Source organism: Atlantibacter hermannii (assembly GCF_009907385.1).
GTDB classification, from domain to species: domain Bacteria; phylum Pseudomonadota; class Gammaproteobacteria; order Enterobacterales; family Enterobacteriaceae; genus Atlantibacter; species Atlantibacter hermannii_A.
In genome coordinates, this window is the sequence record NZ_JAAATR010000019.1 from 1 (window position 1) to 56,516 (window position 56,516).

Annotated in this window: 53 protein-coding genes, 1 tRNA gene, 1 other RNA gene and 1 riboswitch; of the genes, 30 read left to right on the top strand and 25 right to left on the bottom strand. The window is 58.7% G+C overall.

All coding sequences use genetic code 11. The annotated features are described in order from the left end of the window. Nucleotides 1–64: 64 nt before the first annotated feature. Both GV764_RS06530 and GV764_RS06535 read left to right on the top strand, forming a co-directional pair. A tRNA-Lys gene (locus GV764_RS06530) sits at nt 65–140 on the top strand. A gap of 29 nt (nt 141–169) precedes the next feature. Then, nucleotides 170–295, top strand: a non-coding RNA gene (locus GV764_RS06535) — RtT sRNA. Between the two features lie 55 nt (nt 296–350). On the opposite strand, the gene GV764_RS06540 is transcribed toward GV764_RS06535, so the two are convergent. Continuing rightward, nucleotides 351–911: an Ail/Lom family outer membrane beta-barrel protein gene (locus GV764_RS06540; protein ID WP_161659453.1), complete on the bottom strand. Its 561-nt coding sequence runs from the start codon at nt 909–911 to the stop codon at nt 351–353. A 350-nt stretch (nt 912–1,261) separates the two neighbouring features. Between GV764_RS06540 and nadA the strand changes: the two genes are divergently transcribed. Both nadA and pnuC read left to right on the top strand, forming a co-directional pair. Beyond that, the gene (gene nadA, locus GV764_RS06545) at nt 1,262–2,305 is read left to right on the top strand and encodes a quinolinate synthase NadA (protein WP_161659499.1); all 1,044 of its coding nucleotides are present in this window, start codon (nt 1,262–1,264) and stop codon (nt 2,303–2,305) included. A 45-nt stretch (nt 2,306–2,350) separates the two neighbouring features. Then, complete coding sequence (pnuC, locus tag GV764_RS06550; protein WP_161659454.1) at nt 2,351–3,067, top strand: nicotinamide riboside transporter PnuC; 717 nt, start codon at nt 2,351–2,353, stop codon at nt 3,065–3,067. Here pnuC and zitB read toward each other — a convergent pair. Together zitB and GV764_RS06560 are read right to left on the bottom strand one after the other, a co-directional pair. Then, complete coding sequence (zitB, locus tag GV764_RS06555) at nt 3,064–4,005, bottom strand: CDF family zinc transporter ZitB (RefSeq protein ID WP_161659455.1); 942 nt, start codon at nt 4,003–4,005, stop codon at nt 3,064–3,066. The two genes, pnuC and zitB, sit on opposite strands and share 4 nt — an antisense overlap. Before the next feature lie 96 nt (nt 4,006–4,101). Further along, the gene (locus GV764_RS06560) at nt 4,102–4,572 is read right to left on the bottom strand and encodes a protein YbgS (RefSeq protein ID WP_161659456.1); all 471 of its coding nucleotides are present in this window, start codon (nt 4,570–4,572) and stop codon (nt 4,102–4,104) included. Between the two features lie 318 nt (nt 4,573–4,890). Between GV764_RS06560 and aroG the strand changes: the two genes are divergently transcribed. Beyond that, nucleotides 4,891–5,943: a 3-deoxy-7-phosphoheptulonate synthase AroG gene (gene aroG / locus GV764_RS06565; protein WP_161659457.1), complete on the top strand. Its 1,053-nt coding sequence runs from the start codon at nt 4,891–4,893 to the stop codon at nt 5,941–5,943. A 75-nt stretch (nt 5,944–6,018) separates the two neighbouring features. On the opposite strand, the gene gpmA is transcribed toward aroG, so the two are convergent. From gpmA to modE, 7 genes are all read right to left on the bottom strand, one after another. Then, a complete protein-coding gene (gene gpmA, locus GV764_RS06570) occupies nt 6,019–6,771 on the bottom strand; it encodes a 2,3-diphosphoglycerate-dependent phosphoglycerate mutase (protein ID WP_125292487.1) in 753 nt (250 codons plus the stop codon). 202 nt (nt 6,772–6,973) lie between these two features. Continuing rightward, the gene (galM, locus tag GV764_RS06575) at nt 6,974–8,014 is read right to left on the bottom strand and encodes a galactose-1-epimerase (protein WP_161659458.1); all 1,041 of its coding nucleotides are present in this window, start codon (nt 8,012–8,014) and stop codon (nt 6,974–6,976) included. Next, nucleotides 8,008–9,156 (bottom strand): galactokinase, encoded by a 1,149-nt coding sequence (galK, locus tag GV764_RS06580; RefSeq protein ID WP_161659459.1) that lies wholly within the window; start codon nt 9,154–9,156, stop codon nt 8,008–8,010. Before galK ends, galM begins: the two co-directional genes overlap by 7 nt. Nucleotides 9,157–9,158: 2 nt before the next feature. Next, entirely contained in the window at nt 9,159–10,205 is a 1,047-nt protein-coding gene (galT, locus tag GV764_RS06585; protein WP_161659460.1) for a galactose-1-phosphate uridylyltransferase, read from the bottom strand. Nucleotides 10,206–10,214: 9 nt separating this feature from the next. Continuing rightward, nucleotides 10,215–11,231: a UDP-glucose 4-epimerase GalE gene (gene galE, locus GV764_RS06590; RefSeq protein ID WP_161659461.1), complete on the bottom strand. Its 1,017-nt coding sequence runs from the start codon at nt 11,229–11,231 to the stop codon at nt 10,215–10,217. 205 nt (nt 11,232–11,436) lie between these two features. Next, a complete protein-coding gene (modF, locus tag GV764_RS06595; RefSeq protein WP_161659462.1) occupies nt 11,437–12,906 on the bottom strand; it encodes a molybdate ABC transporter ATP-binding protein ModF in 1,470 nt (489 codons plus the stop codon). A 77-nt stretch (nt 12,907–12,983) separates the two neighbouring features. Beyond that, nucleotides 12,984–13,775: a molybdenum-dependent transcriptional regulator gene (gene modE / locus GV764_RS06600; RefSeq protein WP_161659463.1), complete on the bottom strand. Its 792-nt coding sequence runs from the start codon at nt 13,773–13,775 to the stop codon at nt 12,984–12,986. Between the two features lie 125 nt (nt 13,776–13,900). On the opposite strand from modE, the gene GV764_RS06605 reads away from it, so the two are divergent. The 4 genes from GV764_RS06605 to modC all read left to right on the top strand — a co-directional run bounded on the left by GV764_RS06605 (nt 13,901) and on the right by modC (nt 16,703). Further along, the gene (locus GV764_RS06605) at nt 13,901–14,050 is read left to right on the top strand and encodes an AcrZ family multidrug efflux pump-associated protein (protein WP_161659464.1); all 150 of its coding nucleotides are present in this window, start codon (nt 13,901–13,903) and stop codon (nt 14,048–14,050) included. 129 nt (nt 14,051–14,179) lie between these two features. Beyond that, nucleotides 14,180–14,956 carry a molybdate ABC transporter substrate-binding protein gene (gene modA / locus GV764_RS06610; protein ID WP_161659465.1) on the top strand — a complete coding sequence of 259 codons (777 nt, stop codon included), beginning with the start codon at nt 14,180–14,182 and terminating at the stop codon, nt 14,954–14,956. Continuing rightward, complete coding sequence (gene modB, locus GV764_RS06615; protein WP_125292478.1) at nt 14,953–15,642, top strand: molybdate ABC transporter permease subunit; 690 nt, start codon at nt 14,953–14,955, stop codon at nt 15,640–15,642. Before modA ends, modB begins: the two co-directional genes overlap by 4 nt. Before the next feature lie 2 nt (nt 15,643–15,644). Next, a complete protein-coding gene (gene modC, locus GV764_RS06620) occupies nt 15,645–16,703 on the top strand; it encodes a molybdenum ABC transporter ATP-binding protein ModC (protein WP_161659466.1) in 1,059 nt (352 codons plus the stop codon). On the opposite strand, the gene GV764_RS06625 is transcribed toward modC, so the two are convergent. After that, nucleotides 16,704–17,522 (bottom strand): pyridoxal phosphatase, encoded by an 819-nt coding sequence (locus tag GV764_RS06625; RefSeq protein ID WP_161659467.1) that lies wholly within the window; start codon nt 17,520–17,522, stop codon nt 16,704–16,706. Nucleotides 17,523–17,676: 154 nt separating this feature from the next. On the opposite strand from GV764_RS06625, the gene pgl reads away from it, so the two are divergent. Then, nucleotides 17,677–18,672 carry a 6-phosphogluconolactonase gene (gene pgl / locus GV764_RS06630; protein ID WP_161659468.1) on the top strand — a complete coding sequence of 332 codons (996 nt, stop codon included), beginning with the start codon at nt 17,677–17,679 and terminating at the stop codon, nt 18,670–18,672. A gap of 74 nt (nt 18,673–18,746) precedes the next feature. On the opposite strand, the gene GV764_RS06635 is transcribed toward pgl, so the two are convergent. Beyond that, a complete protein-coding gene (locus tag GV764_RS06635; protein WP_161659469.1) occupies nt 18,747–20,054 on the bottom strand; it encodes a putative acyl-CoA thioester hydrolase in 1,308 nt (435 codons plus the stop codon). A 196-nt stretch (nt 20,055–20,250) separates the two neighbouring features. Between GV764_RS06635 and hutI the strand changes: the two genes are divergently transcribed. The 5 genes from hutI (at nt 20,251) to hutH (ending at nt 26,543) form a co-directional block, all read left to right on the top strand. Continuing rightward, entirely contained in the window at nt 20,251–21,492 is a 1,242-nt protein-coding gene (gene hutI / locus GV764_RS06640; RefSeq protein ID WP_161659470.1) for an imidazolonepropionase, read from the top strand. Then, complete coding sequence (gene hutG / locus GV764_RS06645) at nt 21,489–22,457, top strand: formimidoylglutamase (RefSeq protein WP_161659471.1); 969 nt, start codon at nt 21,489–21,491, stop codon at nt 22,455–22,457. Before hutI ends, hutG begins: the two co-directional genes overlap by 4 nt. Nucleotides 22,458–22,473: 16 nt before the next feature. After that, a complete protein-coding gene (locus GV764_RS06650; RefSeq protein WP_161659472.1) occupies nt 22,474–23,211 on the top strand; it encodes a histidine utilization repressor in 738 nt (245 codons plus the stop codon). A gap of 126 nt (nt 23,212–23,337) precedes the next feature. Next, a complete protein-coding gene (hutU, locus tag GV764_RS06655) occupies nt 23,338–25,023 on the top strand; it encodes a urocanate hydratase (RefSeq protein WP_161659473.1) in 1,686 nt (561 codons plus the stop codon). Continuing rightward, nucleotides 25,023–26,543 (top strand): histidine ammonia-lyase, encoded by a 1,521-nt coding sequence (gene hutH, locus GV764_RS06660; RefSeq protein WP_161659474.1) that lies wholly within the window; start codon nt 25,023–25,025, stop codon nt 26,541–26,543. Before hutU ends, hutH begins: the two co-directional genes overlap by 1 nt. A gap of 32 nt (nt 26,544–26,575) precedes the next feature. On the opposite strand, the gene GV764_RS06665 is transcribed toward hutH, so the two are convergent. Both GV764_RS06665 and bioA read right to left on the bottom strand, forming a co-directional pair. Beyond that, entirely contained in the window at nt 26,576–27,052 is a 477-nt protein-coding gene (locus tag GV764_RS06665; protein WP_161659475.1) for a kinase inhibitor, read from the bottom strand. Nucleotides 27,053–27,241: 189 nt separating this feature from the next. Further along, nucleotides 27,242–28,531, bottom strand: a complete 1,290-nt coding sequence (gene bioA, locus GV764_RS06670) for an adenosylmethionine--8-amino-7-oxononanoate transaminase (protein WP_161659476.1) — start codon at nt 28,529–28,531, stop codon at nt 27,242–27,244. Nucleotides 28,532–28,615: 84 nt separating this feature from the next. Here bioA and bioB point away from each other — a divergent pair, with 84 nt between their 5' ends. From bioB to bioD, 4 genes are read left to right on the top strand one after another with little or no spacing between them, the layout of a single operon-like run. Continuing rightward, entirely contained in the window at nt 28,616–29,656 is a 1,041-nt protein-coding gene (bioB, locus tag GV764_RS06675) for a biotin synthase BioB (RefSeq protein ID WP_161659477.1), read from the top strand. Next, nucleotides 29,653–30,798 (top strand): 8-amino-7-oxononanoate synthase, encoded by a 1,146-nt coding sequence (gene bioF, locus GV764_RS06680; RefSeq protein WP_161659478.1) that lies wholly within the window; start codon nt 29,653–29,655, stop codon nt 30,796–30,798. Before bioB ends, bioF begins: the two co-directional genes overlap by 4 nt. After that, nucleotides 30,779–31,537, top strand: a complete 759-nt coding sequence (gene bioC, locus GV764_RS06685) for a malonyl-ACP O-methyltransferase BioC (protein WP_161659479.1) — start codon at nt 30,779–30,781, stop codon at nt 31,535–31,537. The genes bioF and bioC overlap by 20 nt, the downstream gene beginning before the upstream one ends. Further along, a complete protein-coding gene (bioD, locus tag GV764_RS06690; RefSeq protein WP_161659480.1) occupies nt 31,530–32,207 on the top strand; it encodes a dethiobiotin synthase in 678 nt (225 codons plus the stop codon). The genes bioC and bioD overlap by 8 nt, the downstream gene beginning before the upstream one ends. Here the strand turns inward: bioD and GV764_RS06695 are convergent. Beyond that, nucleotides 32,204–32,914 (bottom strand): ATP-binding cassette domain-containing protein, encoded by a 711-nt coding sequence (locus GV764_RS06695; protein WP_161659481.1) that lies wholly within the window; start codon nt 32,912–32,914, stop codon nt 32,204–32,206. The genes bioD and GV764_RS06695 overlap by 4 nt on opposite strands. A gap of 753 nt (nt 32,915–33,667) precedes the next feature. Here GV764_RS06695 and uvrB point away from each other — a divergent pair. After that, nucleotides 33,668–35,689, top strand: coding sequence for an excinuclease ABC subunit UvrB (gene uvrB, locus GV764_RS06700; RefSeq protein ID WP_161659482.1), 2,022 nt, complete (start codon nt 33,668–33,670; stop codon nt 35,687–35,689). Nucleotides 35,690–35,698: 9 nt separating this feature from the next. Here uvrB and yvcK read toward each other — a convergent pair whose 3' ends face one another. Then, entirely contained in the window at nt 35,699–36,607 is a 909-nt protein-coding gene (yvcK, locus tag GV764_RS06705; protein ID WP_125292459.1) for a uridine diphosphate-N-acetylglucosamine-binding protein YvcK, read from the bottom strand. A 219-nt stretch (nt 36,608–36,826) separates the two neighbouring features. Beyond that, a riboswitch (molybdenum cofactor riboswitch) is annotated at nt 36,827–36,958 on the top strand. On the opposite strand from yvcK, the gene moaA reads away from it, so the two are divergent. From moaA to GV764_RS06735, 6 genes are all read left to right on the top strand, one after another. Beyond that, entirely contained in the window at nt 36,946–37,935 is a 990-nt protein-coding gene (gene moaA / locus GV764_RS06710; RefSeq protein ID WP_161659483.1) for a GTP 3',8-cyclase MoaA, read from the top strand. Its footprint overlaps the riboswitch before it by 13 nt. Nucleotides 37,936–37,956: 21 nt before the next feature. Continuing rightward, nucleotides 37,957–38,469, top strand: coding sequence for a molybdenum cofactor biosynthesis protein B (gene moaB, locus GV764_RS06715; RefSeq protein ID WP_144129040.1), 513 nt, complete (start codon nt 37,957–37,959; stop codon nt 38,467–38,469). A 2-nt stretch (nt 38,470–38,471) separates the two neighbouring features. Continuing rightward, on the top strand, nt 38,472–38,954 hold the full coding sequence (gene moaC / locus GV764_RS06720) for a cyclic pyranopterin monophosphate synthase MoaC (RefSeq protein ID WP_161659484.1): 483 nt from the start codon (nt 38,472–38,474) through the stop codon (nt 38,952–38,954). Continuing rightward, nucleotides 38,951–39,196 carry a molybdopterin synthase sulfur carrier subunit gene (gene moaD / locus GV764_RS06725; protein ID WP_161659485.1) on the top strand — a complete coding sequence of 82 codons (246 nt, stop codon included), beginning with the start codon at nt 38,951–38,953 and terminating at the stop codon, nt 39,194–39,196. Before moaC ends, moaD begins: the two co-directional genes overlap by 4 nt. A gap of 1 nt (nt 39,197) precedes the next feature. Beyond that, a complete protein-coding gene (gene moaE / locus GV764_RS06730; RefSeq protein WP_161659486.1) occupies nt 39,198–39,650 on the top strand; it encodes a molybdopterin synthase catalytic subunit MoaE in 453 nt (150 codons plus the stop codon). A 58-nt stretch (nt 39,651–39,708) separates the two neighbouring features. After that, nucleotides 39,709–40,419: a Bax inhibitor-1/YccA family protein gene (locus GV764_RS06735; RefSeq protein WP_161659487.1), complete on the top strand. Its 711-nt coding sequence runs from the start codon at nt 39,709–39,711 to the stop codon at nt 40,417–40,419. Between the two features lie 59 nt (nt 40,420–40,478). Here GV764_RS06735 and GV764_RS06740 read toward each other — a convergent pair whose 3' ends face one another. From GV764_RS06740 to GV764_RS06750, 3 genes are read right to left on the bottom strand one after another with little or no spacing between them, the layout of a single operon-like run. Continuing rightward, nucleotides 40,479–41,444 carry a lysylphosphatidylglycerol synthase domain-containing protein gene (locus GV764_RS06740; RefSeq protein WP_161659488.1) on the bottom strand — a complete coding sequence of 322 codons (966 nt, stop codon included), beginning with the start codon at nt 41,442–41,444 and terminating at the stop codon, nt 40,479–40,481. A gap of 9 nt (nt 41,445–41,453) precedes the next feature. Next, entirely contained in the window at nt 41,454–42,686 is a 1,233-nt protein-coding gene (gene clsB / locus GV764_RS06745) for a cardiolipin synthase ClsB (RefSeq protein WP_125292453.1), read from the bottom strand. After that, entirely contained in the window at nt 42,683–43,444 is a 762-nt protein-coding gene (locus tag GV764_RS06750; protein ID WP_161659489.1) for an endonuclease/exonuclease/phosphatase family protein, read from the bottom strand. The genes clsB and GV764_RS06750 overlap by 4 nt, the downstream gene beginning before the upstream one ends. Nucleotides 43,445–43,574: 130 nt before the next feature. Between GV764_RS06750 and GV764_RS06755 the strand changes: the two genes are divergently transcribed. Beyond that, nucleotides 43,575–43,991: a YbhQ family protein gene (locus tag GV764_RS06755; RefSeq protein WP_125292451.1), complete on the top strand. Its 417-nt coding sequence runs from the start codon at nt 43,575–43,577 to the stop codon at nt 43,989–43,991. Here GV764_RS06755 and GV764_RS06760 read toward each other — a convergent pair. Genes GV764_RS06760 through cecR form a run of 5 tightly spaced genes read right to left on the bottom strand, consistent with a single transcriptional unit; the run spans nt 43,953 to nt 49,610 of the window. Then, nucleotides 43,953–45,059: an ABC transporter permease gene (locus tag GV764_RS06760; RefSeq protein WP_161659490.1), complete on the bottom strand. Its 1,107-nt coding sequence runs from the start codon at nt 45,057–45,059 to the stop codon at nt 43,953–43,955. The genes GV764_RS06755 and GV764_RS06760 overlap by 39 nt on opposite strands. 10 nt (nt 45,060–45,069) lie before the next feature. Then, on the bottom strand, nt 45,070–46,200 hold the full coding sequence (locus GV764_RS06765; RefSeq protein WP_161659491.1) for an ABC transporter permease: 1,131 nt from the start codon (nt 46,198–46,200) through the stop codon (nt 45,070–45,072). Beyond that, nucleotides 46,197–47,936 (bottom strand): ATP-binding cassette domain-containing protein, encoded by a 1,740-nt coding sequence (locus GV764_RS06770; protein WP_161659492.1) that lies wholly within the window; start codon nt 47,934–47,936, stop codon nt 46,197–46,199. The genes GV764_RS06765 and GV764_RS06770 overlap by 4 nt, the downstream gene beginning before the upstream one ends. After that, a complete protein-coding gene (gene hlyD, locus GV764_RS06775) occupies nt 47,926–48,930 on the bottom strand; it encodes a secretion protein HlyD (RefSeq protein ID WP_161659493.1) in 1,005 nt (334 codons plus the stop codon). Before hlyD ends, GV764_RS06770 begins: the two co-directional genes overlap by 11 nt. Continuing rightward, nucleotides 48,930–49,610 (bottom strand): transcriptional regulator CecR, encoded by a 681-nt coding sequence (gene cecR, locus GV764_RS06780; protein WP_161659494.1) that lies wholly within the window; start codon nt 49,608–49,610, stop codon nt 48,930–48,932. Before cecR ends, hlyD begins: the two co-directional genes overlap by 1 nt. 228 nt (nt 49,611–49,838) lie before the next feature. Here cecR and rhlE point away from each other — a divergent pair, with 228 nt between their 5' ends. The 3 genes from rhlE (at nt 49,839) to ybiB (ending at nt 54,608) form a co-directional block, all read left to right on the top strand. Further along, nucleotides 49,839–51,248: an ATP-dependent RNA helicase RhlE gene (rhlE, locus tag GV764_RS06785; RefSeq protein WP_161659495.1), complete on the top strand. Its 1,410-nt coding sequence runs from the start codon at nt 49,839–49,841 to the stop codon at nt 51,246–51,248. 133 nt (nt 51,249–51,381) lie between these two features. Beyond that, nucleotides 51,382–53,562: an ATP-dependent DNA helicase DinG gene (dinG, locus tag GV764_RS06790; protein ID WP_161659496.1), complete on the top strand. Its 2,181-nt coding sequence runs from the start codon at nt 51,382–51,384 to the stop codon at nt 53,560–53,562. Nucleotides 53,563–53,639: 77 nt separating this feature from the next. Beyond that, complete coding sequence (gene ybiB, locus GV764_RS06795) at nt 53,640–54,608, top strand: DNA-binding protein YbiB (protein WP_161659497.1); 969 nt, start codon at nt 53,640–53,642, stop codon at nt 54,606–54,608. Between the two features lie 31 nt (nt 54,609–54,639). Here ybiB and adeD read toward each other — a convergent pair whose 3' ends face one another. Beyond that, a complete protein-coding gene (adeD, locus tag GV764_RS06800; protein ID WP_161659498.1) occupies nt 54,640–56,406 on the bottom strand; it encodes an adenine deaminase in 1,767 nt (588 codons plus the stop codon). Between the last annotated feature and the right edge of the window lie 110 nt (nt 56,407–56,516).

Below are 56,516 nucleotides of genomic sequence, written 5' to 3' on the forward strand. Positions count from 1 at the left end.
TCGCAGGTTCGAATCCTGCACGACCCACCACTCTGAAAACATTTTGCGGCAGCCTTTCCCGAAAGGGTCGTTAGCTCAGTTGGTAGAGCAGTTGACTTTTAATCAATTGGTCGCAGGTTCGAATCCTGCACGACCCACCAATGCAAAAAAGCGCCCTAAAGGCGCTTTTTTGCTATTTGCGATGTCAAAAATTCGAACCTGCCGCAGGTTCGTGTCGAACGTAGTGAGACAACGGAGCCGCTTGCGGCGACGGCCCGGAGGGCGAGCGAAGCGAGTCATCCTGCACGACCCACCAATGCAAAAAAGCGCCCTAAAGGCGCTTTTTTGCTGTCTGTAGCCCCTATAACGTATCAGAAGCGGTAACCCACCCCAACGTTAAAACCGTTAATTGAGCGGCTGCCTTCCAGGTCTGCATTAGTGCCTTCATAACCGACATTAACCGAGAAGTTTTCCACCGGGTTAAAGATCACCCCTGCGCCATACGCAAATGAAGTGGATTTTTCAGAAATGCTGTCGCGGCCAACATAGCCGTCGCCTGCGTTATGCCAGGTGGTACGGCCTTCCGCTTTTGAGCGCGCTACGCCGCCCAGCGCATACAGGGAAACATACTCATTAATACGGTAAGCCGGACCCACTAACAGGGAATAATATTTCGCTTCAACGTGGTTCTGAATATAGTCAGAGGCGAGATAATAATTCTGGTCATCATCACCTTTCATATAAGTGAAAGAGCCCAGAAAGCTTACCGGCGAATCAAATTCATAACGGTACTGAACATTAACGCCACGGATGTTTTTAAAATCCTCAACCTTGCTTTGCGCATAACCTACTGAAAACGTATGGTTATCCGCCAGCGCTGCGCCACTTACCATCCCGCTTACGAATAAAATCGCCAGAGATACCTTTTTCATTGTTGTTAATCCTTTCGTGTGCCGTTTGTATTTTCCCTGGGCGAGCCGGTCCTTTACTCAATAAAAACTTCCACCTCATCCCGGGCGAAGAAAATTGTTACTTTTCTGTTTATGAGTTGAAACACAGAACATTCTCAAAGAACAGTAAATGGCCTTTTCAGGCATCCCTAAATCTGGTGGGTAGCCACATCAGCCACGACCCGCCAGATTGTTGTGTCCGCGTATTTTCCACACGACTTTTGCTGCACGATCGGCTATCTTGTTTAGCATATAAAACAATCCTGCCTTTTCTGACAGGAATCGGGCTTCGTAACCGTCAAATGGTTCAGCCAGTAAAACGAGATTGCATGATGAGCGTAATGTTTAGACCTGAAGATGCCATTTATCCGTTCCCACCTAAGCCGCGTCCGCTAAGCGATGACGAAAAGGTTTTCTATAAAGAGAAAATCAAACGCCTGTTGAAAGAGCGCGATGCGGTAATGGTGGCGCATTATTACACCGACCCGGAAATCCAGGCGCTGGCCGAAGAAACCGGCGGCTGTATTTCCGATTCGCTGGAAATGGCGCGCTTCGGCGCACATCATCCCGCTTCAACGTTGCTGGTCGCAGGCGTGCGGTTTATGGGCGAAACCGCAAAAATCCTCAGCCCGGAAAAAACCATCCTGATGCCGATACTGCAGGCGGAATGCTCGCTGGATTTAGGCTGCCCGATTGAGGCATTCAGCGCATTCTGCGACGCACACCCGGATCGCACCGTGGTGGTGTACGCCAACACCTCAGCAGCGGTAAAAGCGCGCGCCGACTGGGTGGTGACTTCCAGTATTGCGGTGGAGTTAATCGAGCATCTCGACAGCCTGGGCGAAAAAATCATCTGGGCTCCGGACCGTCATCTTGGTCATTACGTGCAAAAGCAGACTGGCGCAGACGTTCTGTGCTGGCAGGGTGCCTGTATCGTGCATGATGAGTTTAAAACCCAGGCGCTGACGCGCATGAAAGCGCTCTATCCGCAGGCCGCGGTGCTGGTTCATCCGGAATCCCCACAGGCGATTGTTGATATGGCCGATGCCGTGGGATCGACCAGCCAGCTTATCGCCGCGGCCAAAACGCTGCCGCACCCGCAGCTGATTGTGGCTACCGATCGCGGTATCTTCTACAAAATGCAGCAGGCCTGCCCGGAGAAAGAGTTGCTGGAAGCGCCGACGGCAGGGGAAGGGGCGACGTGCCGCAGCTGTGCTCACTGCCCGTGGATGGCGATGAATGGCCTTCAGGCCATTGCGGAAGGGCTGGAAGCGGGCGGCAGCGCCCACGAGATCCATGTGGATGCCGCGCTGCGTGAGGGCGCGCTGGTGCCGCTTAACCGCATGTTGGATTTTGCGGCTACACTTCGTCGTTAATCTTGATAACAAACGACGCGTATTACAGTACGCTCTGGGGAAAATATGGATTTTTTTAGCGTTCAGAATATCCTGGTTCACATTCCGATTGGGACCGGCGGCTATTCGCTGTCATGGATCGAAGCCATTGGCACCGTCGCCGGGCTGCTGTGCATCTGGCTGGCGAGCCTCGAGAAGATCATCAACTACTTTTTTGGCCTGATTAACGTCACGCTGTTTGCGGTGATTTTCTTCCAGATCCAACTCTACGCCAGCCTGCTGCTCCAGCTCTTCTTCTTTGTTGCCAATATCTATGGATGGTACGCCTGGTCCCGGCAAACCAATAACAACGAAGCGCTGCTTAAAATTCGCTGGCTGCCGTTGCCGAAAGCCATCGGCTGGCTGGCCGCCTGTGTGGTGGCGATTGGTTTGATGACGGTATATATCGATCCGGTGTTTGGTTTCCTGACCCGGGTGGCGGTATCGCTTATGCAGGCGCTGGGCCTGAATGTGACCCAACCGGAACTCCAGCCGGATGCCTTCCCGTTCTGGGATTCCTGCATGATGGTGCTGTCGATTGTGGCGATGATCCTGATGACCCGTAAATACGTCGAGAACTGGCTACTTTGGGTGATAATTAACGTCATCAGCGTGGTGATCTTCGCGTTGCAGGGCGTGCTGGCGATGTCGCTCGAGTATTTGATTCTGACCTTTATCGCCCTCAACGGCAGCCGGATGTGGATTAAATCTGCCCGCGAGCATGGCTCACGGGCATTGAATTAATGATGATGGTGGTGGTGCGCATCCGGCGTTGACTGGTACAGATGGCAATCCGGCCCGCGACAGGGCTGGTATTCCATCTGCACCGTTGCATGCTCGACGTGATACTCGTGTTCAAGGAAGTGGTGGATGCGGCCTAACAGCGCGTCATGATCGTGCGGCGGGATCACCTGAACATGCAGCGTCATTACCGGTTTTTCTCCCACCAGCCAGATGTGCACATGATGCACGTCGCGCACTTCAGGGATTGAACGGCTGAGGTTGCGTTTCAGCGCGGCGATATCCAGCGCTTTTGGCGCGCCTTCCAGCAGCTCGTTCACGCTTTCCTTAAGCAATCGCCACGCGCTGCGTAATACCAGGCAGGAGACCAGCACCGATAATATTGGGTCAACGGGCGTCCAGCCGGTCCACAGGATCACCAGCGCGGCGATAATCGCGCCCACCGAACCCAGTAAATCGCCCAGCACATGCAGCGCAGCGGCGCGCACGTTCATATTTTTCTCTTCGCTGCCGCGATGCAGGATCCAGAACGCCAGTAAATTGGCGAACAACCCGGCGACGGCAATCACCATCATCGTTTTTCCGGCGATCGGCTGCGGATGATAAAAACGCACGAACGCCTCGTACACGATGAGCACAGTGATCAGCACCAGCGCGATGGCGTTAATAAACGCGGCAAGGGTGGTCAGGCGCAGCCAGCCGAAAGTGTGCTGGTTATTTGGCGGGCGGCGGGCGAAGTACACCGCGAGAAAGGCAAACAGCAGTGCGGCGGCGTCAGTGAGCATATGCCCGGCGTCGGCGAGCAGGGCCAGCGAGCCGGAAATCAATCCGCCGATGACCTCGAGTACCATAAAGGTGGCGGTGACGACAAATGCGGCCAGCAGCCTTTTGCTGTTGCCGTTACTGTCGGAAGCGGGTGAATGAGCGTGTGAGTGAGCCATAGCGACCTGATTTCTTGTTAGCATCCATGAATGATCAGGTTAAGTTACCAAAAATAAAGGAGAGCGAAAGCTCTCCTTTGTATCAATCACTATGAATTAGTGAGTGGTACCGTCAGTGTTGGGATTGACGTTGTCACCACCCTGACCGGTTTCAACTTTATCGTTGATATCAGGACATTTACCGTCTTTACACTGGGTGTTTTTATGGATCTCATCGGCGGAAGTTGGGCCACCAGAGGTCGCGCTGTTCGTGTTGCTGGTGTCAGGATGCAGCATAGTGCCGCCTGTGCCCGTACCGGTGGTCCCGGTGCCTGAGTTCCCCATATTGGTGCCAGTGGTCCCTGAGTTACTCATATTCTTGTTGCTGGTATTGATGTCATTGCTATCAACACCTTTCGGAGCGATATTCTGATTCGCTTCCGGCGTGCCTACCCCGGCGCTGGCTGCGGCGTTAGCCGGGCCATTGTTATCGGTGGAGTTGGCGTTAGTTTCTGCGGCCAGAGCCGCGCCACTGGCTAAAGAGAGCGTTGCGCTAAGAATCAATGCAGTCAGTTTGTTCATCGTCATGCTCCTGTTTTAGTCATCGTGCTGGAAAGTTTTCTTCCAACGTTACGTCAGATTGTGCTGGCAATAATCTGAAGCTAAGTTAAAAAATTTGCAGCCAAGGCATAAGTCAGCATGCAATTTCGGAAAAAGGCAAAAACAGAGTGGTTACAAGTAAAAATTGTAGACTCGATCGCGCTTTTCGCTACTTTCTGGCGTTTATTAAGTCATTTCCAGGAATTTTCTGCCCGAAGTGTAAAAGCGCGTTTACACTTCGGGCGTGACGAGATAGATTGAAGGGATTGCACTTACTCGAAATTGTAGAGATCCACTGGAAAGATCATGAATTATCAGAACGACGATTTACGAATTAATACTATCAATGAGTTATTGCCTCCTGTTGCGCTGTTAGAAAAGTTTCCCGCCACAGAAAAAGCCGCTGAGACTGTCTCTCAATCACGTCAGGCTATTCATCAGATCCTGAAAGGCCATGACGATCGCCTGCTGGTGGTGATCGGCCCGTGTTCGATTCACGATCCTGAAGCTGCAAAAGAGTACGCTGCTCGTCTGCTGAATCTGCGCGAAAGCCTGAAGGGCGAGCTTGAAGTGGTCATGCGCGTCTATTTTGAAAAGCCGCGTACCACGGTGGGCTGGAAAGGGCTGATAAACGATCCGCATATGGATAACTCTTTCCAGATTAACGACGGTCTGCGTATCGCCCGTAAGCTGCTGCTGGACATCAACGATTCAGGCTTACCGGCTGCCGGTGAGTTCCTGGATATGATTACGCCGCAGTATCTGGCGGATTTAATGAGCTGGGGCGCCATCGGCGCGCGTACCACCGAATCTCAGGTACACCGCGAACTGGCGTCGGGACTGTCCTGCCCGGTTGGCTTCAAAAACGGCACCGACGGCACCATTAAAGTTGCTATCGACGCCATCAACGCTGCCAGCGCGCCGCACTGCTTCCTGTCGGTAACCAAGTGGGGCCACTCCGCCATTGTGAATACCAGCGGCAACGGCGACTGCCATATCATTCTGCGCGGCGGTAAAGAGCCTAACTACAGCGCGGCGCATGTGGCGGAAGTCAAAACCGGCCTCACCAAAGCGGGCTTAACGCCGCAGGTGATGATCGATTTCAGCCATGCTAACTCCTGCAAACAGTTCCAGAAGCAGATGGAAGTGGGCGCAGACGTTTGTCAGCAGATCGCCAACGGTGAAAAAGCCATCATGGGCGTGATGATTGAAAGCCATCTGGTGGAAGGCAATCAGAGCCTGGAGAGCGGCGAACCGCTGGTGTATGGCAAGAGCGTAACCGACGCCTGCATCGGCTGGGACGCTACCGAAACCCTGCTCAACCAGCTGTCCGCAGCGGTGAAAGCCCGTCGCGCATAAGCGCTATTCAGGACGGGTCAGCGGTAATAAAAAAGGCGTGGTCGCGACCACGCCTTTTTTGTATTCCGCAGGGGATTACTTCGCTTTACCCTGGTTGGCTACCGCCGCAGCTTTCGCAGCGATCTCGTCAGCGTTACCCAGATAGTAGTGTTTAATCGGCTTGAAGTTTTCGTCAAACTCATATACCAACGGCACGCCGGTCGGGATGTTCAGTTCAAGAATTTCGTCTTCGCCCATATTGTCGAGGTACTTCACCAGCGCACGCAGGGAGTTACCGTGTGCGGCAATAATCACGCGCTCGCCGCTTTTCAGACGCGGCAGAATGGTTTCATTCCAGTAAGGAATAACGCGATCGATGGTCAGCGCCAGGCTTTCGGTCAGCGGCAACTCTTTCTCGGTCAGTTTTGCATAGCGCGGATCGTGGCCCGGGTAACGCTCGTCGTCACGGGTCAGTTCCGGCGGAGTGACCGCAAAACCGCGACGCCACTGTTTGACCTGCTCGTCGCCGTATTTTTCGGCGGTTTCCGCTTTGTTCAGGCCCTGCAGCGCGCCGTAATGGCGTTCGTTAAGTTTCCAGGACTTCTCAACCGGCAACCATGCCTGGTCCAGCTCATCCAGAACATTCCACAGGGTATGGATGGCGCGTTTCAGCACAGAAGTGTAAGCAAAATCAAAGCTGAAGCCTTCTTCTTTCAGCAGTTTACCCGCTGCTTTTGCTTCGCCAACCCCTTTTTCAGACAGGTCAACGTCATACCAACCGGTGAAGCGGTTTTCGTTGTTCCACTGACTTTCGCCGTGACGAACCAGTACCAGCTTAGTAACAGCCATAGATTTACTCCTGGGTTAAATGATAACAATAATCATTATATTGCCGAGTTTGTGACAGCGGCAACGCTAATTCTCTAACATAGCGAAAATAGCGGCGGAGTGTAAGGCGGATGTGACGTCAGGGTTATGATTTTGTCGCGCAAAGAGCAGAAAATCAGCGATATGGCGAAAAAAAGCCCTCCATGAAGAGAGGGCTTAGCGGTTATTGCGCGCTGAACTGATAAATCGTCACGCTGCGGTACTCTTCGCCGGGACGCAATACGCAGTCCGGCTGCGGCCATTCCGGGTGGTTTGGGCTATCCGGCAGGAATTCACTCTCCAGCGCCAGGCCTTGCCAGGCAGAATAATTGCCTTGCTCACGCGCCGGTGTACCTTCAAGGAAATTCCCCGAATAAAACTGGAGGGCAGGGGCGGTGGTAAATACCGTCATCTGCAGTTTTTCATCGCTTGACCATAAGTGCGCCGCAGGCTGGGACAGGTCGCCTTTGGCCTGCAATAAAAACGCGTGATCGTAGCCTTTAACCTGCTGCTGATCGGCATCGCTCATAAACTCCTGCGCGATAACTTTTGGCTGGCGGAAATCAAAGCTGGTCAGCGCCACTTTGGTCAGGCCGCGCGTCGGAATGCCCATGCTGTCTACCGGAAGATACGCGTCGGCAAACAGTTGCAGGCGGTGATTCCGCACGTCACCCTGCGCGCCATCCAGGTTGAAATAGGCGTGATTGGTCAGGTTCACCGGGCACGGCTTATCCACCGTGGCACGGTATTCAATCACCAACTGGTTATCCTGCGTCAGGGTATAATGCGCCCATGCGCGCGCTTCGCCCGGGAAGCCCTGATCGCCATCCGGAGAGGTGAGGGTATACACCACTTCCGATTCATTCTTGCGTTCGATGAGCCAGCGGCGCTTATCGAAGCCTTCCGGCCCGCCGTGCAGTTGGTTTTCACCCTGGCTTGGCGTCAGCGTGTAGGTTTCGCCATCCAGCGTAAAGGTCGATTTGGCGATGCGGTTAGCGTAGCGGCCAATACTGGCGCCTAAAAAGGCGGTCTGGTCTTGCCACGCTTCCGGTGAGGGGCAGCCGAGCAGGGTTTCACGCACCGTACCGTCGCTCATCGGCACCCGCGCGGACAGCAGCGTCGCGCCCCAGTCCATTAATGTGACCACCATCCCCGCGCTGTTGCGCAGGGTGGTGAGACGATAAGGCAGCCCGTCAGGGGCGAGCGCCGTGGTTTCTCTTAGCACTGTCCGGCTCCTTCTGATGCTTTGCACACGTAAAAGGTTTCTTTGATGCCCGTTTTCGCTTCGTACTGATTAGCGACCGCCTCTTTAACCGCGGGCACTAACGCTTCCGGCATCAGCGCCACGATGCAGCCGCCGAAGCCGCCGCCGGTCATACGCACCCCGCCTTCATCGCCGATAACGGCTTTGACGATTTCAACCAGGGTATCGATTTGCGGTACGGTGATTTCGAAATCGTCGCGCATTGAGGCGTGCGATTCCGCCATCAGCACGCCCATGCGTTTCAGATCGCCGCGCGCCAGCGCGTCTGCGGCTTCAACGGTACGGGCGTTTTCGGTCAGCACGTGGCGCACGCGTTTGGCCACCACCGGGTCCAGTTCATTCGCCACCGCGTTGAACTGGTCCAGCTTCACATCGCGCAGCGCTTTCTGGGTAAAGAAACGCGCCCCGGTTTCGCACTGTTCGCGGCGGGTGTTGTATTCGCTGCCCACCAGGGTGCGTTTGAAGTTACTGTTGATAATCACCACCGCCACGCCTTCCGGCATCGGCACGGCTTTGGTGCCCAGAGAGCGGCAGTCGATCAGCAGGGCATGATCTTTTTTACCCAGCGCGGAAATCAGCTGATCCATAATCCCGCAGTTACAGCCGACAAACTGGTTTTCTGCTTCCTGGCCGTTAAGGGCGATTTGCGCGCCGTCCAGCGGCAGATGATAAAGCTGCTGGAATACCGTGCCGACCGCCACTTCCAGCGATGCCGACGAGCTTAACCCCGCGCCCTGCGGCACGTTGCCGCTGATCACCAGATCCGCGCCGCCAAAATTGCGGTCGCGCTGTTGCAGATGCTTCACCACGCCGCGCACGTAATTGGACCACTGCTGGGAGTCGTGGCTGAGGATCGGCGCATCCAGCGAAAATTCGTCGATTTGGTTGTCATAATCGGCGGCCATCACCCGTACCTGACGGTCATCGCGCGCCGCGCAGCTAATCACCGTTTGATAATCAATGGCGCAGGGCAACACAAAACCGTCGTTATAGTCGGTGTGCTCGCCAATCAGGTTGACGCGGCCCGGCGCCTGAATAGTGTGGGTGGCAGGGTAGCCGAACGCGTCAGCAAACAGGGATTGGGTTTTCTCTTTCAGACTCATTGTTATTCTCCGGACTCGCGAAAGTGGATGTCGCTGACGGCGCGCAGGCGCTCGGCTGCTTGCTCAGCGGTTAAATCACGCTGGGTTTCGGCCAGCATTTCATAGCCCACCATAAATTTGCGCACCGTGGCGGAGCGCAGCAGCGGCGGGTAGAAATGGGCATGCAACTGCCAGGGCGCGGCATCGTCTGCGGTAAACGGCGCGCCGTGCCATCCCATGGAATAGGGGAAGGAGCACCTGAACAGGTTGTCATAGCGGCTGGTGAGTTTTTTCAGCGCCAGCGCCAGGTCGCGGCGTTGGCCATCGCTCAGTTCGGTAATACGCGTGACGTGCGCTTTCGGCAGCAGCAGGGTTTCGAACGGCCAGGCCGCCCAGTAAGGCACCACTGCCAGCCAGTGCTCGGTTTCCACCACCGTGCGGCTGCCGTCCACCCGCTCGCGTTCAACGTAATCCACCAGCATCGGACGACCGTGTTCGGTGAAATAGTCGCGCTGCAGCTTATCTTCCCGCGCCGCTTCGTTGGGCAGGAAGCTGTTAGCCCACACCTGACCGTGCGGATGCGGGTTGGAGCAGCCCATCGCCGCGCCTTTGTTCTCAAACACCTGCACCCACGGGTAGGTTTTCCCCAGTTCTTCGGTCTGCGCCTGCCAGGTGCTGACCACCTCTTCCAGCGCCGCGACGGTCAGTTCCGGCAGCGTTTTACTGTGATCCGGCGAGAAGCAAATCACCCGGCTGGTGCCGCGCGCGCTTTCCAGACGCATCAGCGGATCCTGGGTTTCCGGCGCGTCCGGCGTATCGGTCATCAGCGCCGCAAAGTCGTTGGTAAAGACGTATGTGCCGGTGTAATCCGGGTTTTTACCGCCGGTTACCCGGACGTTGCCCGGGCACAGGAAACAGTCGGGATCGTGGGACGGCAGCACCGCACTGGACGGCGTCTCCTGCGCGCCCTGCCACGGACGCTTGGCGCGGTGCGGGGAAACCAGGATCCATTGCCCGCTCAGCGGGTTATAGCGGCGATGCGGATGATCGACCGGGTTGAATTTTTCCATCTGCGTTCCTTAATCTGCATAACCTTGCGGATGACGCGACTGCCAGCGCCAGGTGTCCTGGGCCATTTCATCCAGCGTGCGCGTCACGCGCCAGTTCAGCTCTTTGTCCGCTTTGCTGGCGTCAGCCCAGTAGGCCGGGAGATCGCCGTCGCGGCGCGGCGCAAAGTGGTAATTCACCGGCTTGCCGCAGGCTTTGCTGAAGGCGTTGACCACGTCCAGCACACTACTGCCGACACCCGCGCCGAGGTTGTAAATATGCACGCCCGGTTTGCCCGCCAGCTGCTGCATTGCGGCAACATGACCGTCGGCCAGATCCATCACGTGGATATAATCGCGTACGCCGGTGCCGTCTTCAGTCGGGTAGTCATTGCCGAAAATCGCCAGCGAGTCGCGGCGGCCCACCGCCACCTGGGCGATGTACGGCATCAGGTTATTCGGGATACCCTGGGGATCTTCGCCCATATCCCCTGACGGGTGCGCGCCGACCGGGTTGAAGTAGCGCAATAGCGCGATGCTCCAGTGCGGATTGGCTTTTTGCAGGTCGGTAAGAATTTGCTCCACCATCAGCTTGCTTTTGCCATACGGGCTTTGCGGCGTGCCGGTCGGGAAGCTTTCCACATAGGGGATTTTCGGCTGGTCGCCGTACACCGTGGCAGACGAACTGAAAATAAAATTGGTGACGTTGGCGGCGCGCATGGCGGAAATCAGGCGCAGCGTACCGTTGACGTTGTTATCGTAATACTCGAGGGGCTTCGCGACGGATTCGCCCACGGCCTTTAGCCCGGCGAAATGGATCACGGTATCGATAGCGTGATCGTGCAGAATTTCGGTCAGCAGGGTTTCGTTACGAATATCCCCTTCGATAAACATCGGCTGTTTGCCGCCCAGGGTTTCAATAACCGGTAGCACGCTGCGTTTACTGTTGCAGAGATTATCAAGGATGATGACGTCGTGGCCGTTTTGCAGCAGTTGCACGCAGGTATGACTGCCGATGTAACCGCTACCACCCGTTACTAACACTCTCATATCAGGCTCCATTACGCTTATGGTATGTATTAACCTTAGCATAACAGACGGCAGTAAACTGTGATATCGGATAAAATAGTGGAATCGTTTACACTAAAATATCACGCCGCTTCACGTCATCGTAAAAGCAATGTAAAACAGCAGGTTAGGTAAAGGAAGATGCGGCTAGTCTGAAAATGGGGGACGTGACGCCCCCAAAAGATGCTTATTTCAGTGCGTCGAATTGATAACGATAAATTTCACCGTCCGGCACAAAAGTCAGGCGGTGGGTAATACAGTCCGGCGCGTCTTCGGCATGGTGCGAGACAAACAGCAGTTGGGTGGCACCTTCGCCGATCAGCACATCGACAAAACGCCGCACCAGCTGGCGGTTTAGCGGATCGAGCCCCTGTAACGGCTCATCGAGGATCAGCAGGGTGGGGTGCTTGACCAGCGCGCGGGCAATGAGCGCCAGCCGCTGCTGCCCCCATGAGAGGCTCTGGAATGGCGCATCGGCCACTTTATCGCTGATGCCGAGAATATCCAGCCACTGGCGGGTGAGCTTGCGCTGGCGATCCGACACTGCCTGATAAATGCCGATAGAATCGAAATAGCCGGACAGGATCACGTTACGTACCGTGGTACTCACCCGGTAATCAAGATGCAGGCTGCTGCTGACATAGCCAATGTGCTTTTTGATATCCCAGATAGTTTCGCCGCTGCCGCGACGGCGGCCAAACAGCGTTAAATCGTTGCTGTAACCCTGGGGGTGATCGCCGGTTATCAGGCTCAGCAGGGTGGATTTTCCCGCGCCGTTCGGCCCGACAATCTGCCAGTGCTCGCCGGGATTGACCGTCCAGCTCAGCCTGTGCAGGATCGGGCGATCGTTATACGACACCACGCCATCGCGCAGGACGATACGCGGGACGTCAGGCGCCAGGGTCACCGGCGTGCTCACATCCGGTTCGGGAAGGGCGGCGCCCGCCAGCTTTTCGCTGTGCGCCAGTTGGGCGATCAGCGCCTGCTCCAGCAGCTGCGCTTTTTTGCCCACGTCGGTCAGCACGCAGTCCGCCAGCACGCCGGCGTTTTCGACAAACGCCGGGATCTCATCAAACCGGTTTAATACCAGCGCCAGGGTATGCCCTTCCCGGTTTAACTGGCCCAGCAGCAGGGCAAGCTGTTCCCGGGACTTCACGTCCAGGCCGTCGAAAGGCTCATCGAGGATCAACAGATCGGGATCAGGCATCAATGCCTGGCACAGCAGGGTTTTGCGGGTTTCGCCGGTAGAGAGATATTTAAAGCGCCGTTCCAGCAGATGAGTAATGCCGAAGCGTTCCGCCAGAGCCTGACAGCGGGCAGGATCGTGGATCTCTTCCTGAATAATTTGCGCGGTGGTGCGGCCGGTATCGTCTTCGCCGGGGCCGAGCAAATCGGTGTTATTGCGCTGCCACTCTTCGCTGACCAGTTTCTGCAACTGCTCAAACGACACGCGCACGATGCGCTGGAAACCGCAGTCGCGCTGGCCTTTCAGCAGCGGCAGCTCCCCGGAGAGCGCCCGGGCCAGCGCCGATTTTCCGCTGCCGTTGGCGCCGACAAACGCCCAGCTTTCACCCGCGCGCAGGGTTAGCCCGGCAAGCTCAAGGGTACGGGTATCGCCAATGCGAAACGTGCCTTGCGAAATTTGCAATACTGACATGTGTTATCCCATTTTTTGCAGCAAATAAGCATCAGGGATACGTCGCGCGCCCGGAATTGTCAACCGGGCGCGGGGTTTTAGCACAGCGTGGCGACGATCAAAGAATCGGCATTAAAAAATGCTGTGACCTCAGCACCTTCTTCTGGATTGAGCGCCGCGACCTGTGCAGCCGTTAGCGTGGCGCATACCCGCTGACCACCGGCCACGGTGACGACCACTTCGCTCTGGTCTTCGGCATGTTCAACGGCGCTGATGACGCCAGCGAGCTGGTTTTCCGCGTCCGCCGCCTGGGCTGCGTCGCGGGTGATGTTTACCCAGGGCGCTTTCAGCAGCACCAGCACTTCCCGGCCCGTCTCCAGCCCGAGCCGTTCCGCGCTGCGCGCGGTAATCGCCGCGTTTAAACGCGTAACGCCATCCGCCAGCAAAATGGTGAGATGTTCCTGCACCGAGTGACGATCGCGATGGGTCACGGTACCGAACCACTGGTTACGGGCGCTGGTTTGCAGAGAAAACCGCGAGATGGCCGCCAGCAGGCTGTCCAGCGGCAGGCTGTCGTCGCTCAGCACGTCAAAGGCTTTCTGCTGAATTTGCCCCAGCAAATCGTAGAGCTGGATCAGGCGCTTGCCGTAAGGGGTCACCACCGCGCCGCCGCCGCCCTTGCCGCCGGTCGCCCGGTCCACCAGCGGCTGGTCGCTGAGCTGGTTCATCTCGTTGATGGCGTCCCAGGCGCTCTTATAGCTGATGTTGGCGAGTTTCGCGCCCTGGCTAATTGAACCGGTATGTTCTATTTGTTTAAGCAGCGCAATGCGTCGCGGATCAGCAAACAGGCGCTGCTGGAGTTTAAGAGTAAGAAGAATTTCCGCTTGCATATCCGGCTCCTGGTAAAACGGCTATTGTGACTGAAAGCCGGACGGCGACGCAAATGGCACAAAAAGGAGAGTGCGTTTTTTATGAGGGACGTTAAAATAACGCTCCCTGTATTCTGGAGGCTACCATGTTCGAGTTGTTGAAAAGTCTGGTGTTTGCCGTAATCATGGTGCCCGTGGTGATGGCGATCATCCTGGGTTTGATTTATGGCCTGGGCGAAGTGTTTAACGTCTTCTCCACTGTCGGTCATAAAGACCGCTCAAAGCAGCAGCGCTGATTCCCCCAACGCCCGGTTTATCCGGGCGTTTTCTCTCAAGTCCCCTCACATTTTGCCGATTAATACTTTGAATATCTGATGTGCACCGTTATATTGCTCGCTACATAACGATGCTCAATGGAGAAGCACATGGCTAATAAATGGTTGAAACTGACGGCGGGTATTGCCCTGTCACTGGGGCTTGCGACCCAAACGCTGGCGGCGGACGGCAAAATCACCGTATTTGCGGCGGCGTCCCTGACTAACGCGATGCAGGATATCGCCACCCAGTACAAAAAAGAGAAGCAGGTGGACGTGGTGTCCTCATTTGCTTCGTCATCAACCCTGGCGCGGCAGATTGAAGCGGGCGCACCGGCGGATCTGTTTATCTCCGCCGATCAGAAGTGGATGGATTACGCCAGCGATAAAAAAACCATCGACGCCGCCAGCCGCGAAACGCTGCTGGGCAACAGCCTGGTGGTCGTTGCGCCGAAAGCGAGCCAGCAGGGCGATATCGCGATTAATGAGAAAACCGACTGGCAAAGCCTGCTGAAAGGCGGCCGTCTGGCGGTGGGCGATCCGGAACACGTTCCGGCAGGCATTTACGCCAAAGAAGCGCTGCAAAAACTGGGCGCGTGGGATAACGTCAGCCCGAGCCTGGCGCCGGCGGAAGACGTGCGCGGCGCGCTGGCGCTGGTGGAGCGTAACGAAGCGCCGCTCGGCATCGTTTACGGCTCCGACGCGGTCGCCGGTAAAGGCGTGAAGGTGGTGGGCACCTTCCCGGAGGGTTCCCACAAAAAAGTGGAATACCCAATGGCCATCATCGACGGGCATAATAACGCCGAGGTTAAGGCGTTTTACGATTACCTGAAAGGGCCGCAGGCGGCGGCAATCTTTAAACAATACGGATTTACCACTCACTCATGATCTTAACGGAACCCGAATGGCAGGCCGTGTTGCTGAGCCTTAAAGTCTCATCAATTGCAGTATTAATCAGTTTGCCCTTCGGGATCTTGTGTGCCTGGGTGCTGGTAAGATGTAGCTTCCCCGGCAAATCACTGTTCGATAGCCTGATCCACCTGCCGCTGGTGCTGCCGCCGGTGGTGGTGGGGTATTTACTGCTGGTGGCGATGGGCCGGCGCGGGTTTATCGGCCAGTGGCTGTACGACTGGTTTGGTCTTACCTTCGCCTTTAGCTGGCGCGGCGCGGTACTGGCCGCCGGTGTGATGTCATTCCCGCTGATGGTGCGCGCGATCCGCCTGGCCCTGGAAGCGGTAGATTTAAAACTTGAGCAGGCGGCGCGCACTCTCGGCGCAGGCCGCTGGCGGGTGTTTTTCACCATCACGTTACCGCTGACCTTACCCGGCATTATTGCCGGCACCGTGCTGGCTTTTGCCCGTTCGCTGGGCGAATTCGGCGCGACCATCACCTTTGTTTCCAATATTCCTGGTGAAACCCGCACCATTCCCTCCGCCATGTATACCCTGATCCAGACGCCGGGCGGCGAAAGCGCGGCGGCGCGGCTGTGCCTGATTTCCATCGTGCTGGCGGTGATGTCATTGATGATCGCCGAGTGGCTGGCGCGGATTAGCCGTAAGCGGATGGGGAACTGATTATGCTGGAACTCCATTTTTCCCAGACGCTGGGCAGCCATCACCTGAGTGTTAATGAAACCCTGCCGGGCCAGGACGTGACGGCGATTTTCGGCGTCTCCGGCGCGGGTAAAACCTCGCTGATTAACGCTATCTGCGGGCTGACTCGCCCTGAATCCGGGCGGATTGTGCTTAACGACCGGGTGTTAAGCGACGCGGAACAAAAGATTTTCCTGCCGCCGGAAAAGCGCCGGGTCGGCTATGTATTCCAGGACGCGCGCCTGTTCCCGCACTATAAAGTGAGCGGCAACCTGCGCTACGGCATGGCGAAATCCATGGCCGGGCAGTTCGATAAGCTGGTGGCGCTGCTGGGCATTGAACCTCTGCTGGATCGCTTGCCCGGTTCGCTGTCCGGCGGCGAAAAACAACGGGTGGCAATTGGCCGCGCGCTGTTAACCGCCCCGGAGCTGCTGCTGCTGGACGAGCCGCTGGCCTCGCTGGATATCCCGCGCAAACGCGAACTGTTGGCCTATCTTCAGCGGCTGACGCGAGAAATTCAGACCCCGATGCTCTATGTCAGCCATTCGCTGGAAGAGATCGTCCAGCTTGCCGATAACGTGCTGGTGCTGGATAACGGCAGCGTGAAAGCCTTTGGCAGCCTGGAATCGGTATGGGGCAGCGCGGTGATGCACCCATGGCTGCCGCGCGAACAGCAGAGCAGCGTGCTGAAAGTCAGCGTGCTGGAGCACCATCCCCATTACGCCATGACCGCGCTGGCGCTGGGCGACCAGCATATCTGGGTCAACCGTATCGATAAGCCGTTGCAGTCAACGCTGCGCATTCGGATTCAGGCGTCAGACGTGTCGCTGGTGCTGCAACCGCCGGTAAACAGCAGCATCCGCAACGTACTGCGGGCGAAAGTGGTCAATCTGCTGGATGATGACGGGCAGGTGGAAGTGCAGCTGGACGTTGGCACCCGGACGCTGTGGGCGCGCATCAGCCCCTGGGCGCGGGACGAACTGAGTATCAAAGCGGGCCAGTGGCTGTACGCGCAAATCAAAAGCGTGTCGATTACCGCCTGATCACAGCAGGTGCTGGTAAATCGCTTCTGCGATGCTCGGTTCGGTATTCAGGCCGATCACCGTATTAACGCGATCTTTAATCGCCTGGTCGGCATTGCCCATGGCGATGCCGAGCCCGGCGCGCTCCAGCATACTTAAATCGTTATAGTTATCGCCAAACGCCACCACGTCCTGCATGGTCATGCCCTGGGACTCCACCCATTGCGCCAGGCGGTTGCCTTTGCTGTTGCCCGCCAGCGCCACGTCCACCTGATCGTGCCACGACCATTCGCAGGCAAAGCCGAATTTTTCTTCAATGTGCGCCACCACTTCATGCAGCCTGCCGAGATCCGCATCGGTGAGCGCGAATTTCCAGATGGCGTCGGCCTGCTGCGCCGCGTCGCGCAGGGAAGGCACCTGTAAAAACACCGGACGCTGATGTTCCGGTAAGCTGCGCGCCCAGTTTTCGGTGCGCAATACGTGCCCGGTCGGCAACTGGTACAGCATGGCGTTGTCCACGTACATCAGGCCGTGAACCTGGTGCTGCTCCAGCACATCAATCAGCTGCCGGGCTTCACTGGCGGGCATAGGGTTGGCTGCCAGTACGTTTTTTGCATGATAATCATACAAATAAGTGCCATTACAACAAATAGCAGGTGTATCCAGCGCCAGCGCCTGATAAAAAGGATGGATGGCGACATGATGGCGACCGGTGACAATCAGCACCTGATAACCTGCTTCGCGCGCGCGCTTTAGCGCCTCCAGCGATTCCGGCAAAATAGTTTTTTGCGGCGTGAGCAGGGTTCCGTCTAAATCAAGGGCGATGACACGATAGGGCATGGGCAGATTCCCGTCAGGTATTGTTCAGAAAAGGTTCGGTTGATGGTACACCGCAACCGCGCCGGGTCAAAATCACCGTTTCGCCTTCGGCACATTGCGACAAAACGCGCTACCCTTTTGAAGACTTAACGCTCACGTGAGGAAAGGAGTATTCATGAAACAAACCGTTTATACCGCCAGCCCGGAAAGCCAGCAGATCCACGTCTGGCGTCTTAACCCAACGGGCGAGCTCACGCTGTTGCAGGTGGTCGATGTGCCAGGCCAGGTGCAGCCGATGGTCATCAGCCCGGATAAGCGTTACCTCTACGTCGGCGTGCGCCCGGAATTTCGCGTCATCGCCTACCGCATCTCCCCGGACGAGGGCACATTAACCGTTGAGGCGGAAGCGGCGCTGCCCGGCAGCCCGACCCATATTTCCACCGATCACCACGGCAAATTCCTGTTCAGCGGCTCCTACGGCGCAGGCTGCGTCAGCGTGACGCCGCTGAACGACGGCATCCCCGGCGAGGTGGTTGATGTGGTGGAAGGGCTGGATGGCTGCCACTCGGCGAACATTTCTCCAGATAACCGCACCCTGCTGGTACCTGCCCTGAAGCAGGATCGCATCTGCCTGTTTACCGTGAGTGATGACGGCAACCTGACCGCGCAAACCCCGCCGGAACTCAATACCGTGGAAGGCGCAGGTCCGCGCCATATGGCGTTCCACCCGAACCACCAGTTTGCCTACAGCGTGAACGAGCTGAACGGCACCGTAGACGTCTGGGCGTTGCAGTCGCCGAACGGCAAAATTGAATGCATCCAGACGCTGGACATTATGCCGCCGGACTTTGCCGACACCCGCTGGGCGGCAGATATTCATATCACCCCGGATGGCCGCCATCTGTATACCTGCGACCGTACCGCCAGCATCGTGACGGTGTTCAGCGTATCCGAAGACGGCAGCGTGCTGGCGGTGGAAGGGTTCCACCCGACCGAAACCCAGCCGCGCGGCTTTAATATCGATCACAGCGGTAAGTTCCTGATCGCCGCCGGGCAGAAATCGCACCATATTTCCGTGCATGCGATTGAAGGCGCGCAGGGCCTGCTGCGCGATGTCGGGCGCTATGCCGTGGGTCAGGGCCCGATGTGGGTGGTGATCGACGCGCGCTAAGGGCATAAAAAAAGCGGACAGGCCTGAGGCGTGTCCGCTCTGTCATCAGGCGCAGTTTTCATGCGCCTTTTTTATTACTGCTTCGGCTCGGCAACCACCTGGCTACCCAGGCCGCGGTTGTTGAACTCCCACATGCGGTTGAAGTTGTTGTCGTTCAACTCGCGCTGCAGTTTGTCATCCGCCATCGTGCCGGTATTGCCCGCGAACGGACGTTTAGAACCCAGCGCGTCGCCCCACGGTTTGGCTTTGTTAAAGCCCTCGTTAATCACGCTGTCGCGGATAACCACCTGACCGTTAGCGCTCTGGTTAGCGGTATAGCCATTTTCAGACGCGTCGATATCCCACGCGCGGCCCAGCTGCGCCACGCCGTCGCCGCTTGCCACGAAGCGGCTGTTGGTCGCCAGGAAGCCGTACCAGATGTTCGGCTGCGTTGCCGGAGCAAACACGTAGCCTTCTTGCTGGGTACGGGAATTCACCACCCGGAATTCGGTGTTATCGAACACCACCGCGCCGCGACCGGCAACCAGATCCACATCGCCTTCCACATAGCTGTTAGTCACCAGCGTGCGGGTCTGACGGTTGTTCACGATGCGGTTTTGCAGATCGCTGTTGGTCACAAAGAAGGTATTCTGACGGCCCAGAATGTTCACTTTATCGATCTGCACTTTGTCGCCATCGCTGCGCAGCGCGACCGCCTGATGATTACCGGCATCCACGCTGTCGCCCAGATTGTTTTCGATGGTCAGATTCTGCAGCTGTAGCCCGTTGTTCTGGGACCACACCACGGCGGAGCACATCAGGCCAATGGTGGCTTCGCGGCGGTTCTGGCAGTTATCGAACATATACCAGGCCGGTTTGCCCGGCATGTATTTGCCTGACGGATTCACCGTATGACGCCAGGTCGCGCGATCCATTTCGGAATCCAGCGCCGCGCCGATAATTACATCCGCCGGTTTTTCACCCAGGCCGTACAGCGTCACGCTGCCTGATGAGGCAGGAATATACACGGTGCCTTCATAAGTGCCCGGCATAATCGCGATGTACTGACGGGTGCTGGTGTGCTTGATAATCGCTGCATCCACGGCCGCCTGAATCGAGGTATGGGTCACGCCTGCGGTGCCTGCCGGGCCGACCACAAAGTCAGGCTGAGCGGGAACGGCGATTCTCACCGGCGACCACGGTGCCGCGTTCGGATCCATGGCGGAGAAATAACGCGCTGCGACAAAGTTCTGCGCTTCGTTAGCCGACAGGATCGGGCGCGATGCGGTGCCTGGCGCTGCCTGCTCGGACGGACGCTGGTCCGGCGGCGTTGAGCTACACGCGGTCAGTGTCACGCCAACGGCAAAAGCCAGCGCCAGACGGGAAACCGAAAATCTGTTCAAGGGATGCTCCTTGCTGTGTCAAAAGGGATGAGTGCTGAAATAGCCTGCTTTTTTAACCTAACTTGATTAAAACGGGAAGCTAAAGCGCTAAAAAGTTAATTTTATCCACGCTTTCGTGAACTGTGAATGGCAGCCAGGTTGACAAGTCCGGCAGGTTGCCAATAAATGTATAGACAACCCATGACAAGCGAACATCATGACCATAACCCTGCTTCCCGGTGATGTTATCTGGCGCAACGGGCGTATCGCCACCCTCAACCCGGCTATCGATACGCCCTATGGCCTGCTGGAACATCACGATCTGATTGTCCGCCACGGCGCGATCCTGGCCGTGACCCCCGCGCTGTCTGACCCCACGTGTGAAATCATCGACCTGCAGGGGCGGCTGGTGACGCCGGGGCTGATCGACTGCCATACCCATCTGGTCTACGGCGGTAACCGCGCCCAGGAGTGGGAACAGCGGCTGAACGGCGTGTCCTACCAGCAAATCAGCGCCCGGGGCGGCGGGATTAACGCCACCGTTACAGCCACCCGCGCCGCGTCTGCCGAACAGTTGCAGCACTCGGCGCAGCAGCGGCTGAATGCGCTAATGCGTGAAGGGGTGACGACGATCGAGGTGAAATCGGGCTATGGTCTGAATCTGGACGACGAAGAGAAAATGCTGCGGGTGGCGCGACAACTGGCGGCCGATAATCCGGTAGAGATCAGCGCCACCCTGCTGGCGGCTCACGCCACGCCGCCGGAATATAAAGGCGATCCCGACGGTTATATCGACTACGTCTGTGACACGATATTGCCCGCGCTATGGGAGCAAAAACTGTTCGACGCCGTGGATGCGTTTTGCGAAAACGTCGGTTTCAGCGTGGCGCAGACCGAACGGGTGTTCGCCGCTGCCCGGGCGCTGGGCATCCCGGTGAAAGGGCACGTTGAACAACTTTCTCATCTGGGCGGTTCGGCGCTGGTGGGGAAATACCACGGCCTGTCCGCCGATCATGTTGAATATCTGGACGAGCAGGGCGTACTGGCGCTGCGGCAGGCTGGCAGCGTCGCGGTGCTGCTGCCCGGCGCGTTCTATTTCCTGCGCGAAACCCAGCGTCCGCCCGTGGATCTGCTGCGCCAGCACAACGTGCCGATGGCGGTCGCCACCGATATCAACCCCGGCACCAGCCCGTTTGCCAGCCTGCACCTGGCGATGAATATGGCCTGCGTGCAGTTTGGCCTGACGCCGGAAGAAGCCTGGGCAGGCGTGACGCGCCATGCCGCGCGGGCGACAGGAAAGCAGCATACCCACGGCCAACTTGCCGCCGGGTTTGTCGCCGACTTTATCGTCTGGGATGCCGAACAGCCGGTGGAAATGGTTTATGAGCCCTGCCGTAATCCGCTGCGCTGCCGGGTTTATCGCGGCGAAGCGCAATTTTCAGAGGGGAAATCCCTGTGACGCTCTGGCAACCTGCATCCGCCGCGCTATGGCAGGGCCGCAACGATCTGGCGGAAGCCGACAACGCGCTGCGCGTGTTTCAGACCATCCAACACCGCACGGCGTTTGTCCCTGACGCTGACGGCATCGCGCTGCTGGGCTTCGCCTGCGACGAAGGCGTGAAGCGCAATCACGGTCGGCCCGGCGCGCAGAAGGGACCGGATGCGTTACGCAGCGCGCTGGCGAATATGGCCAGCCATCGCGGCCACGACCGTCTGGTGGATCTGGGTAATATTCACGCTCAACCGGATGCGCTGGAAGCCGCGCAGGATGCGCTGAGCGACGCGGTACAACAGTGCCAGCAGGCCGGGATGCGCACCCTGGTGTTCGGCGGCGGTCATGAAACCGCCTTTGGTCACGGGCGCGGCGTGCTCGACGCCTGGCCCGACGCGCGCATCGCCATTATCAATATCGACGCCCATCTCGATTTACGCCGCGCCGCCCGGGCCACCTCCGGCACGCCGTTCCGCCAGCTGGCGCTGCACTGTGAGCAGCAGGGGCGCGAGTTTAATTACACCTGCATCGGGGTTAATCCCGCCGCCAATACCCAGGCGCTGCTGGATGAAGCCGCCCGGCTTAACGTCAACATCATCCGGGACACGGACTGCCAGCGCCCGGAACAACCTCAGGCGGCGACGCAGATTGCCGCGCTGTTGGCGTGGGCAGATAAAATCTATTTAACCATCGATCTGGATGCGCTGCCGGGCTGGCAGATGCCTGCGGTATCGGCGCCCGCTGGCCTTGGCATCCCGCTGGACAGGCTGTTAACGCTGCTGGAACCCCTGTGCCGCAGCCCGAAGCTTCAGGCCGTCGACCTGGTGGAATTTAACCCGGAGTTTGATCGTGACAGTCTCGGCGCAAAAGTGGCGGCGCGGCTGGCGTGGCAAATCGTCCACCAGTGGTCTGATGCGGATAATCACGGATAAGGAACGCTGACTCATTATGTTTTCATCTCAACCCCGTCTGGCTGTGGCGCAGGAGCCGGTGCCGTTTTACGAAAAAGTAAAACAGGCCATCAGCGGCAATATTCATGCCGGTGTCTGGAAGCCCCACGACCGCATTCCGTCCGAAGCGGAGCTGGTGCAGCAGTTCGGTTTTAGCCGCATGACCATCAACCGGGCGCTGCGCGAGCTTACCGATGAAGGGCTGCTGGTGCGTTTGCAGGGGGTCGGGACTTTTGTCGCCGAGCCGAAAGGCCAGTCGGCGCTGTTTGAAATTCGCAGTATTGCCGATGAGATCGCCGCGCGTCATCATCGCCACCGCAGCGAGGTGTTGCTGCTGGAGCGGATTCAGGCCGATGCCCGCCAGGCCACGGCGCTGGGTCTGGCGGAAGGCTCGCCGGTGTTTCACTCGCTGCTGGTGCATTATGAAAACGACGTGCCGGTGCAAATTGAGGACAGGATAGTGAACACCCACGCGGCCCCGGACTATCTGGCGCAGGATTTCACCCTCACCACGCCGCATGCCTATTTGTCACAGGCCGCGCCGCTAACCGAGGGCGAGCATATCGTCGAAGCGGTGCGCGCCAGCCAGCAGGAGCGCGACTGGCTCAGCATCGACGCCGACGAGCCGTGCCTGCTGATCCGCCGCCGCACCTGGTCGGTCAACCACATTGTCTCCTATGCGCGACTGCTGTTTCCCGGTTCCCGCTACCGCCTGCAAGGGCGATTCATGTCCTGATGATGTAACCGTTTTGTTAATTATGTGATGGCCTGCACAGGGTCATCACACCAGTAAGGCTACATTTTTAAATGTCTATACAAGTATAGTCCTCTACATTCTGTCACCCTGTTTAAGGAGCTGGTCATGCAGCACGATAAATACCGCGAAGGTGAAATTCGCGCCCCACGAGGCACCACGTTAAATGCCAAAAGCTGGCTGACCGAAGCCCCGCTGCGCATGTTGATGAACAACCTCGATCCTGACGTCGCGGAAAACCCTCACGCGCTGGTGGTGTATGGCGGTATTGGTCGTGCGGCGCGCAACTGGGAATGCTACGACGCCATCATCAAGGCGTTAAAAGAGCTGGAAGACGATCAGACTCTGCTGGTGCAGTCCGGCAAGCCGGTGGGGGTATTCACCACCCACAGCAACGCGCCGCGCGTACTGATTGCCAACTCCAACCTGGTGCCGCGCTGGGCCTCCTGGGAGCACTTCAACGAACTCGACGCCAAAGGTCTGGCGATGTACGGGCAGATGACCGCCGGTAGCTGGATCTACATCGGCAGCCAGGGCATCGTGCAGGGCACTTACGAAACCTTTGTCGAGGCTGGACGCCAGCACTACAACGGCAATCTGCAGGGCCGCTGGGTGTTAACCGCCGGGCTGGGCGGCATGGGCGGCGCGCAGCCGCTGGCCGCGACCCTGGCGGGCGCCTGTTCGCTGACCATTGAATGCCAGCAAAGCCGTATCGATTTCCGCCTGCGCACCCGCTATGTGGATGAACAGGCTGACTCGCTGGACGACGCGCTGGCGCGCATCAAGCGCTATACCCAGGAGGGGAAAGCGGTCTCCATCGCCCTGTGCGGCAATGCGGCGGAGATCCTGCCGCAGCTGGTAGAACGCGGCGTGCGCCCGGATATGGTCACCGACCAGACCAGCGCCCACGATCCGCTGCGCGGCTATCTGCCGGCGGGCTGGACGTGGGAGGCGTATCAGCAGGCCGGAACCCACGAGCCGGAGCGCGTCATCAGGGCGGCGAAACAGTCCATGGCGCAGCACGTGCAGGCGATGCTGGCATTCCATCAGATGGGCGTTCCGACGTTTGATTACGGCAATAACCTGCGCCAGATGGCCAAAGAGAGCGGGGTGGAAAACGCCTTTGATTTCCCCGGTTTTGTCCCGGCGTTTATTCGCCCGCTGCTCTGTCGCGGTATTGGCCCGTTCCGCTGGGTGGCGTTGTCCGGCGACCCGGAAGATATCTACAAAACTGATGCCAAAGTGAAGGAACTGATTACCGACGATGTGCATCTGCATCGCTGGCTGGACATGGCCCGCGAGCGCATCAGCTTTCAGGGATTGCCGGCGCGTATCTGCTGGGTCGGGCTGGCGTGGCGGCAGAAGCTCGGCCTGGCGTTTAACGAAATGGTGCGCAGCGGCGAAGTCAGCGCGCCGATTGTGATTGGCCGCGACCATCTGGACTCCGGCTCGGTCGCCAGCCCGAACCGGGAAACCGAAGCCATGCGCGACGGCTCCGACGCAGTCTCCGACTGGCCGCTGCTTAACGCCCTGTTAAACACCGCCAGCGGCGCGACATGGGTATCGCTGCACCACGGCGGCGGCGTGGGCATGGGCTTTTCGCAACATGCGGGCATGGTGATCGTCTGCGACGGCACTGACGAAGCCGCTCAGCGTATCGCCCGCGTCCTGCACAACGATCCGGCTACCGGCGTGATGCGCCATGCCGACGCGGGCTACCCGAGCGCCATTGACTGCGCGGTGGAGCAGGGCCTGAATTTACCAATGGTGCCGGCAACCCAGGAGAAAAAATAATGCGTACTCTTCGACTGACGCCGGGCCAGCTGAGCCTGGCGGATCTGCGCCAGATTTACAGCGCGCCTCTCAAGCTGGAGCTGGATGACGGCGCGTTTGACGACATCAACCGCAGCGTGCAGTGCGTTAACGATATCCTTGCCGAAGGCCGCACCGCTTACGGCATCAACACCGGTTTTGGCTTGCTGGCGTCGACGCGCATCGCCAGTGAAGATCTGGAGAATCTACAGCGTTCGCTGGTGTTATCCCATGCGGCGGGCGTAGGCGAGGCGCTGGACGACGCGCTGGTACGCCTGATCATGGTGCTGAAAATCAACAGCCTGGCGCGCGGTTATTCCGGCATCCGGCTGGAAGTGATCCAGGCGCTCCAGGCGCTGGTCAATGCCGGGGTTTATCCGCGCATTCCGGCGAAAGGCTCGGTAGGCGCCAGCGGCGATCTGGCCCCGCTGGCGCATATGTCCCTGACGCTGCTGGGTGAAGGGCAGGCGCGCTACGAGGGCGAGTGGCTGCCCGCCGTTGAGGCGCTGTCCAAAGCCGGGTTAACGCCGATCACGCTGGCGGCGAAAGAGGGCCTGGCGCTGCTCAACGGCACCCAGGCGTCCACCGCATTTGCCTTGCGCGGCCTGTTCGAGGCCGAAGATCTGTTCGCCTCCGCCGTGGTTAGCGGAGCGTTAACCACCGAAGCGGTGCTTGGCTCGCGTCGTCCGTTTGACGCCCGCATCCACGCGGTACGCGGCCAGAAAGGGCAAATCGACAGCGCGGCGCTGTACCGTCACGTGCTGACCGACGACAGCGAAATCGCCCGGTCCCATCACAACTGTGAAAAAGTGCAGGATCCGTACTCGCTGCGCTGCCAGCCGCAGGTAATGGGCGCATGCCTGACCCAAATGCGCCAGGCGGCGGAGGTGCTACTGGTGGAAGCTAACGCGGTATCCGATAACCCGTTGGTGTTTGCCGAAGAACAAGAGGTCATTTCCGGCGGCAATTTCCACGCCGAACCGGTGGCGATGGCGGCCGACAACCTGGCGCTGGCGCTGGCGGAAATCGGCGCGCTGTCCGAGCGGCGCATCGCGCTGATGATGGATAAACATATGTCGCAGTTGCCGCCGTTCCTGGTGAAAAACGGCGGGGTGAACTCCGGGTTTATGATCGCCCAGGTCACGGCGGCGGCGCTGGCCAGCGAAAACAAAGCGCTGGCGCACCCGTCGAGCGTGGACAGCCTGCCGACGTCGGCCAACCAGGAAGACCATGTTTCGATGGCCCCCGCCGCCGGACGTCGGCTGTGGGAGATGGCCAGCAACACCCGCGGCGTGTTAGCGGTGGAGTGGCTGGCGGCCTGTCAGGGGATAGATTTACGTGAAGGACTGAAATCCAGCCCGATTCTGGAAAAGGCGCGGCATATTCTGCGCGATAAAGTGACCTGTTACGCTCAGGATCGCTACTTCGCGCCGGATATCGAGGCGGCAATCTCTTTGCTCAGCCAGCGGCGACTGGCGGCGTTGCTGCCTGATTTCCTGTAAGGCAGAGGCGGCGGCGCAAGGCCGCCGCTTCACTACACGTAAATCGCGGTCAGCGAGGCGCTGCCCAGAGTGTGGAAATGCACGTTAAAGCCAACCATCGCGCCGCTGGCCTCTTCATCTACCTCGATACGCTCTACATCTAATGCATAGACCGTAAAAATATAGCGGTGGGATTCGCCTTTCGGCGGCGCTGCGCCGCCGTAGCCTGTTTTACCGAAATCGGTACGGGTCTGTACCGCGCCCTCCGGCAACGCCGCCTGGCCTGAGCCCGATCCCTGCGGCAGTACCCGCGTATCCGCCGGTAAATTCGCCACCACCCAGTGCCACCAGCCGGAACCGGTCGGCGCGTCCGGATCGTAGCAGGTCACGACAAAACTTTTGGTGCCCGGCGGCACCTCGTCCCAGGCGAGGTGCGGGGAGATATTATCGCCTTCGTATCCCATGCCGTTAAACACATGGCGGAGCGGGAGCTTTTCGCCGTCCGTCAGGTCCCGACTGAATAATTTCATAGGCGCTCCTTAAGCGGTTGGAATGAATTTTCACTTCACGAAGTGTATACCCTAAATAATTCGAGTTACAGGAAGGCGGCAAGGGAGGGGATCCCCAGGAGCGTACATAAGTACGTGACTGGGGTGCGTGAGCGCAGCCAACGCACCTGTAACTTGAAGTATGACGGGTATAGTGCATTGGGCCTGAGATCAGCGAAACAGCGTCGGGTCGTTAACGGCTTTCGCCACGGCGGCGGTTAACCGGCTTAACTGCTCTGGGGCAATCACATACGGCGGCATCAGGTAAATCAGCCGGCCAAACGGCCTGATCCACACTCCCTGTTCGACGAAGAATTTCTGGAGCCGCCCCATATCAACCGGGGCGCGGGTCTCCACCACGCCAATCGCGCCCAGCACCCGCACATCCGCCACCTGCGGCGACTCCCGGCAGGGAGCCAGCTCGGCGTTGAGCTGTTTTTCAATCGCAGCGACCTGTTCGCGCCATGCGCCGGTTTCGAGGATCGCCAGGCTTTCCGCCGCAACCGCGCAGGCCAGCGGGTTACCCATAAACGTCGGGCCGTGCATAAAGCAGCCCGCTGCGCCATCGCTGAGGGTATTCGCGACATGGCGGGTGGTGAGCGTGGCGGAAAGCGTCATGGTGCCGCCGGTAATCGCCTTGCCGAGGCATAAAATATCCGGGGTGATGCCCGCATGTTCACAGGCGAACAGCTTGCCGCTGCGGCCAAAGCCGGTGGCGATCTCATCGGCAATCAACAGGATGCCTTCGCGGTCGCACATCTTGCGGATGCGCCGCAGCCATTCAGGATGGTAAAAGCGCATCCCGCCCGCGCCCTGCACGATCGGCTCAAGAATAACGGCGGCGATGTCGTGGCGATGGGCCGCCATCAACCGGGCGAACGGGGCGATGTCCCGCTCGTCGAATTCCTCGTCGAAACGGCTGGCCGGCGCCGGAGCGAACAGGTTTTCCGGCAGATAGCCTTTCCACAAACTGTGCATCGAATTATCCGGGTCGCACACCGACATCGCGCCGAACGTGTCGCCATGATAGCCGTGACGGAAGGTCAGAAAACGCTGGCGCGGCTCGCCCCGGGCGTGCCAGTACTGCAACGCCATTTTCATCGCCACTTCCACCGCGACCGAACCCGTATCCGCCAGGAAGACGCACTCCAGCGCAGCGGGCGTCATCGCGACTAGTTTGCGGCACAGCGCAATGGCGGAAGGATGGGTGATGCCGCCGAACATCACGTGGGACATCTGGTCAATCTGGTTTTTCATCGCCGCGTTAAGGCGCGGATGGTTATAGCCGTGGATCGCCGCCCACCAGGATGACATGCCGTCCACCAGCCGCTCGCCGCTTGCCAGCTCCAGCTCGCATCCCTCGGCCCGCACCACCGGATACACCGGAAGCGGCCGGGTCATCGAAGTATACGGATGCCAGATATGCTGTTGGTCGAAGGCAATGTCCTGTTGCGTTATCATGACTTGTAAACCATTTTAAAAAGAATTAGGTTTACGAGTCTACACCGAACCGATAAGAAGCAACACCGTTTTTGGAGAAGCAAGATGGCTGATTCCCCACGCTGGACACTGTCGCAAGTCACTGCACTGTTTGAAAAACCGCTCCTCGATCTGCTGTTTGAGGCGCAGACCGTCCACCGTCAGCACTTCGATCCGCGCCAGGTACAGGTCAGCACGCTGCTGTCGATCAAAACCGGGGCCTGCCCGGAAGACTGCAAATATTGCCCGCAAAGCTCGCGTTACAAAACCGGCCTCGAAGCCGAAAAACTGATGGAAGTGGAACAGGTGCTGGATTCGGCGCGCAAGGCCAAAGCCGCCGGATCGACCCGTTTTTGCATGGGCGCGGCCTGGAAAAACCCCCACGAACGCGACATGCCCTATCTGGAGCAGATGGTGCAGGGCGTTAAATCTCTGGGGCTGGAAGCCTGTATGACGCTGGGCACGCTGTCGGATAACCAGGCCCAGCGCCTGGCCTCGGCGGGGCTGGATTACTACAACCACAACCTCGACACCTCGCCGGAGTTCTACGGCAACATCATCACCACCCGCAGCTATCAGGAGCGTCTCGATACCCTGGATAAGGTGCGTGACGCCGGGATCAAAGTCTGTTCCGGCGGCATCGTCGGGCTGGGGGAAACCGTTACCGATCGCGCCGGGCTATTACTGCAACTGGCGAATCTGCCCACCCCGCCGGAAAGTGTGCCGATCAACATGCTGGTGAAGGTAAAAGGCACGCCGCTGGCGGACAACGATGACGTCGATGCGTTTGACTTTATCCGCACCATCGCGGTCGCGCGCATCATGATGCCGACCTCGTTTGTGCGCCTTTCCGCCGGGCGGGAGCAGATGAACGAGCAGACGCAGGCGATGTGCTTTATGGCGGGCGCTAATTCGATTTTCTACGGCTGCAAACTGCTGACCACGCCGAACCCGGAAGAGGATAAGGATCTGCAACTGTTCCGCAAGCTGGGGATTAACCCGGCGCAAACGGCGGTGCTGGTGGGGGATAACGAGCAGCAGCAACGGCTGGAAGCGCAGCTCCAGACGCCGGATACCGATGATTACTACAACGCGGCGGCGGTATGAGCTGGCATCAGCGCATCACTGCCGCCCTTGACGAACGACGGGCGGTCAACGCCCTGCGCGCCCGGATCGTCGGGGAAAGCGACGCCACGGGGTTTATCCACCAGGGCCGACGCTACCGCAATTTTTCCGGTAACGACTATCTGGGATTAAGCCGCCATCCGGCTCTCGTTGAGGCCTGGCGGCAGGGCGCGCAGCGCTACGGCGTGGGCAGCGGCGGCTCCGGGCACGTGACCGGCTTCCACCAGACGCATCACCGGCTGGAACAAACCCTGGCCGAGTGGCTGGGTTATCCGCGCGCCTTGTTATTTATCTCCGGATTTTCGGCGAATCAGGCGGTAATTGGCGCGCTCATGCAAAAAGAGGATCGCATTGTCGCCGACAGGCTGAGCCACGCTTCGCTGCTGGAGGCCGCGAGCTTAAGCCCGGCGACCCTGCGCCGCTTTCACCATAACGACGTTGATGCTCTGCAAGCGCTGCTGGACAAACCCCTGACCGGCCTGCAGCTGGCGATCACGGAAGGCGTATTCAGTATGGATGGCGACCGCGCGCCGCTGGCGGAGATCGCAGCGGTAAAACGCAACGCGCTGTTGATGGTGGATGACGCCCACGGCATCGGCGTGGTGGGCGAGGGCGGGCGCGGCAGCTGTGCGGCGGCAAACGTCAAACCGGATATTCTGGTGGTGACCTTCGGCAAAGCCTTTGGCCTGAGCGGCGCGGCGGTGCTGTGCAGTGAGGATCTGGCGGATTACTTATTGCAGTTCGCCCGCCACCTGATTTACAGCACCGCCATGCCGCCCGCCCAGGCGCACGCGCTGCAAACCGCCGTTGCGGTGATCCGGCAGGCGGATCAACAACGCGCCGCGCTTCAGGCCCATATCGCGCGTTTTCGCCGTCGGATGGCGGATATCCCGCTCCGGTTAGCCGATTCTCAAACCGCCATTCAGCCGATTATCGTCGGGGACAACCAACGCACCCTGCAACTGGCCGCCCGCCTGCGCGAACGCGGGCTGTGGGTGACCGCCATCCGCCCGCCGACGGTGCCGGCGGGCAGCGCCCGCTTGCGTATTACTCTCACCGCTGCCCATACCGAAAGCGATATCGACGCACTGCTGGAGGCGCTCCATGACATCACCCGTGAATAAATCCGCTGTCGCCGCCGCCTTTGGCCGCGCCGCCGCGCACTATGACAAGCACGCCGCGTTTCAGCGCGCAAGCGGCGAGCGGCTGTTGCGCCTGTTGGATAAAACATCGTTTGCCCGGGTGCTCGACGCGGGTTGCGGCACCGGCTACTTCAGCCGCTACTGGCAGCAGCGGGGGAGTGACGTGACGGCGCTGGATCTCTCCGACGCGATGCTGAGCGCCGCCGAGGCGAATCAGGCGGCGCAGCGCTACCTGGAGGGCGATATTGAAAACCTGCCGCTGGCAGCGGAAAGCGTCGATTTAGCCTGGAGCAACCTGGCGGTGCAGTGGTGCGGCGATCTTGCCGCTGGGATCCGCGAACTGTGGCGGGTGACGCGTCCCGGCGGACGTATCGCCTTCAGCACCCTGGTTGCCGGATCCCTCGACGAGCTGCACCAGGCGTGGCGCGACGTGGATAACGCCTGCCACGCCAATACGTTTTTGCCCGTCGGGACAGTGCGGGAAGCCTGCGCGCCGTACCCGCTGCACTGGCAGCAAAGCCCGCTGACGCTGCATTTCGCCGATCCGCTCAGCGCCATGCAGTCGCTGAAGGGCATCGGCGCGACCCATCTGCATCGTGGACGTGAAAACCGAGTATTGACCCGTCGCCAGCTACAGCAGCTGGCGCTGGCCTGGCCGCAGCAGGGCGGACGCTTTCCGCTGACCTATCAACTTTTTTGTGGAGTAATCATCCGTGAATAAACGCTGGTTTATCACCGGAACCGACACCGAAGTGGGCAAAACCGTCGCCAGCTGCGCGCTGTTGCAGGCGGCAAACCGCGCGGGCTATCGCACCGCCGGGTATAAGCCCGTCGCCTCCGGCAGCGACCTCACCCCTGATGGCGTGCGCAACGGCGATGCGCTGGCGCTTCAGCGCAACAGTTCGCTGGAACTGGGATATCGCGAAGTTAACCCGTATGTGTTTGAAGAACCGACTTCGCCGCACCTGGTCAGCCGCACTACTGGTATCGCGATTGACCGCGCCGTGATGTCGCAGGGGCTGGCGGCGCTGGAACAGAAAGCCGACTGGGTGCAGGTGGAAGGCGCGGGCGGTTGGTTTACTCCGCTCAGTGAAACGTACACCTTTGCCGACTGGGCGAGGGAACAACAGCTGCCGGTGATCCTGGTGGTGGGCGTTAAGCTGGGCTGTATCAATCACGCCATGCTGACCGCCGCCGCAGTGCAGGCCGCCGGGCTGCGGCTGGCGGCCTGGATCGCCAATGACGTTGCGCCGCCCGGCGCGCGTCATCAGGACTATTTAGCCTCGCTTCAGGCGCGTATCCCCGCGCCGATGCTGGGAGAAATCCCGTGGCTTGACGACCCGTTTACGCAGGATACAGGCCGTTTTCTGGATATCTCCCTGCTGGATTAGCAGTGAATCAAGGGCAGCAGGCGCGGGTTATCGAGCTGCGACACGCTGCCCTGGGCCACGCTTCTGCCCTTGTGCAACAGACAGAAGCGCCCGGCGACGCGGCGGATAAACGACATCCGCTGCTCCACCATCAATATCGACAGGCCGAAATCGCGGTTCAACCGCAGCAGCACATCCCCCAGCTTGTGAATAAACCCGGCGCTGTTGCCGCGCGTCGGCTCATCCAGGATCAGCAACCTCGGCTGGGCCACCAGCGCATTGGCCAGCGCCAGCCGCTGCTGATTTTCATCGCTCAACACCGCGCCGCGCGCGTGGCGCAGCGGATAAAGTTCGGGAAACAGCGAAAAGGTTGATTCCGGGATCGCGCCGTGGGTGTCACCGGCGGCGCGCAGGGCGATTTGCAGATTCTCCTCTACCGTCAGGCCGGAAAAAATCCGCCGGTCGTGCGGCACGTAGCCGATACCCAGCGCCGCGCGCATATCGGCGCTGGCGTCGTTCAACTGCTGCGGCGCCAGCGCGCCATGCCGCCAGACGATCGTGCCGCTCCGGACCGGCAGATGCCCGGTAATGCAGTTCAGCAGCGTGGTTTTGCCCATTCCCTGTGCGCCGGTGATGCAAACGCACTCTCCCGGCAGCATCTCCAGATCGACATTCCACAAAACATGGCGTTCGCCATAAAACTGATTCACTGAATGCAAACTCAACATAAGCGCTCCTGAGTTATACCGCGGCGGGTTTGAGGATGCTGCAATTCTTCTGCCAGTGTGGTCGCCGATTAGCCAGGAGAGGAAAAATTAAGAATAAACTCACACATTCGGCGTATTCCCGTTTTTACGCGTGATAACGCAAGATAGCGCTGCACTTTAACAGTGCTTTAACATTCAGCGCTGGTGCAGCGGGATTCTACCGGCCGCTACGGTTGCGCAACGATTTTGCCCCGCGTGCCAGGTTTGGCAAAAAACCACCAGAATTAGCGATAAATTTTTTTTTACCCAACCGGCACACCAAAAGCAGGGTTTCTGCCGGGCGGCAGGGCATCAGGGCTGCAACCACTTATCCACTATTCCTGTGGATAACCTTGTGCATTAGAGTTAGAAAACTGGTGGGAAGCGAGAGAACACGCGGGCTGCGCATGAATTGACGCGAAAGGCGGCTGATAAATATTTAGCTTATTTTCCAACAAATTATATAAAATCAATGGTTGTCAAAAAAGTGTCATCGCCTGCCATAAAACTTTCATTACCTTGCTTGACAAATGTTAAAAACCCGGTTCGTTTGGGGATAACCCCTGTCAGCCAGTGAAATGGCGCGTTTGCGTCTTTTCAGCGACTGGCAACGGCTAATTATTTGTCTTATCTCAAGTCTATCCTGTACTGGTTTTTTATCCAGTCTTTTGCGTTGGCAAATTGACCGTGAGGGAGTAAAATTATCCATTCCCCTCGCAACGCGTCAGGTATCCCATGAGCAAACCCTTCAAACTCAATTCCGCTTTTACGCCCTCCGGCGACCAGCCAGAGGCGATCCGCCGTCTGAAAGAGGGGCTTGAGGATGGCCTTGCCCATCAAACGCTGCTTGGGGTAACCGGCTCGGGGAAAACGTTCACCGTGGCGAATGTGATTGCCGATTTGCAGCGCCCAACCATGGTGCTGGCGCCCAACAAAACCCTGGCGGCGCAGCTGTACGGCGAAATGAAAGAGTTTTTCCCGGACAACGCCGTGGAGTATTTCGTCTCCTACTACGATTACTACCAGCCCGAAGCCTATGTGCCGAGCTCGGATACGTTCATCGAGAAAGACGCCTCGGTGAACGAACACATTGAGCAGATGCGTTTATCCGCCACCAAAGCGCTGCTCGAGCGCCGGGACGTGGTGGTGGTGGCCTCGGTGTCCGCCATCTACGGTCTGGGCGACCCGGACCTGTATCTCAAGATGATGCTGCACCTCACTAACGGCATGATTATCGACCAGCGCGCTATTCTGCGTCGGCTGGCGGAATTACAGTACACCCGTAACGATCAGGCGTTCCAGCGCGGTACTTTCCGGGTGCGCGGCGAGGTGATCGACATCTTCCCGGCGGAATCGGATGACGTGGCGCTGCGCGTGGAACTGTTTGATGAGGAAGTGGAGCGGCTGTCGCTGTTCGACCCGCTTACCGGCCAGGTGGAAGGGGTGATCCCGCGCTTTACCATCTACCCGAAAACCCACTACGTCACGCCGCGCGAGCGCATCGTGCAGGCAATGGAAGAGATCAAGGTGGAGCTGGCGGATCGCCGCAAAGTGCTGCTGGCGAACAATAAGCTGCTGGAAGAACAGCGGCTGACCCAGCGCACCCAGTTCGATTTAGAGATGATGAACGAGCTGGGCTACTGCTCGGGCATTGAAAACTACTCGCGCTATCTCTCCGGGCGCGGGCCGGGCGAAGCGCCGCCGACCCTGTTTGACTACCTGCCCGCCGACGGTCTGCTGGTGGTGGATGAGTCCCACGTGACTATCCCGCAAATCGGCGGGATGTACCGCGGCGACCGGGCGCGTAAAGAAACCCTGGTAGAGTACGGCTTCCGGCTGCCGTCGGCGCTGGATAACCGTCCGATGAAATTCGAAGAATTCGAAGCGCTGGCCCCGCAGACCATTTACGTGTCGGCCACGCCGGGCAACTACGAGCTGGAAAAATCCGGCAGCGAGATTATTGACCAGGTGGTGCGCCCTACCGGGTTGCTCGATCCGGTTATCGAAGTGCGTCCGGTGGCGACCCAGGTGGACGATTTGCTGTCGGAAATTCGCAAGCGCGCCGCCATCAACGAGCGCGTGCTGGTCACCACGCTGACCAAACGCATGGCGGAAGACCTGACCGAATATCTCGAAGAGCATGGCGAGAAGGTGCGCTATCTGCACTCGGATATCGATACGGTTGAACGTATGGAAATCATCCGCGACCTGCGTCTGGGCGAGTTTGACGTGCTGGTGGGGATCAACTTACTGCGCGAAGGCCTGGATATGCCGGAAGTTTCGCTGGTGGCGATTCTGGACGCCGATAAAGAAGGCTTCCTGCGTTCCGAGCGCTCGCTTATCCAGACCATTGGCCGCGCGGCGCGTAACGTTAACGGCAAGGCGATCCTCTACGGCGATAAAATCACGCCGTCGATGGCCAAAGCCATTGGCGAGACCGAGCGTCGTCGCGAGAAACAGCAGCGCTATAACGAAGAGCACGGCATCGTGCCGCAGGGGCTTAACAAGAAGGTGGTGGATATTCTTTCGCTGGGCAGCGGCATCGCCAAAACCCGCAACAAAGGCAAGGGGAAAGCACGCAGCGCCGCCGAGGTGGAAGCAGCAGAACTGGCGCTGACGCCAAAAGCATTGCAGCAGAAAATCCATCAGCTGGAAGCGCAGATGCTGCAACATGCGCAAAATCTGGAGTTCGAGGAGGCGGCGGCCATTCGCGATCAGCTGCATCAGCTGCGCGAGCTGTTTATCGCTGCCTCCTGATTGCCGGGTTTACCCCATCTTCTGGACCACTTTATCCAGTGCCGCCCGCAGCAAATGCCTGTCGTGGCGGTAGGGGATGTCCTCCGCTTCCAGCGGCTCCTGAATAATGACCTTATCTACCAGCCCGGAAACATCGACTTTCGGGCCAACCACCACGGCATCCACCAGCGGCTTACCGACATAACGTTCCATAATGGCCAGTTTTTCCGGGATCGACAGCTGCGCCGCAGGAACGCTCAGCTCGCGACCTAAATTGCCGATGTAGACCACCGGAGCGGGAGTGCGTCTCAGCGCCTGAGCGAGATCCGGCAACAGCAGCAGCGGCATCAGGCTGGTGTAAAAACTCCCCGGCCCCATCAGGATCAAATCCGCCTCACCAATAGCCTGTAGCGCCTCGCGGGTCGCTGGCGCAGTGGGGTACAACGACAGCTGCTGCGGCGGCTCGCGTAGCTGATCGATATTGACCTCGCCGTAGACATCGTTGCCTTCAGCATCGGTTGCCATCAGGTCCACCGGTTGCTCAGACATCGGGATCAAAAATGCGTCCACTTTCAGCAGGTTTCTTATTAAATTGATGGCTTCTAACGGCCTGACGCTCAAGTGATCCAGCGCTTTCAACATCAGGTTTCCGAGGTTATGGCCGGATAATTCGCCATTACCGCTAAAACGGTACTCAAACATCGCCGAAGCGACGCTCGGTTCGGTAATTAACTGGTTTAAGCAGTTGCGCATATCACCCCAGGCGATACCTCCTTCGGAACGGCGAATGCGACCCGTGGATCCCCCGTTATCGGTTGTGGTCACGATACCGGTCAGGCGTGAGCCCAGAGAGGAGAGCGAAGACATCACGCGTCCTAAACCATGCCCGCCGCCGAGCGCCACCACCCGGTCTAAATCCGCTAAGGTGCGATTACGCATAGATGTTCCTTCATTCTGTTGATAAGCAATACGTTAGCTCAAACCATAAAAAAGACGAACCTTGCGGATTAAAATGATGCATGTCAAAACAAAACCGCGAGTTTTACGTATTCTGTAACGAAATCGCAGAATAACATCGTTATATACAAGTTTATACAGCGAAATTGAACATGGCAGGCGGGTTTAATCCACGCTACTATGCCAGTAACCCGCTTCATAATGTGAAGCATACACTCAAGCCTCTTTGCCTACGTCAATGATATGGCAGTTTGGCCGTGACAAACGTCACCAGGGTGCAGAAAGAAATGCCTGCATCTCCCGTATCTGGAAAGGTGTACATGGTCTCTCAACTTACCGATGCCTTCGCGCGTAAGTTTTTTTACTTACGTTTGTCGATTACCGATGTGTGTAACTTCCGTTGCACCTACTGCCTGCCGGATGGCTACAAGCCTGCCGGGCACACCAATAAAAGCTTTCTGAGCGTCGAAGAAATTCTCCGCGTGGCGCGCGCGTTTGCCAACATGGGCACCGAAAAAGTGCGCCTGACCGGCGGCGAGCCGTCGTTGCGTCGCGACTTCACTGACATCATCGCCGCCATCCGTGAAAACGAAAATATTCGTCAGATCGCCGTGACCACTAACGGCTACCGGCTGGCGCGCGACGTCGCCGCCTGGCGCGATGCCGGATTAACGGCGATTAACGTCAGCGTCGACAGCCTTGACGCCCGCCAGTTTCACGCGATTACGGGCCAGGACAAATTCCATCAGGTGATGGACGGCATTGACGCCGCCTTTGATGCCGGTTTCAGCAAAGTTAAAGTCAATACCGTGCTGATGCGCGACGTGAATCATCATCAGCTCGACACCTTCCTTAACTGGATCCAGCCGCGCCCCATTCAGTTACGCTTTATCGAGCTGATGGAAACCGGCGAGGGCAGCGATCTGTTCAAAAAGCACCATATCTCCGGCATGACGCTGCGTGATGCGCTGCTAAAGCGCGGCTGGATCCATCAGATCCGCCAGCGCAGCGACGGTCCGGCCCAGGTGTTCTGCCACCCGGATTACGCGGGTGAAATTGGCCTGATCATGCCGTATGAGAAAGATTTCTGCGCCAGCTGCAACCGGCTGCGGGTCTCCTCGCTGGGCAAACTGCACTTATGCCTGTTTGGCGAAGGCGGCGTGGATCTGCGCGATTTGCTGGAGCAGGATGCTCAGCAAGCGGCGCTGGAAGCGCGTATCGCCGAGGCGCTGCACCATAAAAAACAGACGCATTTCCTGCATCAGGGAAATACCGGGATCACTCAGAATCTGTCATACATCGGCGGTTAAGCCGGTCCTCAGGAGAACACTATGAGCCAGGTGAGCGCAGAATTTATTGCGACGCGTATCGCTATTCTTACCGTTTCCAGTCGTCGTGGCGAAGAGGATGACACCTCGGGCCACTATTTACGCGATGCCGCGCATGACGCCGGGCATCACATCGTGGATAAAGCGATTGTTAAAGAGAACCGCTACGCCATCCGCGCCCAGGTCTCCGCCTGGATTGCCGATGACAACGTGCAGGTGGTGCTGATTAACGGCGGTACCGGCTTCACCGATGGCGACCAGGTGCCGGAAGCGCTGCTGCCGCTGTTCGATCGCGAAGTGGAAGGTTATGGCGAACTGTTCCGCATGCTCTCTTTTGAAGAGATCGGCACCGCCATGATGCAGTCCCGCGCGGTGGCGGGGATTGCCAACCGCACCTTGATTTTCGCGATGCCGGGCTCGACGCGCGCCTGCCAGACCGCCTGGGAACATATCATTTCCGGCCAGCTGGATGCCCGTAACCGCCCGTGCAACTTCCACCCTCATTTGAAGAAATAACCATGTCGCAACTCACTCATCTTAACGCCGCTGGCGAAGCCCATATGGTGGACGTCAGCGCCAAAGCCGAAACCGTGCGGGAAGCGCGCGCCGAAGCCTTTGTCACCATGCGTGCCGACACCCTCGCCATGATCGTCGACGGCAGCCATCATAAAGGCGATGTGTTCGCCACGGCGCGTATCGCCGGGATCCAGGCCGCAAAACGCACCTGGGAGCTGATCCCGCTGTGTCATCCGCTGTTGCTCAGCAAAGTGGAAGTGCAGCTGGAGGCCGAACCGGAACATACCCGGGTGCGCATCGAAGCGGTGTGCCGTCTGAGCGGTAAAACCGGGGTAGAGATGGAGGCGCTGACGGCGGCATCGGTGGCGGCGTTAACCATTTACGACATGTGCAAAGCGGTGCAAAAAGACATGGTGATCGGCCCGGTGCGACTGCTGGCGAAAAGCGGCGGTAAATCCGGTGATTTCAGCGTGGAGGAGTCATGATTAACGTTCTGTTTTTCGCGCAGGTGCGTGAACTGGTCGGTTGCGACCGCCTGGAAATTGCTGAAGCCTTCCCGACAGTGGAATCCCTGCGTCAGCATCTCGAAAGCCGGGGAGGGCGCTGGGAGCTGGCGCTGGAGTCCGGCAAACTGCTGGCGGCGGTGAATCAGACGCTGGTCGCATTCGATCATCCGCTGAGCGAGGGCGATGAAGTGGCCTTTTTCCCGCCGGTCACCGGAGGCTGAGATGCAGGAGACTAAAATTCGCGTGGGCCACGAGGGTTTCAACGTTGGCGAAGAGTACCAGTGGCTGGCGGCCTGTGATGAAGATGGCGCGGTTGTCACCTTTACCGGCAAAGTGCGCAATCATAATCTGGGTGACAGCGTCAGCGCGCTGACCCTGGAGCACTATCCCGGCATGACGGAAAAAGCGCTGGCGGAAATCGTCGCAGAAGCCCGTGAGCGCTGGCCGCTACAGCGGGTTTCGGTTGTCCATCGCATCGGCGAACTGTGGCCCGGCGACGAAATTGTTTTCGTTGGCGTAACGGGCGCGCATCGCAGCCAGGCCTTTGAGGCGGCGCAGTTTATTATGGATTATCTGAAAACCCGCGCGCCGTTCTGGAAGCGCGAAGCCACGCCGGAAGGCGACCGCTGGGTGGAATCCCGCGACAGCGACCATCAGGCGGCGGAGCGCTGGTAGGACGGTTTTTCCAGGATCTGTTACCCTTTAGGTAAGGTACTTAGCCAAAGGAGGCATCATGGATAGATTTGAACGTCCCGAACAAACCCTCGTTCAGCAGACCCGCACGGGTTTACAAACTTTTATGGCCCAGGTTTATGGCTGGATGACCTGCGGCCTGTTACTGACCGCATTTATCGCCTGGTACGCCGCCAATACCCCGGCGGTGATGATGTTTGTGTTTCAAAGCCAGATTACCTTTTTTGGCTTGATCATCGCCCAACTCGCGCTGGTGTTTATCCTGTCGGGTTTAGTCCATAAGATGAGCGGCGCGTTAGCGACCACGCTATTTATGCTCTATTCGGCGCTCACCGGCCTGACCATGGCAAGTATCTTCCTGGTCTATACCTCCAGCTCCATTGCCAGTACCTTCGTGGTGGCGGGCGGAATGTTCGGCGTGATGAGCCTGTACGGTTACACCACCAAACGCGACCTCAGCGGCTTCGGCAATATGCTGTTTATGGCGCTGATCGGGATTATTATCGCCTCGCTGGTTAACTTCTGGCTGAAGAGTGAAGCGCTGATGTGGGTAGTGACATACATCGGTGTGATCGTGTTTGTCGGGCTGACGGCCTATGACACGCAGAAGCTGAAAAACATCGGTCAGCAGATTGATGTGTCGCACCGGGAAAACCTGCGTAAATACTCCATCCTCGGCGCGCTGACGCTGTATCTGGACTTTATTAACCTGTTCCTGATGCTGTTACGTATCTTCGGTAATCGCCGCTAGACCCATAAAAAAACCGCATCGGCCGATCGCCTGATGCGGTTTTTTTTATCCGTTAAATCTCAACTGGTCCCCATCTTCTGTTCATTTTTGGCACGTAATTTCCTGGCCCGGCTTTCCAGCAGCACATAGCAAATCAGCGCCAGCAACAGCGGGATAAAGAAATAGAGCACGCGATAGGCCAGCAGGGCGGCGATGATTTTGCCCTGGGTAGTATGTTCCCCCGCCAGCAATGCGATAAACACCGCTTCCAGCACGCCAATCCCCGCCGGGATATGAACGATGGCCCCTGCGATACTGCTCACCAGCAGCACGCCCAGCACGAAGAAATAATTTACGTCCTGACCGAGCAGGATCCAGATAATCGCGCCCATCGCCATCCAGTTCAGGCTGGAGATGCCCATCTGCATCAGCGCGAAACGCCAGCCGGGCAACACCAGTTTCTGGCCTTTAATGGTGATGTGACGGCGTTTGGCGAAGGCGCAGGCCCAGAGGTACACCGCGCTCAGCACCAGCAGCACCGCGCCGATAATGCGCAGGGTGCCGTCTTCGATGTACCAGTGCGACGGCAGCTCCACCACGCCGATGCTGAAAATCACGCCGCCCAACAGCACATAGCCCAGCCAGTTGGTGGTGATGCTCAGGGAAAAGATGCGCGTAATCGTGGCGCTGGGCAGACCTAACCGGGAATAAAGCCGATAGCGCATCCCGATGCCGCCCACCCAGGTGCTGAGCGTCAGGTTAAAGGCGTAGCAGATAAACGACACCAGCATCACCTGGCGCTTCGCCAGCTTGTGGCCGCAGTAGAGCCGCCCCAGCAGATCGTAACAGCCGTAAACCAGGTAGCTGACAATCACCAGCCCCAGCGCGGACAGCAGCGCGGTGTGGTTATAGTTGCGAATAACTTTCCACACTTCCTCCCAGTCGACATTGCGGGCATACAGCACCAGCAGCACCGCCACCGCAATAAAAAAGACCCACGTGAGGATTTTTTTGGTTTTACGCCACTTCGGATGAGATTTCGCCATGTGATGTCCTTACGCCTTATCCGTAGTTTCAACCCGATCCTGGGTTTCAATTTCGGGCTGCACGGGCGGCTTTACCTGGGAAAGCCGTGGAGTATGCGCGGGCAACCAGCCCACCAGCGCAGGGAAGTGACGCAGGAAGTGGAACGCCAGCACGCTTTTGGTCAGGTTCCACCAGGTGCGTTTCGGCACCATGGTTTCATCCACCTGGCGGCACTCTTCGGTGATCAGCCGGGTGAGGTTTTCATACAGTTTCTGGTTGAAGTTGCGGTCATGGATCAGCACATTGGCTTCCAGATTCAGCGACAGGCTGAGCGGGTCAAGGTTACTGGAGCCCACCGTCGCCCAGTGGTCGTCCATCACCGCCACTTTGCCGTGCAGCGGGCGCGTCAGGTATTCATACACCTCCACGCCGCCCTTCAGCAGGTAGTTGTACAGCAGCCGCGCGCCGACGCGCACAATCGGCATATCCGGTTCGCCCTGCACGATTAAACGCACTTTAACGCCGCGCCGCGCCGCATTGCGCATCGCGTGCAACAGCCGATAGCCGGGGAAAAAGTAGGCGTTGGCGATAATCACTTCCTGGCGCGCATTGGCCAGCATTTTGAGATAGTGACGTTCGATATCGTCGCGGTGCTCTTCGTTATCGCGCCAGATAAACAGCACCTGGGCTTCGCCCGGCGTGGCGTTCTCGCTGGCACGGGTGCGCCGACGCCACCAGCGGCGCGGCGTTTCATTTTCCGGCAGATTTGACAGCACAAACTGGCGGATATCCTCCACCACCGGTCCCTCGATACGCACCGAATAGTCCTGCTTGGCCTCCGGGCCGTAGTCGATCATATGTTCGGCGGAATAGTTGATCCCGCCGACAAAGGCGATGCGATCGTCGATCAGCACGATCTTGCGGTGCATCCGGCGGAACAGGTTGGTGCGCATCCCGAAAATCTTCGGCCGCGGATCGTAATAGCGGAAAATGACGCCTGCCGTGGTGAGCTCAGTGACAAACTCATCGCTGAGATCCGGCGAGCCGTAACCGTCGAGCAGCACTTCCACGCTGACGCCGCGCTTCGCCGCCGCCAGCACCGCCTTGTGCAGCTGGCGGCCCACGTTATCCTCGAACCAGATAAAGGTCTCTACATAAACTTTGTGCTGTGCTTCATCGATGGCGCTAAATACGGCGGGGAAAAACATGTCGCCGTTTTCCAGTAACTCGATCTGATTGCCATCGCGCCAGTTGGTTTTCATAAATGGATCTCCACTGCCAAAGGGGCATGATCGGAAAGGTGTCGCCATTCACGCAGCGGTAGCGCGGTCGGGCTGCTGGCCGACGCATGCTTCACATAGATGCGATCGAGGCGCAGCACAGGCATTACCGCCGGGAAAGTCCGCGCCGGACGGCCTCTGGCGCGGGTAAACACCTCATCAAGCCCGGCTTTTGTTTTAAGTATAGAGTTGGCTTTTTGCCGCCAGTCGTTGAAATCGCCCGCCACGACGATAGGTTCGCCATCCGGCAGGCTGTTGACTAAATCGCACAGCATCTGGAGCTGGTCGTGGCGATGGGCTTCCTGGAGGCCCAGATGCACGCAAATCACGTGCAGCGTTTTATTCACCTCCGCCAGGTTGATACGGCAGTGCAGCAGGCCGCGCTTTTCATGACCGTTGTGCGACACATCGAGATTTTCATACTCGGTAATCGGAAAACGCGACAGCACCGCGTTGCCGTGATGCCCTTCCGGGTAGACCGCGTTGCGCCCGTAGGCGTAGTCGCTCCACATGGTGTCGGCGATAAATTCGTAGTGGGTGGTATCCGGCCAGTTTTCGAAGTGCAGCGGGTGCACTTCATGGGCGCCCATCACTTCCTGAAGACAGACGATATCGGCAGAAACGGTGCGCACGGCGTCGCGCAGCTCCGGCAAAATAAAGCGCCGGTTCAACGCGGTAAAACCCTTGTGTGTATTGATTGTGAGCAGTTTGAATGAAAAAGCAGCTGTCTTACTGGCCATGTTCCCCCTGCCTGTGTTTTTCCAATGAAAATAAATTGTAGTCTTAGTCACAAAAAGGTGCGGGGTTACGGAATTTTCCGTAAAGTGCGGTACTCTCAGTTACAGCGAGAAATTCCGAAGGAGAGAATTCATGAAGTGGCAACAACGTATTCGTGTTGCAACCGGCCTGAGCTGCTGGCAGATCGTGCTGCATTTGGCCGTTATCGCGCTCCTGGTGATGGGATGGATGAGCGGCGCATTGGTGAAGGTAGGCATCGGCTTATGCCTGTTATACGGCGCAACGGTGCTGATGATGTTCGCCCTGCAACGCGTCCACGAAGGGCGGTTGCGTGAACTGGGCGATTTTCTCGAAGAGCTCACCACCACCTGGTATTTTGGCAATGCCATTATCGCGCTGTGGTTGCTGTCGCGCATCGTACACAACAACCTGATCCTGGCGGTTGCCGGGCTCGCCATTCTCGCAGGCCCGGCCTTAGTGTCGCTGCTGGCGAAAGAGCGTAAACCGCGTTTAGGCGATCTTTCTTCTAAACATAGCGTACGCCGCTGACCCCGTCGTGGCCGCGATCACCAGTAGCGGCCACAAACTCCCCCAGACAATATCGAAGCTGGCATCCTTTAAATAAATCTGCTTGGTGATATCGGTGAAATGCCGGATCGGGTTTACACAGGTCAGGTTTTGCAGCCACACCGGCATATTCTCGACCGGCGACACATACCCCGACAGCAGTATCGCGGGCATCATAAACACGAACACGCCGATAAACGCCTGCTGTTGGGTCGAGCAGAGCGAGGAAATCAGCAATCCAAAGCCGACCAGCGACAGGCCGTAAATCAGCATGGTGAAGTAAAACAGACTGAGCGAGCCGGAAAACGGAATGTCGTAGCCCCAAATCCCCACGCCCAATACGATGCTGGCCTGAAACGTCGCCACAATCAGCGCCGGAACCGCTTTGCCCACAAAAATCTGCCAGGTCGCCAGCGGCGACACTAACAGCTGATCCAGCGTACCCTGTTCCCGCTCGCGCGCCACCGACAGCGAGGTGACGATCATTACGCCGATGGTGGTGATCATGGCGATCAGCGACGGCACCACAAACCACTTGTAATCCAGGTTTGGGTTATACCAGTTGCGCACCACCAGCTCGCTGTTGTTCGGTTTGGGTTTGCCGTCCAGCAAATCCTGCTGGTATTGCTTCACAATCTGCTGAATGTAGTTAGCGGCAATCTGGGCGCTGTTGGAGTTGCGCCCGTCGAGAATTAACTGCAACGGCGCGGTTTCGAAGGTGTCCAGCTTGCGCGAAAAGTCCGCCGGGAAGCGGATCAGCAGCAGCACTTTTTGGGTATCGATAGTGGGGCGGATCTCCGCCGAACTCTTCAACAGGGTGATGTGGCTGAACGCGGTGGCTTTGGCGAAGCGCTGGGTCAGCTCCACCGAGTGTTTGCCGTTGTCCTCGTTATAAATGGCGATGCTGGCGTTGGTCACTTCCAGGGTGGCGGCGAACGGGAACAGCAGCACCTGGATCACCACCGGTAAAATCAGAATGGCGCGGGTTTGCGGTTCGCGCAGCAGCGACTGTAGCTCTTTGCGGATCAGCGTCCAGAGACGATTTAGCATTTCTATCTCCCTAATCCAGCCGACGTTTGGTTTTTACCCACGTCAGGCCGATAAACATCACGGCGGAAGCAATCAAAAACAGCACATTAACAATCAGCACCGCCGGGATCGTGCCCGCCAGGAACAGGCTTTGCAGGGTGGTGACGAAGTAGCGCGCCGGAATAATGTAGGTCACCGCGCGGATCGCTGCCGGCATACTGTCAATCTGGAAGATGAACCCCGACAGCATCACCGACGGCAGAAACGCGGCGTTCAGCGCCACCTGGGCGGCGTTAAACTGGTTGCGGGTGATGGTGGAGATCAGCAGCCCCATGCCGAGGGTGCTGAGCAAAAACAGGCTGGTAATAAAAAACAGCAGCCACAGCGAGCCCCGGTACGGCACGCCGAGAATAAACACCGACACCAGCATACACAGCAGCATCGCCAGCATCCCGAGGAAGTAGTAGGGGATTAACTTGCACAGCAGCAGTTCGCTGCGCGTCACTTCGGTGGAGAGCAGCGCTTCCATGGTGCCGCGCTCCCATTCGCGGGCCACCACCAGCGAGGTTAAAATCGCGCCGATCACCGTCATGATAATGGTCACCGCGCCGGGGATAATAAAGTGCTGGCTGATGGCGGCGGGGTTAAACCAGTAGCGCGTCTGCACGTCGATCAGCGGCTCGAAGCTTTCGCCGTTATCCTCCGCGCGCTGCATCTGCCAGATTTGCCAGATACCCTCAATATACCCCTGTACGAAGTTGGCGGTATTGGGTTCGCTGCCGTCGGTGATCACCTGAACCGGCGCGGTGTCGCCGCTGCGCGCCATCCGCTGGTCGAAATCCACCGGGATCACCACGATGCCGCGCACTTTCCCGGCCTGCATCCGCTGGATGAGATCCTGCCGGTCGGTGCTGATTTTTGGGTCAATAAACGGCGAGGCGCTGATGGTATGGGCAAAGTCGAGCGCTTCGGCGCTCTGCTGCTCCAGCAAAATCCCCACCCGCAGGCGGCTGGAATCCAGGTTGATGCCATAGCCGAAGATAAACAGCAGCAGCAGGGGGATCACCACGGCAATCAGCCAGCTGCTGGGGTCGCGAATAATCTGCCGCGTCTCTTTAACGCACAGCGCCCGCACGCGCCGCCAGGAGAGGTGCGTACTCATGATTCATGCTCCTTATCCCATTGCTGGATCAACGTGATAAACGCGTGCTCCATGGTGGGGTCCGGGTTGTCGTCATCGGCGGTTTTTTGCTTCAGATCGTCCGGCGTGCCGCTGGCGATCAGCTTACCGCGATACACCAGCCCGATGCGGTCACAGTACTCGGCCTCATCCATAAAGTGCGTGGTGACCATCACCGTGACGCCTTTTTCCACCATGCTGTTGATATGCAGCCAGAACTCGCGGCGGGTCAGCGGGTCGACGCCGGAAGTGGGTTCATCGAGGAACAGAATATCCGGCTCGTGCATCAGCGCGCAGGCCAGCGCCAGCCGCTGTTTATAGCCCAGCGGCAGGGAATCGGTAGGCTGATTGAAAATGCTCTTAAGGTTGAACGCCTCGCTCATCCGGCTGATTTTGTCGTTCTGGGCGCTGCCGCGCAGCCCGTAAACGCCGGAGAAAAAGCGCAGGTTCTGCTCCACCGTCAGGTTGCCGTACAGCGAAAATTTCTGGGCCATATAGCCCAGATGCTGGCGGGCCTTACCGGAACCGGTTTTTAAATCCATATCCAGCACCAGCGCTTTACCGGATGTCGGCACCAGCAGGCCGCACATCATTTTAAAGGTGGTGGATTTCCCCGCGCCGTTCGGGCCGAGCAGGCCGAAAATCTCTCCGCGCTGCACGGTAAAGTTCACGTCGTCAGTGGCGGCGAAATCGCCAAATTTTTTGGTGAGCGACCGCGCTTCAATCACCGTTTCACCGGGTGTGCCCTCCACGGTATGCAGGATCGCGCCGAGGGGCGATTCGTTGGTGGACGCGCCGCCCAGCAGGTCGATAAAGGCATCCTCAAAGCGCGGCGCGGTTTCGTTAACCTCAATATCCGCCAGCGCCTGCTGCTGGCGCAGCGTTTCGGGGCTGGCATCCTTGCGCAGGATCAGCCGCACCGAACGGCCCTGGATCATCCCGTCGCTGACGGCATGGGTTTTCAGCGCTTTCTGCAACAACTGGCGGTTGTTCAGCGAGGGGCTGGTCGCCAGCACGCTGCGCCCGGCCATTTGCCGGGTCAGCGCTTTGGGTTCGCCCTGATACAGCAGCTCACCTTCGTTCATCAGTAATACTTCCCGGCACTGCTCGGCTTCATCCAGATAGGAGGTGCTCCACAGGATCAGCATCCCTTCGCCCGCCAGCTCGTGAACCATTTGCCATAGCTCGCGGCGCGAGATCGGGTCAACGCCGACGCCGGGTTCATCCAGCAGCAGGACCTTCGGCTGGCCGACCAGAGTACAGGCGAGGCCGAGCTTCTGTTTCATCCCTCCGGAGAGTTTCCCCGCCAGGCGATCGGTAAAGGGTCCCAGCGCGGTAAACTCCAGCAGCCGTTCAAAGGTGCTGCGGCGCGTTTCCCCGGTGACGCTGCGCAAATCGGCGTACAGGTTGAGGTTCTCCATCACGGTGAGATCCTCGTACAAGCCGAATTTTTGCGGCATGTAACCGAGGATGGCGTGCAGCGCCCGGTCGTCATTCACCGGATCGAGGCCATTAACCCGCGCCGCGCCGTCATCCGGGCGCAGCAACCCCGCCAGCATGCGCATCAGGGTGGTTTTGCCCGCGCCGTCCGGCCCGACTAAACCCGTCACCGCGCCCGCGCGGATTTCGCTGTGCAGGCTGGCGACCGCCGGTTTATCCATCCCGGGGAAGCGTTTCATCAGCCCGTCCAGGCGGATGATGCCGTCCTCAGCGCTCATTGCGCGCCTCGTTATCAAACTGTACGGTCACCGGCATACCCTGGCGCAGCGAGGCGTCGGCATCGGTGACGATGATCCGCAGGCGATACACCAGGTCGGTACGCAGGTCCGGCGTTTCTACGGTTTTCGGGGTAAATTCCGCAGTCGGCGACACAAAGCCAATCTGCCCTTTATAGGGTTTATCCGGGCGGCCATCGGTATACAGCAGCACCTGCTGCCCCGGTTGCGCCTCCCCAAGGTGGCTCTCATCAATATAGGCGCGCACCCATACCGGATGGGTCAGGGAAAGGGTGAACACGGTGCCGCCCGCATTCAGCAGGGTGCCGGGCTCCACGGCGCGGGTCAGGATAGTGCCGTCAGAGGGGGCCAGCAGGGTGGTGTCCTGCAAATCGAGCGTTGACTGCGCCAGCTGCGCCTGCGCCTGTTCCAGCGCGGCCTTCGCCTGAGCGATCTCCTGCGGACGATTCCCGGCTTTGAACTGGCTGAGCTTATCCTGAGCGGCCTTCAAATTCGCCACCGCCTGATCCCGGGACGAACGGGCGTTTTCCAGGTCGTTCGCGGAGATGGTGCGGCTTTTCCACAGCCCCTGCTGGCGGCTATAGAAATTCTGCGCGTAGTCGGCGGCGGCCTGGGACTGTTTCACTGCCGCCGCAGCCTGGGCGATCTCTTCGGAACGGTAGCCGTCCATCACCAAATCATATTTGGCCTGCGCCGCCGCCACGTTGGCTTCGGCCTGGCGCAGCGCATTCTCGTAAGGCGCTTTATCAATCAGCCCCAGCGTCGCGCCGGCTTTGACCGCATCGCCTTCATCGACATTCAGGCTGGCAAGGCGTCCGCCAACCCGAAAACTTAAATTCACGGTACGGATATCGACGTTGCCATACAGGGTCAGCGTCTGGTCCTGACGGCTTTGATACCACTTCCAGCCGCCGAAACAGGCCGCCAGCACCAGCACGACGATAACCACCAGCAGTACCGGTTTTTTGTTCTTCATTAATCGCTACTCCTTACAGATAAGCCCTGCAAAATGAAATCGATATGGCTGGAAACCACCTGGTGAATGCACTCGCTTTTTTGCGGGTCGAAGGCCGTCCAGCCGGTGCGCACCAGAATGGTTTCCCGCCCCAGGCGGAAGGCGAGGATTTCGCCGATCAGCGCATGGGTATGCAAAATGGTGGTGACATCCCCCGGATCGCGCCCGGTGTAGCGGGCAACCAGATGGGTGAGATGGGTGTGCAGCGGCTCGATCACCTTGTCATGGATCAGCTGATAAGCCGGGGTCGGCGAAAGCTGTTCGCGGGAGATAAATTTGCTCAGGTTCAGCGTGTCATCGGCGGTCATCAGCGTGACCATATGGCGGCTGGCGTCGTCGATCAGACGGCGGATCTCGGCTTTATCCGGCTGCGGCTGGGCTAAGATTAACTGGGCGGCTTCGGCGTGGGCCTGGAACTGGCTGGCGATAAAATCCGCCAGCGCCTGGGCGCAGGCCAGGTACAAATCCTCTTTTGAGCCAAAATAGTAGGTAATGGCGGCGATGTTTTGCCCGGCGGCAGCGGCGATGTCGCGGGTCGTGGCGTGCAAACCGTATTCTCCGAACTGCGCCGTGGCGGCCTGGATCAACTGGCTTCTGGCGTGTTCGCCCCGGCTGGTCAACGGACTGGTGATGTTAATCATCACTGTCACCCATAAAGTTAATCAATCGATTGATTAACTTTATGGTTAAACATTGAGCTTGTCCAGTCGATACGTGAAAATGAAATGGGCGTAAGGGCGACAATTTATGCGCCACGTCACAAAAACTGCTACACTCCGCCCCCTTATGACATTGTGGTTTTGTCCCTGATTAGTGATAACTCCCCCTGAAACTACACCTTATCGGGTCGGGGCGAGTCTGGAGTTGTTATGTCTTTTGATTCGCTTGGTTTGAACCCTGACATTTTACGCGCCGTGACCGAACAGGGTTACACCGAACCTACCCCGATTCAACGCCAGGCTATCCCTGTGGTACTGCAGGGGCGCGACCTGATGGCCAGCGCGCAAACCGGCACCGGCAAGACGGCGGGTTTTACCCTGCCGCTGCTGCAACTGCTGACCGATAAACCGCATCAGGCGAAAGGCAACCGCCCGGTACGCGCGCTGATCCTCACCCCGACCCGCGAACTGGCGGCCCAGGTGGGCGAGAACGTCCGCGAGTACAGTAAATACCTCAACATCCGTTCGCTGGTGGTGTTTGGCGGCGTGAGCATCAACCCGCAGATGATGAAACTGCGCGGCGGCGTGGACGTATTAATCGCCACCCCTGGCCGTCTGCTCGATCTGGAACATCAGAACGCCGTTAAACTCGATAAAGTCGAAATCCTGGTGCTGGACGAAGCGGACCGGATGCTCGACATGGGCTTTATCCACGATATCCGCCGCGTGCTGGCGAAGCTGCCGCCGCGCCGCCAGAACCTGCTGTTCTCCGCGACCTTCTCCGACGACATTAAATCGCTGGCGGAAAAACTGCTGCATAACCCGGCAGAAGTGGAAGTGGCGCGCCGCAATACCGCGTCCGAGCAGATCACCCAGTACGTTCACTTTGTGGATAAAAAGCGCAAGCGCGAACTGCTGTCGCTGATGATTGGCAAAGAAAACTGGCAACAGGTGCTGGTGTTTACCCGCACCAAACACGGTGCTAACCATCTGGCGGAGCAACTGAACAAAGACGGCATCCGCAGCGCCGCCATTCACGGCAACAAAAGCCAGGGCGCGCGTACCCGTGCGTTAGCCGATTTTAAATCCGGCGATCTGCGCGTGCTGGTGGCGACCGATATCGCCGCGCGCGGCCTGGATATCGAAGAGCTGCCGCACGTGGTGAACTACGAGCTGCCGAACGTGCCGGAAGACTATGTGCACCGCATTGGCCGCACCGGCCGCGCCGCCGCCACCGGCCAGGCGCTGTCGCTGGTGTGCGTTGACGAGCATAAACTGCTGCGCGACATCGAGCGTTTACTGAAGCGTGAAGTGCCGCGCATGGCGATCCCGGGCTTTGAGCCGGATCCGACCATCCCGGCAGAGCCGATCCAGAACGGTCGCGACAGCCGTGGCGGCGGTCGTGGACGCGGCCAGTCTCCGCGCGGCGGCCAGTCTGCCGGTCGCGGTCAGCCGCAGGGCCAGCGCCGTAGCGAAGGCGGCGCGCCGAAAGGCGAACGCCGCGGCGGCGGTGATGCCGCAAAAGGCGAAAAACCATCGCGCCGTCTCGGCGATGCGGCAAAACCCGCAGGCGACCGTCCGCGTCGTCCGCGCCCGAGAAAACCGGCCAGCGCGCAGTAATATCCACAGGGAGCCCTCGCGGCTCCCTTGTTATTTCTGCGCCACGTCTCGCGTAATGTCCGGCTTTTGCTTTGCGGCGGCGGGATGAAGATGTCACAATAGTGGCTGTTTATACAGTATTTATGGTTCTGCTATGGCGTTATCCGGCGCACAAAAAACGCAAATCGCGGCGTGGTACAAGGCGCTGCAACTGCAAATCCCTGACTTTATCCCCCGTGCCCCGCAGCGGCAGATGATTGCGGAAGTCGCTAAGACGCTGGCGGGGGATCAAGGGCGGCACCTGGCGATTGAAGCGCCCACCGGCGTGGGTAAGACCCTGTCATACCTGATCCCCGGCATCGCCATTGCCCGCGACGAGCAAAAAACGCTGGTGGTGAGCACCGCCAACGTCGCGCTACAGGACCAGATCTTCAGCAAGGATTTGCCGCTGCTGAAAAAAATCATCCCGGATTTGCGCTTTACCGCCGCCTTTGGCCGTGGGCGCTACGTTTGCCCGCGCAACCTCAACGCGCTCGCCAGCACCGAGCCTTCTCAGCAGGATTTACTGGCGTTTCTCGATGACGAGTTGACGCCCAACAGCCAGGAAGAGCAAAAGTTCTGCGCCACGCTGAAAACCGAACTCGACAGCTATAAATGGGACGGCCTGCGCGATCACAGCCATAAGGCGATTGACGACGATCTGTGGCGCCGGTTAAGCACTGACAAAGCCAGCTGCCTGAACCGCAACTGCCACTACTATCGCGAATGCCCGTTTTTTGTCGCGCGGCGTGAAATTCAGGAGGCGGAAGTGGTGGTGGCTAACCATGCGCTGGTGATGGCGGCGCTGGAGAGCGAATCGGTGCTGCCGGAGCCGAAGAATCTGCTGCTGGTGCTGGATGAAGGCCATCATCTGCCGGATGTGGCGCGCGATGCGCTGGAAATGAGCGCCGAGATCACCGCACCCTGGTATCGCCTCCAGCTCGACCTGTTTTGCAAGCTGATCGCCACCTGTCTGGAGCAATTCCGTCCGAAAACCACGCCGCCGCTGGCGACGCCGGAGCGGCTGAACGCCCATTGCGAAGAGCTGTATGAGCATATCGCCTCGCTGAATAACATCCTCAATCTTTATCTGCCGCCGTCCCGGGAAGCGGAACACCGCTTCTCCATGGGCGAGCTGCCCCCGGAGATTATGGAGATTTGCCAGCGGCTGGCGAAGCTCACCGAGCAGTTGCGCGGCCTGGCGGAGCTGTTTTTAAACGATCTCAGCGAGAAAACCGCCAGCCACGACGTGGTGCGCCTGCATCGCGTGCTGCTGCAAATGAACCGCGCGCTGGGCATGTTCGAGAGCCAGAGCAAACTGTGGCGGCTGTCGGCGATGGCGCAGGCCTCCGGCGCGCCGGTAACCAAATGGGCAACCCGCGAGGTGCGGGAAGGCCAGCTGCATCTGTTCTTCCACTGCGTGGGCATCCGCGTCAGCGATCAGCTGGAAAAACTGCTGTGGCGCAGCGTGCCGCATATCGTCGTGACCTCCGCCACGCTGCGTTCCCTGAACAGCTTTTCGCGGCTCCAGGAGATGAGCGGCCTGAAAGACAAAGCCGGGGATCGCTTTGTGGCGCTGGATTCGCCGTTTAACCACGTGGAGCAGGGTAAGATCGTGATCCCCCGGATGCACTACGAACCGCTTATCGATAACGAAGAGCACCATCTGGCGGAGATGGCGGCGTTTTTCCGCCAGGAAGTCGAGAGTAAAAAGCACCTCGGGATGCTGGTGCTGTTTGCCAGCGGGCGCGCCATGCTGCGTTTTCTCGACCACGTCGCCGACCTGCGGCTGTTGCTGCTGGTGCAGGGCGATAAACCGCGCTCCCGGCTGATTCAGTTGCACCGCCAGCGGGTGGAAAACGGCGAGCGCAGCGTGCTGATTGGCCTGCAATCTTTCGCGGAAGGGCTGGATTTAAAAGGCGATCTGCTGACCCAGGTGCATATCCATAAAATTGCCTTCCCGCCTGTCGACAGCCCGGTGGTGATCACCGAGGGGGAGTGGCTGAAAAGCCTCAACCGCTATCCGTTTGAGGTGCAGAGCCTGCCGAGCGCGTCGTTTAACCTGATCCAACAGGTAGGGCGCCTGATCCGCAGCCACGAGTGCCGGGGGGAAGTGATCATTTACGATAAGCGGCTGCTGACCAAAAATTACGGCAAACGCCTGCTGGACGCGCTGCCGGTGTTCCCGATTGAACGGCCTGACGTGCCGGAGGTGAAGCCGCTGAAACCCGCAGCGGATAAAGCGCGGCGCAGTAAAGGCGGCGCGTACAGTCGGCGGCGGCGCGCCGGTAAATAGCTTTCTCTGGTATAACGGTAAGAAATCAGGCACTAATAGTGAATTCGTGTCCTTAACACATCGCGAGGAGAACTGTCGTGGACTACCGCAAAATTATTAAAGAAGTCGGACGGGGTAAAAATCACGCCCGGGATCTGGATAGCGAGACCGCCCGCGAGCTGTATACCGCGATGCTGAACGGCGAAGTGCCTGACCTGGAAATGGGCGGCATCCTGATCGCGCTGCGCATTAAAGGCGAAGGCGAGGCGGAAATGACTGGCTTCTATGAGGCGATGCAGCAGCAGACCATTCAGTTGACGCCGCCGGTCGCTAAACCGATGCCGATTGTCATCCCCAGCTACAACGGCGCGCGCAAACAGGCCAACCTGACGCCGCTTCTGGCTGTTTTACTGAATAAACTCGGCTTCCCGGTGGTGGTGCACGGCGTGAGCGAAGATCCGACGCGGGTGCTGACTCAGACGATTTTCGAGCTGATGGGCATTGAGCCGACGCTGCATGCCGGGCAGGCGCAGGCCAGACTGGAAGGCCATCAGCCGGTGTTTATTCCGGTAAGCGCCCTGTGCCCGCCGCTGGAAAACCAGCTGAATATGCGCTGGCGGATGGGTGTGCGCAACAGCGCCCACACCCTGGCGAAGCTGGCGACGCCGTTTGCCGGAGACGCGGCGCTGCGCCTGTCGAGCGTGTCGCACCCGGAGTACATCACCCGGGTGGCGAACTTTTTCCGCGATATCGGCGGTCGCGGCCTGTTGATGCACGGCACCGAAGGGGAAGTGTATGCCAACCCGCAGGGCTGCCCGCAAATTAATTTGATTGACGCCCGGGGCGTGCGGATATTAACCGAACGCCAGAGCGCGCCGGGAGAGGAGCCGCTTTCACTGCCGTCGGCAAAAGACCCGGAAACCACCGCGCGCTGGATTGAACGCTGCATTGCCGGGAGCGAGCCGGTCCCGGCGGCGATTAAGCGCCAGCTTGCCTGCTGCCTGGTGGCGACCGGCGAAGCGCAGACCCTGGAAGACGCGCTGGCGCGGGTCGCGCAAAGTTATTAACCCTCTCAGAGCCCGCCTGATGGCGGGCTGGCTACTCCTCCACCGTCAGCCCGGTAAAACAGAAGCGCTCGCCGTCAAACAGCCCCTGGCTGGTGAGCTTCAGCGCCGGGATCACCGGCAGCGACAGAAACCCCATCTGGATGAACGGTTCATCGAGCATCACGCCGCACGCCCGACTGGCGGCTTTTAAGCTGTCGATCCGCTGCGCCAGCTCATCCGCCGTTTGGGTACTCATCAGCCCGGCGATGGGCAACGGCAGATGGCTGACGACCGCCCCGTGTTGCGCCACGCACAGCCCACCGCCGTCATCAATCACCTGATTCACCGCGCAGGCCATATCCACCGGGTTACGGCCTACCACCACCAGGTTATGGCTGTCGTGGCTGACCGTCGAGGCCAGCGCCCCGTCGCGCAAGCCAAAGCCCATCAGCAGGCCCAGCGCGGCGGGCGTCTGGTGCCCGTAGCGCTCCAGTACCGCGATATAGCAGATATCCTCCCGCTCAAAGGCGTTTTCCGACCACTGATACTCCCGGGCGCGGGTAATCAACTCGTTGGGAATCACCTCAATTGCCCGATAACGCGTGCCGGAGGTCAGGCGCAGCGTGAGTTCCTCGGGCGTGACCGTCGCGCGTTGCACCGTATTGCCCCGCGGCGGTCGGGATTGATTGAGCCGTGCCGCCTCGTTGGCCTGCAGCAGTTGCCCGCAAACCGGCTTGCCTTTGACCAACACGCTCTGCACGTCGACCTGGCGGGCATCCCTGAGCAGCACGATATCCGCCTGCTTGCCGGGCGCGATCAGACCCAGGTGTTTAAAACCAAAATGGCGCGCGGGCGACCAGGACGCCACACGGTAGGCCACGTGCGGCGGCACGTCATGTTGATTAATCAGCCGACGGATCAGCGCGTCGATATGGCCTTCATGGGCGATTTCCCACGGGTTGCGGTCGTCGGTACACAACAGGCACTGCGGACTGCTGAACTCAGAAATCAATGGCGCAAGGGCGTTGAGGTTGCGGGCAGCGGAGCCTTCGCGGATCATCAATGCCATCCCGGCGGCCAGCTTTTCGCGGCCCTCCGCCAGCGTATGGCTTTCATGGCAGTTTTCGATACCGGCGGCAACATAGGCGTTAAGCGCCTTACCCGATACGCCGGGACAATGACCGTCTAAAGTCAGATGACGAAACGCATCCAGCTTCGCAAGGATGGCCTCGTCTCCCTGGATCACGCCGGGATAGTCCATCATTTCGCCCAGCCCGGTAATCAACGGATGCGCGCGCCATTTTTCCATCGCGCTGAGGGGGAACTCCGCGCCGTTAATATCGCTGCCCGCCAGCGCCGGGACGCAGGAGCTGACCTGGATGTACTGGTTCTGCTGCGCCTTTTCCGCGCAGCGTACAAACCATTCGAAGCCCGCTTCGCCCATCACATTAACGATTTCATGGGGATCGCACACCAGGGTAGTCAGCCCGCGCGGCAGAGTGGCGGATTCAAAGGTGACCGGCGTCATCATGCTGGACTCAATATGCAGATGGGCGTCGATAAAACCGGGGACCGCTATGGCGTTTTGGGCATCAATGCGGTGCAGGGCGGGCGCATCACGATATTCAGGCCCGATACCGGCAATGGTTTTTCCTTTGATGACAATCGGCCCCGGAAACGTGCCGCCGTTGATCAAATCGAGAATGGCGACATTATCAATAATATAATCCGCCACCCGTTCACCGCGCGCGACGGCGAGTATTTCCTGTAATCCATCGCGGGTAATTCCATGATAGTTAGAAATTAAATTTGCGTTCATTTATCTTCTCATTTTGATTTTATTAAAATGATAGGTTAATTATCATTTTTTATTTTTCGGTTAATTTAAGTTTAGCGAGAGAATAGCGATAAGGGTGTGATTACTATCAC

What these genes read in the sequence shown, in the direction of transcription:
- GV764_RS06540 (WP_161659453.1), bottom strand. Translation starts at nt 911, where the DNA reads ATGAAAAAGGTATCTCTGGCGATTTTATTCGTAAGCGGGATGGTAAGT.
- nadA (WP_161659499.1), top strand. Translation starts at nt 1,262, where the DNA reads ATGAGCGTAATGTTTAGACCTGAAGATGCCATTTATCCGTTCCCACCT.
- pnuC (WP_161659454.1), top strand. Translation starts at nt 2,351, where the DNA reads ATGGATTTTTTTAGCGTTCAGAATATCCTGGTTCACATTCCGATTGGG.
- zitB (WP_161659455.1), bottom strand. Translation starts at nt 4,005, where the DNA reads ATGGCTCACTCACACGCTCATTCACCCGCTTCCGACAGTAACGGCAAC.
- GV764_RS06560 (WP_161659456.1), bottom strand. Translation starts at nt 4,572, where the DNA reads ATGACGATGAACAAACTGACTGCATTGATTCTTAGCGCAACGCTCTCT.
- aroG (WP_161659457.1), top strand. Translation starts at nt 4,891, where the DNA reads ATGAATTATCAGAACGACGATTTACGAATTAATACTATCAATGAGTTA.
- gpmA (WP_125292487.1), bottom strand. Translation starts at nt 6,771, where the DNA reads ATGGCTGTTACTAAGCTGGTACTGGTTCGTCACGGCGAAAGTCAGTGG.
- galK (WP_161659459.1), bottom strand. Translation starts at nt 9,156, where the DNA reads ATGAGTCTGAAAGAGAAAACCCAATCCCTGTTTGCTGACGCGTTCGGC.
- galT (WP_161659460.1), bottom strand. Translation starts at nt 10,205, where the DNA reads ATGGAAAAATTCAACCCGGTCGATCATCCGCATCGCCGCTATAACCCG.
- galE (WP_161659461.1), bottom strand. Translation starts at nt 11,231, where the DNA reads ATGAGAGTGTTAGTAACGGGTGGTAGCGGTTACATCGGCAGTCATACC.
- modF (WP_161659462.1), bottom strand. Translation starts at nt 12,906, where the DNA reads ATGTCAGTATTGCAAATTTCGCAAGGCACGTTTCGCATTGGCGATACC.
- modE (WP_161659463.1), bottom strand. Translation starts at nt 13,775, where the DNA reads ATGCAAGCGGAAATTCTTCTTACTCTTAAACTCCAGCAGCGCCTGTTT.
- GV764_RS06605 (WP_161659464.1), top strand. Translation starts at nt 13,901, where the DNA reads ATGTTCGAGTTGTTGAAAAGTCTGGTGTTTGCCGTAATCATGGTGCCC.
- modA (WP_161659465.1), top strand. Translation starts at nt 14,180, where the DNA reads ATGGCTAATAAATGGTTGAAACTGACGGCGGGTATTGCCCTGTCACTG.
- modB (WP_125292478.1), top strand. Translation starts at nt 14,953, where the DNA reads ATGATCTTAACGGAACCCGAATGGCAGGCCGTGTTGCTGAGCCTTAAA.
- modC (WP_161659466.1), top strand. Translation starts at nt 15,645, where the DNA reads ATGCTGGAACTCCATTTTTCCCAGACGCTGGGCAGCCATCACCTGAGT.
- GV764_RS06625 (WP_161659467.1), bottom strand. Translation starts at nt 17,522, where the DNA reads ATGCCCTATCGTGTCATCGCCCTTGATTTAGACGGAACCCTGCTCACG.
- pgl (WP_161659468.1), top strand. Translation starts at nt 17,677, where the DNA reads ATGAAACAAACCGTTTATACCGCCAGCCCGGAAAGCCAGCAGATCCAC.
- hutI (WP_161659470.1), top strand. Translation starts at nt 20,251, where the DNA reads ATGACCATAACCCTGCTTCCCGGTGATGTTATCTGGCGCAACGGGCGT.
- GV764_RS06650 (WP_161659472.1), top strand. Translation starts at nt 22,474, where the DNA reads ATGTTTTCATCTCAACCCCGTCTGGCTGTGGCGCAGGAGCCGGTGCCG.
- hutU (WP_161659473.1), top strand. Translation starts at nt 23,338, where the DNA reads ATGCAGCACGATAAATACCGCGAAGGTGAAATTCGCGCCCCACGAGGC.
- hutH (WP_161659474.1), top strand. Translation starts at nt 25,023, where the DNA reads ATGCGTACTCTTCGACTGACGCCGGGCCAGCTGAGCCTGGCGGATCTG.
- GV764_RS06665 (WP_161659475.1), bottom strand. Translation starts at nt 27,052, where the DNA reads ATGAAATTATTCAGTCGGGACCTGACGGACGGCGAAAAGCTCCCGCTC.
- bioA (WP_161659476.1), bottom strand. Translation starts at nt 28,531, where the DNA reads ATGATAACGCAACAGGACATTGCCTTCGACCAACAGCATATCTGGCAT.
- bioB (WP_161659477.1), top strand. Translation starts at nt 28,616, where the DNA reads ATGGCTGATTCCCCACGCTGGACACTGTCGCAAGTCACTGCACTGTTT.
- bioF (WP_161659478.1), top strand. Translation starts at nt 29,653, where the DNA reads ATGAGCTGGCATCAGCGCATCACTGCCGCCCTTGACGAACGACGGGCG.
- bioC (WP_161659479.1), top strand. Translation starts at nt 30,779, where the DNA reads ATGACATCACCCGTGAATAAATCCGCTGTCGCCGCCGCCTTTGGCCGC.
- GV764_RS06695 (WP_161659481.1), bottom strand. Translation starts at nt 32,914, where the DNA reads ATGTTGAGTTTGCATTCAGTGAATCAGTTTTATGGCGAACGCCATGTT.
- uvrB (WP_161659482.1), top strand. Translation starts at nt 33,668, where the DNA reads ATGAGCAAACCCTTCAAACTCAATTCCGCTTTTACGCCCTCCGGCGAC.
- yvcK (WP_125292459.1), bottom strand. Translation starts at nt 36,607, where the DNA reads ATGCGTAATCGCACCTTAGCGGATTTAGACCGGGTGGTGGCGCTCGGC.
- moaA (WP_161659483.1), top strand. Translation starts at nt 36,946, where the DNA reads ATGGTCTCTCAACTTACCGATGCCTTCGCGCGTAAGTTTTTTTACTTA.
- moaB (WP_144129040.1), top strand. Translation starts at nt 37,957, where the DNA reads ATGAGCCAGGTGAGCGCAGAATTTATTGCGACGCGTATCGCTATTCTT.
- moaC (WP_161659484.1), top strand. Translation starts at nt 38,472, where the DNA reads ATGTCGCAACTCACTCATCTTAACGCCGCTGGCGAAGCCCATATGGTG.
- moaD (WP_161659485.1), top strand. Translation starts at nt 38,951, where the DNA reads ATGATTAACGTTCTGTTTTTCGCGCAGGTGCGTGAACTGGTCGGTTGC.
- moaE (WP_161659486.1), top strand. Translation starts at nt 39,198, where the DNA reads ATGCAGGAGACTAAAATTCGCGTGGGCCACGAGGGTTTCAACGTTGGC.
- GV764_RS06735 (WP_161659487.1), top strand. Translation starts at nt 39,709, where the DNA reads ATGGATAGATTTGAACGTCCCGAACAAACCCTCGTTCAGCAGACCCGC.
- GV764_RS06740 (WP_161659488.1), bottom strand. Translation starts at nt 41,444, where the DNA reads ATGGCGAAATCTCATCCGAAGTGGCGTAAAACCAAAAAAATCCTCACG.
- clsB (WP_125292453.1), bottom strand. Translation starts at nt 42,686, where the DNA reads ATGAAAACCAACTGGCGCGATGGCAATCAGATCGAGTTACTGGAAAAC.
- GV764_RS06750 (WP_161659489.1), bottom strand. Translation starts at nt 43,444, where the DNA reads ATGGCCAGTAAGACAGCTGCTTTTTCATTCAAACTGCTCACAATCAAT.
- GV764_RS06755 (WP_125292451.1), top strand. Translation starts at nt 43,575, where the DNA reads ATGAAGTGGCAACAACGTATTCGTGTTGCAACCGGCCTGAGCTGCTGG.
- GV764_RS06760 (WP_161659490.1), bottom strand. Translation starts at nt 45,059, where the DNA reads ATGCTAAATCGTCTCTGGACGCTGATCCGCAAAGAGCTACAGTCGCTG.
- GV764_RS06765 (WP_161659491.1), bottom strand. Translation starts at nt 46,200, where the DNA reads ATGAGTACGCACCTCTCCTGGCGGCGCGTGCGGGCGCTGTGCGTTAAA.
- GV764_RS06770 (WP_161659492.1), bottom strand. Translation starts at nt 47,936, where the DNA reads ATGAGCGCTGAGGACGGCATCATCCGCCTGGACGGGCTGATGAAACGC.
- hlyD (WP_161659493.1), bottom strand. Translation starts at nt 48,930, where the DNA reads ATGAAGAACAAAAAACCGGTACTGCTGGTGGTTATCGTCGTGCTGGTG.
- cecR (WP_161659494.1), bottom strand. Translation starts at nt 49,610, where the DNA reads ATGATTAACATCACCAGTCCGTTGACCAGCCGGGGCGAACACGCCAGA.
- rhlE (WP_161659495.1), top strand. Translation starts at nt 49,839, where the DNA reads ATGTCTTTTGATTCGCTTGGTTTGAACCCTGACATTTTACGCGCCGTG.
- dinG (WP_161659496.1), top strand. Translation starts at nt 51,382, where the DNA reads ATGGCGTTATCCGGCGCACAAAAAACGCAAATCGCGGCGTGGTACAAG.
- adeD (WP_161659498.1), bottom strand. Translation starts at nt 56,406, where the DNA reads ATGAACGCAAATTTAATTTCTAACTATCATGGAATTACCCGCGATGGA.